Source organism: Campylobacter portucalensis (genome assembly GCF_009690845.1).
GTDB classification, from domain to species: domain Bacteria; phylum Campylobacterota; class Campylobacteria; order Campylobacterales; family Campylobacteraceae; genus Campylobacter_B; species Campylobacter_B portucalensis.
The window spans coordinates 1-41,261 of record NZ_VWSJ01000005.1 but is presented as its reverse complement, the minus strand read 5'-3'; the positions used below and the strand labels follow the sequence as shown (position 1 = coordinate 41,261).

Annotated in this window: 39 protein-coding genes and 3 tRNA genes; 24 read left to right on the top strand and 18 right to left on the bottom strand. The window is 27.0% G+C overall.

The window, feature by feature from the left end:
- Positions 1 to 97 precede the first annotated feature (97 nt).
- Together F1B92_RS02170 and F1B92_RS02165 are read right to left on the bottom strand one after the other, a co-directional pair.
- A tRNA-Lys gene (locus F1B92_RS02170) sits at positions 98 to 173 on the bottom strand.
- Positions 174 to 250: 77 nt separating this feature from the next.
- The gene (locus F1B92_RS02165) at positions 251 to 583 is read right to left on the bottom strand and encodes a hypothetical protein (protein ID WP_154570276.1); all 333 of its coding nucleotides are present in this window, start codon (positions 581 to 583) and stop codon (positions 251 to 253) included.
- A gap of 210 nt (positions 584 to 793) precedes the next feature.
- Between F1B92_RS02165 and F1B92_RS02160 the strand changes: the two genes are divergently transcribed.
- Genes F1B92_RS02160 through cysK form a run of 3 tightly spaced genes read left to right on the top strand, consistent with a single transcriptional unit; the run spans position 794 to position 3,394 of the window.
- Positions 794 to 2,053, top strand: coding sequence for an O-acetylhomoserine aminocarboxypropyltransferase/cysteine synthase family protein (locus F1B92_RS02160; RefSeq protein WP_154570275.1), 1,260 nt, complete (start codon positions 794 to 796; stop codon positions 2,051 to 2,053).
- On the top strand, positions 2,053 to 2,466 hold the full coding sequence (locus F1B92_RS02155; RefSeq protein ID WP_154570274.1) for an RrF2 family transcriptional regulator: 414 nt from the start codon (positions 2,053 to 2,055) through the stop codon (positions 2,464 to 2,466). Before F1B92_RS02160 ends, F1B92_RS02155 begins: the two co-directional genes overlap by 1 nt.
- 13 nt (positions 2,467 to 2,479) lie before the next feature.
- A complete protein-coding gene (cysK, locus tag F1B92_RS02150) occupies positions 2,480 to 3,394 on the top strand; it encodes a cysteine synthase A (RefSeq protein WP_154570273.1) in 915 nt (304 codons plus the stop codon).
- A 254-nt stretch (positions 3,395 to 3,648) separates the two neighbouring features.
- On the opposite strand, the gene F1B92_RS02145 is transcribed toward cysK, so the two are convergent.
- Positions 3,649 to 4,926 (bottom strand): ArsS family sensor histidine kinase, encoded by a 1,278-nt coding sequence (locus tag F1B92_RS02145; protein ID WP_154570272.1) that lies wholly within the window; start codon positions 4,924 to 4,926, stop codon positions 3,649 to 3,651.
- Positions 4,926 to 5,600, bottom strand: a complete 675-nt coding sequence (locus tag F1B92_RS02140) for a response regulator transcription factor (protein WP_154570271.1) — start codon at positions 5,598 to 5,600, stop codon at positions 4,926 to 4,928. The genes F1B92_RS02145 and F1B92_RS02140 overlap by 1 nt, the downstream gene beginning before the upstream one ends.
- Positions 5,601 to 5,826: 226 nt before the next feature.
- Between F1B92_RS02140 and F1B92_RS02135 the strand changes: the two genes are divergently transcribed.
- The 7 genes from F1B92_RS02135 to F1B92_RS02105 all read left to right on the top strand — a co-directional run bounded on the left by F1B92_RS02135 (position 5,827) and on the right by F1B92_RS02105 (position 11,458).
- A complete protein-coding gene (locus F1B92_RS02135) occupies positions 5,827 to 6,684 on the top strand; it encodes a DnaJ C-terminal domain-containing protein (protein ID WP_154570270.1) in 858 nt (285 codons plus the stop codon).
- Positions 6,685 to 6,693: 9 nt separating this feature from the next.
- The gene (locus F1B92_RS02130; protein ID WP_154570269.1) at positions 6,694 to 7,068 is read left to right on the top strand and encodes a heat shock protein transcriptional repressor HspR; all 375 of its coding nucleotides are present in this window, start codon (positions 6,694 to 6,696) and stop codon (positions 7,066 to 7,068) included.
- Between the two features lie 112 nt (positions 7,069 to 7,180).
- The gene (locus tag F1B92_RS02125) at positions 7,181 to 8,518 is read left to right on the top strand and encodes a sodium-dependent transporter (RefSeq protein ID WP_154570268.1); all 1,338 of its coding nucleotides are present in this window, start codon (positions 7,181 to 7,183) and stop codon (positions 8,516 to 8,518) included.
- A gap of 4 nt (positions 8,519 to 8,522) precedes the next feature.
- Positions 8,523 to 9,860, top strand: coding sequence for a sodium-dependent transporter (locus F1B92_RS02120; RefSeq protein ID WP_154570267.1), 1,338 nt, complete (start codon positions 8,523 to 8,525; stop codon positions 9,858 to 9,860).
- A gap of 15 nt (positions 9,861 to 9,875) precedes the next feature.
- The gene (locus F1B92_RS02115) at positions 9,876 to 11,216 is read left to right on the top strand and encodes a sodium-dependent transporter (protein ID WP_154570266.1); all 1,341 of its coding nucleotides are present in this window, start codon (positions 9,876 to 9,878) and stop codon (positions 11,214 to 11,216) included.
- Positions 11,217 to 11,301: 85 nt separating this feature from the next.
- Positions 11,302 to 11,376 (top strand) — tRNA-Gln (locus F1B92_RS02110).
- Between the two features lie 7 nt (positions 11,377 to 11,383).
- A tRNA-Met gene (locus F1B92_RS02105) sits at positions 11,384 to 11,458 on the top strand.
- A 77-nt stretch (positions 11,459 to 11,535) separates the two neighbouring features.
- Here F1B92_RS02105 and F1B92_RS02100 read toward each other — a convergent pair.
- The 9 genes from F1B92_RS02100 to F1B92_RS02060 all read right to left on the bottom strand — a co-directional run bounded on the left by F1B92_RS02100 (position 11,536) and on the right by F1B92_RS02060 (position 20,061).
- Entirely contained in the window at positions 11,536 to 12,408 is an 873-nt protein-coding gene (locus F1B92_RS02100) for a tyrosine-type recombinase/integrase (RefSeq protein WP_154570265.1), read from the bottom strand.
- A gap of 9 nt (positions 12,409 to 12,417) precedes the next feature.
- Positions 12,418 to 13,653, bottom strand: coding sequence for a replication endonuclease (locus tag F1B92_RS02095; RefSeq protein ID WP_154570264.1), 1,236 nt, complete (start codon positions 13,651 to 13,653; stop codon positions 12,418 to 12,420).
- 39 nt (positions 13,654 to 13,692) lie between these two features.
- On the bottom strand, positions 13,693 to 14,985 hold the full coding sequence (locus F1B92_RS02090) for a type II secretion system protein GspD (protein WP_154570263.1): 1,293 nt from the start codon (positions 14,983 to 14,985) through the stop codon (positions 13,693 to 13,695).
- Positions 14,939 to 16,048, bottom strand: coding sequence for a zonular occludens toxin domain-containing protein (locus tag F1B92_RS02085; RefSeq protein WP_154570262.1), 1,110 nt, complete (start codon positions 16,046 to 16,048; stop codon positions 14,939 to 14,941). The genes F1B92_RS02090 and F1B92_RS02085 overlap by 47 nt, the downstream gene beginning before the upstream one ends.
- Before the next feature lie 15 nt (positions 16,049 to 16,063).
- Positions 16,064 to 16,501, bottom strand: coding sequence for a hypothetical protein (locus tag F1B92_RS02080; RefSeq protein ID WP_154570261.1), 438 nt, complete (start codon positions 16,499 to 16,501; stop codon positions 16,064 to 16,066).
- Positions 16,501 to 18,750, bottom strand: coding sequence for a hypothetical protein (locus tag F1B92_RS02075; protein ID WP_154570260.1), 2,250 nt, complete (start codon positions 18,748 to 18,750; stop codon positions 16,501 to 16,503). Before F1B92_RS02075 ends, F1B92_RS02080 begins: the two co-directional genes overlap by 1 nt.
- A 291-nt stretch (positions 18,751 to 19,041) precedes the next feature.
- Positions 19,042 to 19,353 carry a hypothetical protein gene (locus F1B92_RS02070; protein ID WP_154570259.1) on the bottom strand — a complete coding sequence of 104 codons (312 nt, stop codon included), beginning with the start codon at positions 19,351 to 19,353 and terminating at the stop codon, positions 19,042 to 19,044.
- A gap of 36 nt (positions 19,354 to 19,389) precedes the next feature.
- Complete coding sequence (locus tag F1B92_RS02065) at positions 19,390 to 19,602, bottom strand: phosphonate transporter (protein ID WP_154570258.1); 213 nt, start codon at positions 19,600 to 19,602, stop codon at positions 19,390 to 19,392.
- A gap of 129 nt (positions 19,603 to 19,731) precedes the next feature.
- The gene (locus F1B92_RS02060; protein ID WP_154570257.1) at positions 19,732 to 20,061 is read right to left on the bottom strand and encodes a hypothetical protein; all 330 of its coding nucleotides are present in this window, start codon (positions 20,059 to 20,061) and stop codon (positions 19,732 to 19,734) included.
- 330 nt (positions 20,062 to 20,391) lie between these two features.
- Here F1B92_RS02060 and F1B92_RS02055 point away from each other — a divergent pair, with 330 nt between their 5' ends.
- On the top strand, positions 20,392 to 20,628 hold the full coding sequence (locus F1B92_RS02055) for a TetR/AcrR family transcriptional regulator (protein WP_154570256.1): 237 nt from the start codon (positions 20,392 to 20,394) through the stop codon (positions 20,626 to 20,628).
- A gap of 18 nt (positions 20,629 to 20,646) precedes the next feature.
- Entirely contained in the window at positions 20,647 to 21,312 is a 666-nt protein-coding gene (locus tag F1B92_RS02050; protein ID WP_154570255.1) for a restriction endonuclease, read from the top strand.
- A 4-nt stretch (positions 21,313 to 21,316) separates the two neighbouring features.
- On the opposite strand, the gene F1B92_RS02045 is transcribed toward F1B92_RS02050, so the two are convergent.
- Both F1B92_RS02045 and F1B92_RS02040 read right to left on the bottom strand, forming a co-directional pair.
- The gene (locus F1B92_RS02045) at positions 21,317 to 21,583 is read right to left on the bottom strand and encodes a type II toxin-antitoxin system RelE/ParE family toxin (protein ID WP_154570254.1); all 267 of its coding nucleotides are present in this window, start codon (positions 21,581 to 21,583) and stop codon (positions 21,317 to 21,319) included.
- A 4-nt stretch (positions 21,584 to 21,587) separates the two neighbouring features.
- Positions 21,588 to 21,812, bottom strand: a complete 225-nt coding sequence (locus F1B92_RS02040; protein WP_154570252.1) for a hypothetical protein — start codon at positions 21,810 to 21,812, stop codon at positions 21,588 to 21,590.
- Between the two features lie 371 nt (positions 21,813 to 22,183).
- Here F1B92_RS02040 and F1B92_RS02035 point away from each other — a divergent pair, with 371 nt between their 5' ends.
- The 7 genes from F1B92_RS02035 to F1B92_RS02005 are packed head-to-tail and all read left to right on the top strand — an operon-like array spanning position 22,184 to position 29,494.
- On the top strand, positions 22,184 to 22,429 hold the full coding sequence (locus tag F1B92_RS02035; RefSeq protein ID WP_154570251.1) for a DUF2018 family protein: 246 nt from the start codon (positions 22,184 to 22,186) through the stop codon (positions 22,427 to 22,429).
- Positions 22,430 to 22,432: 3 nt separating this feature from the next.
- Positions 22,433 to 23,335, top strand: coding sequence for a polyprenyl synthetase family protein (locus F1B92_RS02030; protein ID WP_154570250.1), 903 nt, complete (start codon positions 22,433 to 22,435; stop codon positions 23,333 to 23,335).
- Entirely contained in the window at positions 23,335 to 24,630 is a 1,296-nt protein-coding gene (hemA, locus tag F1B92_RS02025; RefSeq protein ID WP_326833070.1) for a glutamyl-tRNA reductase, read from the top strand. Before F1B92_RS02030 ends, hemA begins: the two co-directional genes overlap by 1 nt.
- Positions 24,620 to 26,332, top strand: a complete 1,713-nt coding sequence (locus F1B92_RS02020; protein ID WP_154570249.1) for a proline--tRNA ligase — start codon at positions 24,620 to 24,622, stop codon at positions 26,330 to 26,332. Before hemA ends, F1B92_RS02020 begins: the two co-directional genes overlap by 11 nt.
- Positions 26,329 to 26,745, top strand: a complete 417-nt coding sequence (locus F1B92_RS02015) for an FxsA family protein (RefSeq protein ID WP_154570248.1) — start codon at positions 26,329 to 26,331, stop codon at positions 26,743 to 26,745. Before F1B92_RS02020 ends, F1B92_RS02015 begins: the two co-directional genes overlap by 4 nt.
- Entirely contained in the window at positions 26,733 to 27,659 is a 927-nt protein-coding gene (gene hemC / locus F1B92_RS02010; protein WP_154570247.1) for a hydroxymethylbilane synthase, read from the top strand. The genes F1B92_RS02015 and hemC overlap by 13 nt, the downstream gene beginning before the upstream one ends.
- Positions 27,660 to 27,685: 26 nt before the next feature.
- Positions 27,686 to 29,494 carry a menaquinone biosynthesis decarboxylase gene (locus F1B92_RS02005; protein ID WP_154570246.1) on the top strand — a complete coding sequence of 603 codons (1,809 nt, stop codon included), beginning with the start codon at positions 27,686 to 27,688 and terminating at the stop codon, positions 29,492 to 29,494.
- 1,015 nt (positions 29,495 to 30,509) lie between these two features.
- Here F1B92_RS02005 and F1B92_RS02000 read toward each other — a convergent pair.
- From F1B92_RS02000 to glmS, 3 genes are all read right to left on the bottom strand, one after another.
- Positions 30,510 to 32,747: a TonB-dependent siderophore receptor gene (locus tag F1B92_RS02000; RefSeq protein WP_154570244.1), complete on the bottom strand. Its 2,238-nt coding sequence runs from the start codon at positions 32,745 to 32,747 to the stop codon at positions 30,510 to 30,512.
- A gap of 135 nt (positions 32,748 to 32,882) precedes the next feature.
- A complete protein-coding gene (locus tag F1B92_RS01995; RefSeq protein WP_154570242.1) occupies positions 32,883 to 34,253 on the bottom strand; it encodes a sodium-dependent transporter in 1,371 nt (456 codons plus the stop codon).
- A 205-nt stretch (positions 34,254 to 34,458) separates the two neighbouring features.
- Positions 34,459 to 36,276, bottom strand: a complete 1,818-nt coding sequence (gene glmS / locus F1B92_RS01990) for a glutamine--fructose-6-phosphate transaminase (isomerizing) (protein ID WP_154570241.1) — start codon at positions 36,274 to 36,276, stop codon at positions 34,459 to 34,461.
- Positions 36,277 to 36,440: 164 nt separating this feature from the next.
- Here glmS and mqnE point away from each other — a divergent pair, with 164 nt between their 5' ends.
- Genes mqnE through F1B92_RS01965 form a run of 5 tightly spaced genes read left to right on the top strand, consistent with a single transcriptional unit; the run spans position 36,441 to position 41,211 of the window.
- Positions 36,441 to 37,517 (top strand): aminofutalosine synthase MqnE, encoded by a 1,077-nt coding sequence (mqnE, locus tag F1B92_RS01985; protein ID WP_154570239.1) that lies wholly within the window; start codon positions 36,441 to 36,443, stop codon positions 37,515 to 37,517.
- Positions 37,517 to 38,803, top strand: coding sequence for an NCS2 family permease (locus F1B92_RS01980; RefSeq protein WP_154570238.1), 1,287 nt, complete (start codon positions 37,517 to 37,519; stop codon positions 38,801 to 38,803). The genes mqnE and F1B92_RS01980 overlap by 1 nt, the downstream gene beginning before the upstream one ends.
- A gap of 2 nt (positions 38,804 to 38,805) precedes the next feature.
- Entirely contained in the window at positions 38,806 to 39,246 is a 441-nt protein-coding gene (locus tag F1B92_RS01975; protein ID WP_154570237.1) for a phosphoribosyltransferase, read from the top strand.
- A 19-nt stretch (positions 39,247 to 39,265) separates the two neighbouring features.
- The gene (locus tag F1B92_RS01970) at positions 39,266 to 40,462 is read left to right on the top strand and encodes a hypothetical protein (RefSeq protein WP_154570236.1); all 1,197 of its coding nucleotides are present in this window, start codon (positions 39,266 to 39,268) and stop codon (positions 40,460 to 40,462) included.
- 44 nt (positions 40,463 to 40,506) lie between these two features.
- Positions 40,507 to 41,211, top strand: a complete 705-nt coding sequence (locus F1B92_RS01965; protein ID WP_154570234.1) for a pilus assembly FimT family protein — start codon at positions 40,507 to 40,509, stop codon at positions 41,209 to 41,211.
- The last annotated feature ends 50 nt before the right edge of the window (positions 41,212 to 41,261 follow it).

Sequence of the window (41,261 nt, the reverse complement as noted above, 5' to 3'; positions counted from 1 at the left end):
AAATTCATTATTATTATTGAAAATATTGAATTTATAAAATTAGCGTGTTTAAAATGATAATAAATTTAAATAAGATATTTTGTGTAGTGATAAAAGATGGTGTCCCATGCAGGGATCGAACCTGCGACCACCTGATTAAGAGTCAGATGCTCTACCAGCTGAGCTAATGAGACATATAAATTTAAAAAATTAATTCTATAATTAAATCATTTAAATTTAGCTTAATTTTTTAAAATTTACTAATTAAACTCTAAAACTCATCTTTAAATTTTAGAGTTTTATGCTTATCTTTTCTATAATTTTTAGAATTTTTGAGCTTTCCTAATAAATTCGCTTGTTTTATCAAAATTTCTCTATCATCTTCTAAAATCAATGTTTTAGCAAAATTTTCTAAGGCCTTTGTATATGGTTGATCTAAAAAAATAGCTTCTACTTTATTTAGTGCCTCTAAATTTTTATTAATACGTTTTCTAAAAAGCTCACTATCAAAATCATCGCGTTTTAAAATCAAAATAGCGGATTTTACAAACCTTTCTAACGCTCTTATGTATTTAACTCGTTTTTCTTTATCTAAATTATTCAAATTTTACTCCTCTAAAAATTATATCTTAAAAAATAAAATTTTTATAATTATATCTTAGTAAATAAATATGTATTCAAAATATTTATTTTATTAATGCAAATAAATTACTAAAAAATCGTTATTTTTAAAAATAATTAATATATATAAAAAACCTTGACTTTTATTTTTATTTTTGTTATAATTGCCGAAATTTTATAAAAAGGATAAAATATGCAAAAAGAAACTCTAGCAACCCATGCAGGTTATGACTCAAAATTTGGACACGGTTCGATGGCTGTTCCTATATATTTTAGCACCGCTTATGATTTTGGTTCGGCAGAAGTGGCTGCTGATAGATTTGCTTTAAGGAGTTTAGGGCAAATTTACTCACGCCTTACAAATCCAACGGTTGATGTTTTTGAAGCTAGAATGGCAGCACTAGAAGATGGAGCAGCAGGCATCGCTACATCTAGTGGTCAAGCTGCAATTTTTAGTGCGGTTGTAAATTTAGCTGGTGTTGGAGATAATATAATAGTAGCAGAGCAAATTTATGGAGGTGCTACAACTCTTTTAACTCACACTATAAAAAGATTTGGAATTAAAGCTAAAATTTTTGATAGTCAAAATCCATCAAATTTAGACGGTTTGATAGATGAAAACACAAAGGCAATTTTTTTTGAAACTCTTTCAAATCCTCAAATTTCAGTGGCCAATGTAGATGAAATAGTTAAAATAGCACAAAAATATAATGTAATAACAATAGCTGATAATACCGTAGCAACACCAATTCTTTACAATCCTTTAAAAGATGGAGTTGATGTTGTTATACATAGTGCTAGCAAGTATATAAGCGGTCAAGGACTTAGCCTTGGCGGAGTAATTATATCTAACAAAAATTTAAACTCAAAACTTAAATCAAACCCAAGATATCCGCATTTCAATGAACCAGATGAGAGCTATCATGGACTTGTTTATACTGATTTAATAGATAATTTTGATATATATACTCTAAGACTTAGGCTTACTGTTTTAAGAGATATTGGAGTTAGTATTTCTCCATTTAATGCTTTTCAGCTAATACAAGGATTAGAAACTTTATCAATAAGAGTAGAAAAACACTCTCAAAATGCTCTAAAAGTGGCTAATTTTTTAAAAAATCATCCAAAAGTAAAAAAAGTAAATTATCCTGGTTTTGATAATAGATTTGTAAAAGATAAATTTAAAGATGGCTTAGCTAGTGGGCTTTTAAGTTTTGAAGTTAGTGATTTTGAAAGTGCAAAAAAAATTGTAAATAGCACAAAAATTTTCTCAGTTGTAGTAAATATAGGAGATAGTAAATCGATTATAACTCATCCAGCTTCAACAACTCACTCACAACTTAACCAAGATGAGCTAGATAGGGTTGGAATAAATCAAGGGCTTATAAGATTAAGTGTTGGTCTGGAAAGTGCGGATGATTTAATAGCAGATTTAGAGGCGGCTTTAAAATAATGGCATTATTAACAACTAAAGGAATTTATGGATTGATGGCCATTTTTGAAATAGCAAAAGCAAGCGAGATTTCACCAATTTCTATAAAAGAAATTTCTGATAAAACAGGAATTTCTAAAGGTTATTTAGAGCAAATTTTAAATGATCTTAGAAATAGTGCTTTAATCTCTAGTCTAAAGGGCAAAGGAGGTGGTTATTTTTTAAAAAAAAGCTTAGATGAGATAACATTTTTTGAAATTTTTAATGCATTAGAAAAAGATATAAAAATCACAAATTTAAATATCAAAGATAGTGCTATTATGAGTTTTTTCAATGAATGCGATGAAGAGATTAAGAAAATTTTAGATGAACCCTTAAGTCAAATTTTAAAACAAAAACAAAAAGATGAAAAATATTTAAATTTCGTTATTTAAAAAAGGAAAGAATATGAAAATAGCACAAAATGTAACTGAACTTATCGGTAATACGCCTTTAGTGAAAATAAATAAATTTTCTAAAAATGCAACCATTTTAGCAAAAGCTGAATTTTTAAATCCAAGTCATTCTGTAAAAGACAGGATAGCTTATGCGATGATAAAAGATGCTTTTGATAAAAATTTAATTAATGAAAATACCATAATAATAGAACCAACTAGCGGAAATACTGGAGTTGGACTAGCGATGGTTTGTGCTTATTATGGACTAAAACTTATTTTAACTATGCCAAGTTCGATGAGTATTGAAAGACAAAAGCTTTTAGCTGCTTTTGGTGCAAAGCTTGTTTTAACAGATCCAATTTTAGGAATGAAAGGTGCATTAGATGAGAGCTTGAAACTTGCAAGTAAAAATAAAAACTCATTTATTCCAAGTCAGTTTGAAAATCCTGCAAATCCAAAAATTCACGAAGTTACAACTGCAAGAGAAATCTTAGAATCAACGGATGGTAATTTGGATGTTTTTGTGGCTGGTTTTGGTACTGGTGGAACGATAAGCGGGGTTGGTAAAATTTTAAAAGAAAAAAATCCAAATGTAAAAATAATTGCAGTTGAGCCAAAAAGTTCGCCACTTCTTAGTCAAGGTGTAGCAGGAAGCCATAAAATTCAAGGCATTGGAGCAAATTTTATACCAGAAAATTTAGATAAAAGTTTGATAGATGAGATTATTACTGTAAGCAATGAAGATGCTTTTGAAACCGCTAAAAATTTAGCTAGAAAAGAGGGGCTTTTGGTTGGAATTTCAAGCGGGGCAAATATTTTTGCTTCAAATTTAGTTGCAAATAGAAGTGAAAATAGTGGTAAAACGATATTAACTGTGCTTTGCGATACTGGGGAAAGATATCTATCAACAGATTTATTTAAATAAATTATAAATATAGTAAAGAAAATTTGATTTTGTGTTTTTGAATTCTATAAATTTTCTTTACTAATTTTTAAATAAAAATGAAGTTTAGTGGGCTTATATATTTAAGTTCTAAAAACACTTTATTTTTAAATTTAAGCTAAGTTATTTTGATAAAAAGCTAAATTTGAAATGTTTTAAAGATGTTGCAATAAGCTTTATTGATCAAATAAACTCTCATCTTAAGTAAGATTTTTACATAATTTTAGCCTTCAAAATTATAAAACTTTATCAATAATGTTTAAATTTAAATCGTTATTGGTTTTGACTAAGATTTTATCGATACCATCAAAGCTAAAAATATTGACACCATCTTCATATCTATAGCAAAATTTCATCGAGTGAGATTTTATGATATTATCAACTATATAAAGCCCCAAACCAAAGCTTTCAAAAGCATTTTTTCCTTTTGTAAATGGCTCTATATAGTAGCTAAAGTCTTTTTGCAACTTTTTTCCTGTTGTGTGAAATTCAAGATTATTATTTTCTAAATAAATTTTTATTTTTTGATCGGTAGAATATTTCACTCCATTGTCTATTAAATTTTTAATTGCAATCACAAAAAGCTTTTTTTGAACATAAATTTGGATATTTTTTGAGTTATTTTCAACTAAATCGCTTCCACACATAGCTAAATTTGTTGCTTCACCGATTAAATCTTGTAAAAAACATTGACTTACTTCATCTATCATAATGCCAGATGTAGCTCTCTCAAGAGTAGAAAATTCGTTGATTAGCTCTTCTAATTTTGTAAAGACACCAATAAGTCTTGTTTTGTTTTTACTATCTTCTATCATTTCAACTACAATTCTTCCTTTTGTGATTGGAGTTTTTAGCTCATGCATTATATTTCTTAAAAATAGTTGTCTTGATTCATTTAATTTTTTTATTTGCATAACAGCATCATAGAATGCTTGTGCCACTACGCTAATTTCATCTTTTCCAGTACTGGTGTTTAGGATGTTTAAATTTCCGCTAGCAAATTTATCTATTTGGCGTTTAAGTTTTCTAAGTGGTTTTATTTTTCTGATTATAAAAATATACGATATGATATTAATTAAAAAAACTATTGCAAAAATTACCTTTATGATATCATATCGATATTGTTGATAATCTCCATCTTGAATAACTAAAACATCTTTGTTCTGATTTATTTTTAAGAAATGATTTTTTTTATAAAGGATAATTGCTGAAGATCCTATATCAATTTCAATCTCTTCTAAAATTTCACCATTTTTTATCACATCATCTTTTTTGTCTTCATCATCTAATATTTTAATATTAAAATCTTTTATTCTGTTTTCATACTCTTTTTGAGTGATAAGACCTGCCATTTTAAAAAGTGTTGCACTTGAAATGATAGAGTATTTTGTGTTTAGTTCATTTGAATAGTTTTGTTTATCGTAGTTCATTAGCCATAAAAAAGCTAGTGCAGTACTAGTTGTAGATAAGATAAAAATAAAAGTTATTGTATAAAATATAGATAAATTTTTCATTATTGAATAAATTTATATCCTATGCCGCGTATTGCATGAATGTATTTAGGATCTTTTGAGTCCTCACCAAGTTTTGACCTTATGCGACCTATTATTACATCTATGCTCTTATTTGTAGAGTTTTCACTAATAGAATCACAATTATAAATAAGCTCTTCTCTTGTTATTGCTCCACCTTCTTTTTTTATTAAATATCTCAATATATCATATTCAGCAACCGTTAAATTTAGCGGTTTTGATTTAAAAGTGATTATATGTTCAAATTCATTTATAATTAAATCCTTGTTTTTTAAATTTTCGTTTTGTTTGATGTCATTTTTTCGTCTAATTAAGTTATTTATCCTAGCAAGCAATTCTTGCGGATCGTATGGTTTTGGCATATAATCATCAGCTCCAAAATCAAAAGCGTTTATTTTATCTGTTAGATCGTGTCTTGCACTCGAGATTATGATAGGAATTGTACTATTTTTGCGAATCTCTTTACAAACTTCAAGACCATCAAGCCCAGGCAAGGTAAGATCTAAAATAACTAAATCAAAATTTTCTAAATTTAACTTAGAAAGCCCAATATATGGATCATCTACAGTTGTAACTTTTATATCAAAACTCTCTAAATACTCAGTTAAAATTTCAGCTAATTCAACATTATCTTCTATCATTAAAATATTTTTCATTTCAAATCCTTAAATTTTAGAGATTATATCAAATGTATTGTTAAATTTCATTAAAATTTTTAATTACAATAAATAAAGCTTTTATGTTTTTTTAAATTCTTTAAATCAAAATTAATATAAAATTTAATGTTGTATTATATAAAGTTGATTGACATAGGCTAAAGTTTTTGATATAATCACACTTAAAAAAATTATAAAATATAGTATCAAAAAAAGGAAAATTTATATGAGTAATAGCTTATACGAAACACTTGGTGTTAGCAAAAACGCAAGCAATGAAGACATAAAAAAAGCATATAGACGTCTTGCAAGAAAATATCACCCAGATATAAATAAAGAAAAAGAAGCGGAAGAAAAGTTTAAAGAGATAAACGCAGCTTATGAAATTTTAAGCGATGAAAGTAAAAGAAAGCAATACGACATATACGGCGATAATATGTTTGGTGGTCAAAATTTTAGTGATTTTGCTAGAAATTCAGCAAATATGGGAGATTTGGATGAAATTTTAAAAAATATTTTTGAAAGAGGTTTTAAAAATAGTTCTTTTGATTTTGATTTTGGTTCATTTGGTGGAAATTTTAGTGAAAATTTAGATATTCACGCAAAATTAAATATAGATTTTGATTTTTCGATAACAGGGGGCGAAAAAGAGATAAATTTAGATGGAAAAATTATCAAAATAAGAATTCCTGCAGGTATTAAAAATGGGGAAAAATTAAGAGTAAGAAGCAGAGGTAAAAAGTCATCTAGAACATCTGAGATTGGTGATTTAATTATTGAAATTGTAGTTTTTAATGATAGTGAATTTGAATTAAAGGGAGATGATTTGTATAAAAATATGGATATACCTTTAAAAACAGCTTTATTTGGCGGCAAAGTTGAAGTAAAAACATTTAGAAAAAATGTAAATATCAAAATTTCGCCCAACACTAAAAATGGGCAAAAAATTCGTTTAAAAGGCTATGGTATTCAAAACAGAAATACAAAAATTTATGGCGATATGTATTTAAAGATAAATGTTTTATTGCCAGATATAAATAAACTTGATAGTGAAGTTATAAAAATACTTGAAGAAAAATTATAAGGAAATTTTATGAGAGATTATGATGAACCGGTTTTTTTAATTAGTGTTGTAGCAAAAGCACTAGACATACATCCACAAACTCTTAGACAATATGAAAGAGAAGGTCTTGTAAAACCAGGTAGAACTGATGGTAAAATGAGGCTTTATTCTCAAAGAGATATGGATACTATCAAAATGATCTTAAGATTAACTAGAAATCTTGGGGTAAATTTAGCTGGAGTTGATGTTATTTTTAGATTAAAAAATCAAATAGAAGAATATGAAAAAATAATAGATGAATTAAGGCAAGAAAATGAAAATTTAAATTTAAACAATTCTAAAAATCGATCTTTAATTAAAAGAAAAAATAGCTTTGAGTTAATATTTTTAGATGATAAAAATTAGATTTTGTTAATTTTATACACAAAATTTAATCTATTTTCATAAATTTATATAAATTTTATCTTTTAAAAGCCAAAATATGCTAATATATCAAAATTTATAAAAAGGGTAAATTTTGAATGAAAAATTTAGTAAAATAGGCTTTATTTTAGCAGTTGCTGGCAGTGCTGTGGGGCTAGGAAATGCTTGGAAATTTCCAACACTTGTTGGGACAAATGGCGGTTCAGCTTTTATAATATTATATCTTTTTTTAATAATTTGTGTTGGTTTTACTATATTTTTGGCTGAACTTTGTATCGGCAAAATTAGCCAAAAAGATCCAGTTAATGCTTATAAAATGTTAGCCCCTAAGCATAAAAAAGCTTGGTCAATTGTAGGTTTTAGTATAATTGGTGCTATTTTGATAGTATCTTTTTATAGTATTATTATTGGTTGGATAGTTAAATATTTTTATATGAGTTTTTTTGAGCTTCCAAAAGATATTACGGCTGGTGAGATGGTATTTAAAAATTTACTTCATCAAGATTATGTGAGCCAAATTTTATGCTTTAGTATAGTGTTTTTTATAACATTTTATGTTGTTTCAAAAGGTGTTATAAATGGTATTGAGAGATTAAATGTTTGGATGATGCCTACTTTGTTTGTGCTTTTATTGATTATGTTATTTTATTCTATGAGTATGGATGGGTTTTTTAGTGCTGTTAAATTTTTATTTGTGCCAAATTTTTCATCTTTAAATGCAACTTCCTTATTAAGTGCATTAGGGCTTGCTTTTTTCAGTATGTCAATAGGTGCTGGAAGTATAATTACCTACTCAGCAAGCTTAAATGATGGTGCAAATTTTATAAAAAGCACTTTTTCTATAATTGCTATTAATGTCTTAATAGGCATTATGATGGGGTTAATAGTTTTTACTTTTATATTTGAATTTAATGCAGATCCTACATCGCAAGGTCCTGGATTAATATTTATATCCTTAGCCACTCTTTTTGCAAATATGGGAATTTTGGGAAATATTTTAGCAATTTTATTTTTTACCGCTTTATTTTTTGCAGGATTAACAAGTGCTGTTTCGATGGTAGAGCCTTTTATTTTTTATCTTATAAATGAGTATAAATTTAGTCGTAAAAAAGCCATTTTTATAATAGGCTTCATAGTTTATATGTTAGGAATTTTATGCATATTTTCTTATATAGAATTTTCAAGTAAAAATTTAACATTTTTTGGTAAGAGTTTTTTTGATCTTCTTGATTATTTGGCTTCAAATATAATAATGCCACTTGGTGGATTTTTTGCTGCTATTTTTGTGGGGTTTGTATTGAAAAAAGAGAGTTTAAAGGAGTTTTTTTCTCATTGTATGAGTGAAAAATTCTTTGAAATTTGGTATTTTGTTTTAAGATTTATTGCACCTGTTGCAGTTTTGATAATAATGATAACTTCGCTTTTAAGGTAGAAAAATGAATGAAAAATTTAGTAAAATAGGCTTTATTTTAGCAGTTGCAGGTAGTGCTGTGGGGTTAGGAAATGCTTGGAAATTTCCAACACTTGTTGGGACAAATGGCGGTTCAGCTTTTATAGTATTATATTTAATTTTAACTTTTTTAGTTAGTTTTATCATTTTTTTAGGTGAAATTGCTATTGGGAAAATTAGTGAAAAAGATCCAGTGAATGCTTATAAAACTTTAGCTCCAAAATATAAAAATGGATGGAAATTTGCTGGAGTTTGCATTTTGGGGGCGATTTTAATATTTTCTTTTTATAGTGTTATAATGGGTTGGATTTTAAAGTATGTTATTAGTAGCATAAACTATTTGCCAAGTGATATTGAAAGTAGTAAAAAAATATTTCAAAATTTATTAAGTAGCGATTTAGGCGTGATAATGTTTTACTATACAATATGCGTAGTAATATCATTTTATGTTGTTTCAAAAGGCGTAAAAAGCGGTATAGAGAGGTTAAATGTTTGGATGATGCCTGCTTTATTTGTATTTTTAGTTTTAATGCTTTTTTATTCAATGAGTATGGAAGGATTTGCAAAATCAGCCGAATTTATGCTAAAGCCTAATTTTTCTGCATTAAATAAAGATTCTGTGCTTCAAGCACTAGGTCTTGCGTTTTTTACTCTATCTTTGGGTGTTGGGACGATAATTACATATGCAGCTAGTTTGCCAGATAAAACAAATTTAGTAACAAGTTCTATCTCAATCGTGTTTATAAATATTTTAATTGGCGTAATGATGGGTTTGATAGTTTTTACTTTTATCTTTGAATTTAATGCAGATCCTACACAGCAAGGTCCAGGGCTTGTTTTTATCTCCCTTACTACTCTTTTTGCAAAATTAGGTATTGCGGGTCATATTTTTGCTGTAGCATTTTTTGTATCTTTGCTTTTTGCAGCATTAACAAGTGCAGTTTCTATGATAGAACCAAGTGTTGTGTTTTTAATGAATAGTTATAAATTTAGTCGCAAAAAAGCACTACTTTTAATATTTATTTTTGTTTATATTATGGGGATTGGGTGTATTTTATCATATCAAGCAAATACGGCTTCTAGTTTTACTTTTTTCAATAAACCCTTATTTGATTTATTGGATTATTTTACTTCAAATTTATTGATGCCAATAAGCGGGATAATAGTTTCTATTTTTGTTGGTTTTATTATGAAAAGAGATAGTATTTATGTTTTGTTTGGTAAATATATGAGTAAAGATGTATTTGCAATTTGGTATTTTTTATTGAGATTTATAGCCCCTGCTGCGGTTTTGTATATTATGATAAATCAACTTTTTGCTTAAAATTTAAGGATTTTTATGAAGGAACAATTTTCAAAAATAGGTTTTATTTTATCTATTGCTGGCGGAGCTGTAGGTCTTGGTAATGCTTGGAAATTTCCAACACTTGTTGGACAAAATGGTGGCTTTGCTTTTGTTTTATTGTATTTAATAATTACAATAACTATTGGATTTGCTATTTTTTTGGCTGAAATTTTAATGGGTAAAATGAGCAAAAAAGATCCAGTTAATGCTTATAAAACTTTAGCGATAAATCATAAAAATTTATGGGCTAAAGGCGGATTTTTTATGATTGGTGGAGTTTTAGTTTTATCTTTTTATTTGGTTATTTTAGGATGGGTGATACGATATATTTTTGTAGCGTTAAAATCATTGCCAAACGACATTGAAACTGCTAGAGATATGTTTAGTAGCTTTGTTTCAAATGATATTTTTGGAAGTATAATTTTCTTTTTTATAGCGTTTTTTTTAACGCTTTTTGTTGTATCAAAAGGAGTTAAGAGTGGAATTGAGAGATTAAATATATATATGATGCCAACTCTTTTTGTGATGCTTTTAGGAATGCTTTTGTTTTCAATGAGTATTGATGGTTTTTCTCAAGCTTCTAAATTTTTATTTTATGTTGATTTTTCAAAAATTACTGTAAATTCTGTTTTGACTGCACTTGGGCTTTCGTTTTTTACACTATGTCTTGGTGTGGGTTGTATACTTACATATGCAGCTTCTATGGATGATGATACAAATCCAGTAACGAGTTCGTTTTATATAGTGTTGATAAATATTGCCATAGGGTTAATGATGGGGCTTATTGTTTTTACGTTTGTATTTGAATTTGGTGGAAATCCACAAGAGCAGGGTGTAGGACTGGTATTTTTTACTCTTGTTACACTATTTGCTAAATTTGGTATAGTTGGAAATTTTTTAGCTTTTTTATTTTTCCTTTCTCTGTTTTTTGCAGGAATTACAAGTGCTATTTCAATGATAGAGCCTTTTATATTTTATTTAATTAACGAATACAAGATTTCTAGAGTTAGAGCTTTATGCTATACTGGTATAGTTATTTTTTTATTGAGTGTTTGCTGTATTTTATCGCTAAGTACAGATTATATGGAAATATTAAAATTAGGACAAAAAAGCTTTTTTGATTGGCTTGATTTTATTGCTTCAAATTTAGCCTTGCCTTTAGGGGCTATTGTGAGTGCTATTTTTGTTGGTTTTGTTTTAAGGAAAGATTTAGTTAAAGGTTTTTTTATGCCTTATATGAAGAGCCACACGCTTTTTGAAATTTGGTATTTTATGCTTAGATTTGTAGCACCTATGGCTATTATTGTTATTATGCTAAATCAATTTTTGAGTTAAATTTTTAATTTTTTTAGTATTTTTTTTAAAAAATACTTGACTTTTAAAAGAAATTGCACTATAATACAATTTCTTTTTTAATCACTGGGGTATCGCCAAGCGGTAAGGCAATTGGTTTTGGTCCAATCATTCAGAGGTTCGAATCCTCTTACCCCATCCACTTGCAACGCAGGGTGGAGCAGTGGTAGCTCGTCGGGCTCATAACCCGAAGGTCGGCGGTTCAAGTCCGTCCCCTGCAACCAAATATCAATTTTACAAATGTTTTAAATAATGCTTAATCTATTCTTAAGATTTATACGGCTATATTTTTAATATTTATTTAAGCTTTTACAGATTTAATCATTGTTTCAATTGTATCTTTTGATTTTTTAATGTCATTTGTAATATATCTTTGAGTTGTAGTTATATTTGTATGTCCTAGCATAAAACTAACTTGTTCTACTGGTAAATTTAAGTAATTTATACTATATGTTGCAACTAAATGTCTTATATCGTGAAGTCTTATTTTAGGTAGATTATTTTTTTTAAGTAGTGATTTCCAACTTCTTCTTAAATCTATAAATTTAGTATTTGTATTAGGATTTATAAATATATAGTTATTAAGCTGATTATCTCTTTTAGCCTGTATATATCTTTTAAATAATCTTTGATATAGTTCATCGCTCATAGTATAGATCATATCTCTTTTAGCTTTATTGATTTGGAATGGTATTTTATAGGTTTTTGTCTTTAAATTGACATCAGACCACTTTAAATTTAATACTTCTGACTTTCTTCTTCCGTGAAGCAAAAAGAAATATATATCTGCGTTATAGCCTCTATTTTCTAAAATAGCTTTGATAATTTCCTTTTGTATAGATATAGGATAATCAAAGTATATTTTATTATCAAATCTAGGAAGTTCAACTAAATCACAAGGATTTTTAGAAATTAGATCCATTTTTATAGAGAATTTAAATATTACTCTAAGTTTAGCTAATATGTTTTTAACTGTTTTTATTTTATAACCTTGTTTTATAAGATTATTACAAAACTTTTGAATTTCTAGAAATTTTATATTTTTTACTTCTTTAAGACCTAAATCATTTTTGAAGTGTTTATTATATGTAGCTTTATCGCTTCTTAGAGTGCTAGGACGAAGTAAAAGCTCATAAAATTCTAGATAATTATTGAATACTTGATTTAATGTCAAATTTATCCTTTAAAATGGTAATTCTGTAAAGCCTTTATTACCAAAGTAATTTTCAAGCTCTTCTATATTGTTTATGTCTATAAGTTCATAATTTCTTGTAAAATTTGTAAATCCACGCCTTATCATCTCATTTTCTAAAATACCTAATCTTTGAATATTTTCTTTTGTGTGATTTGTATTTATGTAATAATCAATTAATCTAAAATCACTCATATCTAAAATTGATTGTTTTTCATAAGGAATTAAAGAATTTTTAGATAAAAATTTATTTAATTCTTTTGTAAATTTTTGTATAAATTTATCTCTTTTTACATTGTGAATATTTTCTTTTACTTCTTGCCAGTTGATAGGAGTTTCTTTAGCAGGTTGTTTTATTATTCTTTTTTGCCAAATTTCACCAAATTCATCAAAAATCTGCTCTACTTTTTTAGTTTGTGGATTTATTAAAACAGTTATAAAACCTTTATTATAATTTTTGGTAAGGCTTATTAAGTCATATTGTCCGTTAAGTTTGCGGTATATCTCAAGGCTTACAAAGGTTCTAGACATCGTTACACGCCTTATTTTATGCTTCATATACCAGTATGTTATGTCAGTTAAATTATCAAGGCTAGGATTACCACGCAAATCATCAAGAGTTTTAAAAATATACTTCATAATATAAGAAGTTGGATTTTTAATGTTTGTTTCTATTGTATTTTGTTGAGATAAAAAACGCCTTTTAATAGCTTTAACGCATCTATCAACAAAATTTTCAGGCACAAAACACATAAAATTTAGATGACAAGTTCCGTCCTTGTGCGGCTCTTTAGTTGTGATATATACTCTATCTTTTTTAGGAATTTCTCTAAAAACAGTTGAATTAAGTATACTTCTAACTACACTTTGAAGCTTATCAGAACCAGCCTTGACAGTATGATTTTTATCATCTATAAAATTTGAATTATTTACAAGCCTTAAACCGCCTTTTGTTTTTATACTCTTTTTACGGTGATACTCACTTGGCAAGGTTAAAACAGCAAATATACACTTTAATCCCCTATCATTTGCATATTTATTTAAACTAGCAACACGGTTATTTAATTCAGCGATATATCTACTAGGGTTATGCCAACTACTAAAGTAAAAAGTGGAGTAAGGCAAAGATACACCATCAACGCTAAGATAATTATTATCTAAATAATCCCTTTGAAATTTTAGTTTAGTTTTTAGATACATACGATCTTGTTTAGTTATGCCATACATAAAACAACCTACACATATATATTATAATTAGTCAAGGGCTCACTGGCTTTCCCCACTTCGTGGGTCCCCAGCCAGTTCGCTTGGTGCGTTGTGCTTCGCACAAACAAAACTTAAGTCAATATCTCTTTGGCTTTTTGTTCTAAGCGTTCCATCATCATTAAGATACCTAACAAAATAAACCTTGCAAGGATCAGGTATAAGAGTTATAAAAACACTAAATGAATAATTGTTAATTTTTTCATTTTTATAGCTAAAAAGATCACCTATAACTGGGATATGCTCTATTACTGGTATAGTCTCTTTACTTTTTATAACCTCTTTTGAGTTTATACCACCGATTAAATAGCTATTTTGATAAGTAAGATGAACATTAGTTTTTATATGCCTTGATGAAATTCTTGGAGTATTACTATCATCAAGTAAATTTTCAATATATAAATCAAGAGCAAAAGAGACACTGTCATTAGTAATTAAAACACCACTTATATTTAGTTTTAAACCAACATTTTCATAAATAACCTCTTCAGTTGTAACGGTTTGAGAATTTTCCACATTGATATTTGATTTTTTAATAGGAGTTTTAACAACACTTTCTATAACACTATCTTTGTTGTCTATAAGTGTTATTCTAGGATTATAAAGTAATTCAGATATACCATTACTTTGAAGTAGGTTTATAAGGCTAGAAACGCTATCTTTTCGTATGCTAGAGCTGTCAACAGTTAAAACATTTGTCATTACTTTTAGATAAAAGTGATCAAGCGAATTTAATAAAACATCTATCTTTGGTCCAACTTCTTTTAATCTAGAGTTATCAGTTGCTATTATACTAAAACTAAGCTGTCTAAGTTGATAAGATGTATCTAGACCACTAATCATACTTTTTATAACTTGATACTGACTTTCGGTAGTTAATAAAAGCACTCTATCAGAATAAACACTATATTTTATATTTTCTTGAAAAAGCTCTAAAGCTTTAGTAACATCTTCTTTAGATATGTTTTTAAATTTAATAATATAATCATTTAAAATAGGTTTTTCTTTTTCATTAGTGCTATATATTAAAATAATGCTATCTTGCATTGTATAATCAAGATTATTAACTTTTAATATATCATGCAGCAAATCTCCTATAACTTCAACTTTTGTTAAGTCTAAAGTTGGTAAAAATACATCGAAATTTGTATCAATATTACCACTTATAACTATGTTTTTACCAGTAATACCGCTAATTTCACCTAAAAAATCACTAAATTTAATGTTTTTATATTCTAAAGCATATAGATTACCTAAAAGTAGAACCAATAAAGTTATTTTCTGTAAAAGTTTCATTGTGAACCCCTTGTTTTGTATTTTCTAAGATTTTTAAAAATTTTTGAAATTCCATAGGACAAGAAGCATAATAATCAATATAATTGACAGACTTTTTATCCATTAGGAAAATATAACAATTTGAAGTAGCTAAAACTTCTAAAAAGCTATTTAAAGCTAAATCTAAATTATAGCCTCTAAATTTGCAAGAACTAGAAAAACAAGTAACTTTAAAATAAGACTTATTTAAACTAAAAATATCATATTTTATATCACTATCAATAATATTTTTAGAAGAAGAAATTCTAGAAGAATTTGTATCATTTAAATCAACTTTAGCTGGTTGATTTAAATTTTCATTAGTACTATTAGGTTTTAAAAATTGATATAAAAAATATGAAAAAATAATAAAAAAAATTAAAAATATTATCTTTGAAGTAGCATAGCTTTTATAAATTTGTTTAGATCCGCTACTATATAAATCTGATATTTTTTTATCAAATTTAAGATTTTCAGTTTTTATTAGATTATCTCTTTTTAAATCGCAAGTAGAATAAATTTTATATCTAAATATTTTTGATAAAATTCTTTTACCACTAGGCTGAGCAAAATACATCAACTCGGTATGAACTAGATACTCTCTATTTGTTTGTCGTTTTGATTGAAGAATAAAATATATATCTATACCAAAATGTCCGTGATATGACAAAAATCTGCCAAGAGAATCGTTAAATTTCTTATCAAAGACATTATAGGCTTCGTCAAGAATTATTAAAGAGTGATGATAATCTTCGTATATACCATTTTTTAAAGCATATGAGTCATAATCATCGCCTACATCAATAAAACTAGTTTCATGACGCTTATTAAGTAAATTTTCTTGATTAACAGCTTCAAGAAAATCAAGTTTATCAAATTTCTTTACAAAGCCTTCAAATTCATCAAATTTCAATCCATTTATATTTGTGTAGATAAATCTATACTTAGATTTATTTTCCTTATAAAGTTGATACTCATCATAAATAATTTTAACAGCTTTATAAGTTTTTCCAGAGCGTGGCGGACCTAAGATTATATTAAGCATTTTTTTACCCAAGCATCACATAATATAAGATAAATCTTTCAAATAGCCAGTAATTGTATTTGTAATAAAAGCTATAGCCCTATAGAGTTGCAGAGCAAAAAATAGACTAAGTATAGATATAAATAAAGATATTGCATTTGTAAAAGCAACAGCTAAACCACATTCATGTAAAAAAGCCATAGCAGAACTTATAATCGTTGAATTTGATAAACCACCATAAGAGCCGCCAACAAAACTATAATCAAAAGCTTTAGGCATATTATCTCTAATTAAATTCCAAATTTTCATCATAAATAAAATTGCATATCCAGCAAAAGATATCATAAAAATAACTAATGCAGTATACAGAGGAATAAAAAAAATTAATTTTGCAGTTTTTATACCTATTTTTTTTACTAAATAAACTACATAATATCCAATATATCCACCAATGGTATCAATTAGCCATTTCATTATTCATTACCTCCTACTTTAAAAAGATATTTAAGTGAAAATAAAATAATTTCAAATGAGAACCAAAAAGTAAAAAATAGAGTTAGTATCGATTTATATGGACTTACAAATTCGCAAGGATCTATAGAAAAAACATTTACTTTACCACTTCCAGGAGATGGGCCCGAAATATTAAAAGGACAAATTCCATTAGGAATTTTTGGAGCTTCAATACCTTCTTCAAAAATTTCCAACGCACTATTAAAATCATTCATTAATTTATTAATATCGTTTTTAGTATTATTTAAAAAGTTAAAAGCATCATTTACAGAAACTTCAAAATTAGCCATTTCAGACCGTAAAGAAGAAAAAGCAGAATCTATATCTTTATTTGGCTTATATTCCCAATCAGTTTTTTTCTGAGCTTTTATATCAGAAATTGTTTTATCCAACTTATCTATTTTTGAGTTTGTTTTATTTAAAAAATCTTGTATTTTAGATAAATCAAGAGATTGCGCAGGTGGATTTGAAAGATCTTTATTTGTAGTAGTTTTTTTAGTTTTTATATCAGTGATTTTACCTTGCTTTGGAACTGAGTTTGAAATTTTACCAGAAGAATCAATGGTATTTACATAGCCAGTTGTAAATCTTTTTTTACCAGAAGGTGAAAAATAATCATAGATTAGCTCTATATCTTGAATTTTTCTATTTGGAGTTATAAAATTTTCATTAATTTTTATATCTATAACACTTTTATCAGGAGTTGTTATTTTGCCTTCATATTGTGATTTTTTTGGAGATTCAAAAGTTTTTTTAATTCTAATAGGTAAATTAGAACTAGGTTTATTATTTTCTTTAAACATAGAAGATAGATCATATTCTATTTTTATATCAATAAATTTATCTTTAACATTTTGCGTAGGTATAGGTTTAGAATTATCTTTTAGTTTAGCAGCAATAAAAGAGTTATTTTCCATTTTAGAAATAGAAAGATCATTTGGAAGATCAAATTTACTAAATTTTGGGGGAACAGTAACAAGTTCTTGAGGAGATTTATCTATATTTTTTAAATTTGTAGCTTTAATATCTTTTGGAATTTTGCCAGTTTTTAAATAAAGAGAATTTAAAATAATATCTTCATTAGTTGCAGGTTTTAAAGACCATACAGGAACAGGACCTTTATTTGTAGCTTTTATATCAATTATTTGTGGTTTATATTCAAGCAAATTTGGATTAGGAAATTTAGGATTTGGGTTTTTAAATAAATTTTTTATAAATTTAGAAAAAGAAGATAAACCATTTTTAATTCCTTGAATAGGAATATTAAACATAAAACCGCTTGAAATAAATAAATCATTATCTAATTTGATTTCAGCCTTATATTTATTAACCGTTTTTTGATGATAACATCCTTCTGGAACTCTCATACAAGTAAAAAACTCACGCTCGTCAAAAATATCAAAACACGAATGATATTGCATACCCATAGATTCACACTGTTTTTTATCAATATTTGGATTTGGTAAACACTCTTCTATATTTTTATCAAATGATTTTTTATTTTTATATATCATAGGATTTGGGCACCATTGTGGACGTTTATCATCTTTTTTATCAGAACCTTCACATTTGCCATTTGATTGATTAAATGTTCCATTTTCACAAATACAAGAACCTTTAGTATCAGAAACTAAATTTTCAGGACAAGGTTTGCAAGAACCCGAAATAGGATTATAATATCTATTTGAATCACAATCAGTAGCAAATAAATATCTTGATGTAAGAGGACCTATATATTTTTCAGATAATGGATATTCAACATAATGACCTAATCTAACATAAGGAGTATAGTAAGAACTAATATAATAATAACCTTTTAATTCAAGTATTCTTTTTTCATTAGGTATAAAAATAATTTGACCTACTTCAAAAGGCTCAGGATCATCAACAGTATCATAATTATATCTGTATAATCTTTCCTTAGCATCTTTTTTATTAAAAGTATAAAAGTCATTAAAAATCTTATGTATATATTTTTTTAATTCAGAATTATATTCTTTAGATTCTTTTTGAAAATATATATAAAATACATCAGGATCAGAAGAACTATGAAAGTCATTTTCGGAAATTATTTTAAAACCAGCAAATCTGGGATCTAAATCGCTGTAATATTCTAAATCTATTTCTTTAGAGTCTGGATAAGAATAAACTAAATTTAAAAATAAAAGATTAAAAAATAAAATTTTAAAAATAAATTTTATTAAATTCATTAGGAACACTCGAAAAAAATCAAGCAAGGTGTTACTATATTTTTTTCTTCGTGGGATGAATTTTTTACATATTTTTTTTGATTGATTAATTATTTTTTGGAATTGAATGTTTTTAAGCCAATCAAAAAAAATAAAAAATTCATCGTAAAAAAAATTAAAAATTAAGCTTTTATTAAACATATTTTTACTTTACAAAACTTAAAGCAATAATATAAATAAAAATTGGAACAAAAAATATTGCAAAAATATTCATAAAATAGTTAAATGTTTCATTGTTTATAACTTCATATATCATCTTGTAGCTCCTACGATTATTAAACCTATTAAAAAAGAAAAAGCTATTAATATTGCTGTTAAACCCATTAAAAAATTAAATTGATACTCATATATACCAAGACTAGGAATGATTTCATTTTTAGACATATAGCAAATTTTAGTATCTGTATCATATATAAAATTTGTATAAATTTCATTTGGATATTGAGCTAAATTAAATTTATAAGAATTAGAATCAAAATCTTGATAGTAAAATTTACCATCTTTGATATAAAAATCTTTAATGCAAATTTTAAAATTTTGTATATAAATAGCGTTTTCTTTCATAATAGAACCTTTTAGGGAGCATAAAACCCCCATAAATTAACGGATAAAGCCCTTTACTCTTCTTGCAATCATAAATATGAATGCAACAGCTATAACACCAGCAAAAACATAATCAAACAATGCGTAATCAGCTTTTAATGCTTCACCTGGAACTACAGGTGCATCAGCAGCAAAAAGAGCAGGAGCAGTCATTAAAACTACACCAACTGTAGCAACTTTAGCCTTAGTAGATTTGAAAAACTTTTTCATATCTATATCCTTTTTGTAGATTTGAGTTTTTAAACTCTATAAAATTTATAAAATAAACTTTGTAGAGTTTAAAAGTGGGAGAGCGGGTTCACATCGCTCACATTAAGGCAAAAGCCCCCAAATTTATATCTATTTAGATAACTTTATCTGATCTTTTGTAAAAGGATTTTCTTTAAAAATTTGAAAATCTAAAGTATCATCAGGGAACATATAATTACCCATTTTTGTAACAATAAAACGATATGGAATACCAATGTATTGTCCTTTTACAGAATCAAATTTTGACTTTAAAGTGTGGTCAAAATTTATGGTTTCAGTAGCCTTTATTAAATAACCCTGCTGATCTCTACTTTCAAATGTAACAGTAACATCAATAGACATTAAAACTTCACCAGTTTTTTTATCAACTCTAGAAAGTGGGCGAACTTCGTCGCAAAATCCGATTAAATATGTGTACATAATGTAGCTCCTTGAAAATATTAATTATGTAGCTTAAATTTAAGGGGCGGAGCTACGCCACCCCAAGCCTTTTAAGGACGGCGTTTGTGCTTTATTGCTTAGGTCCATAGCTTTACCGTTAAGGTAAATTTATACCTTTTCCTGTTATCTCCCTACAGATCTCTACTCTCTGGCGGAGTGGTCAAAGGTGTTTCAAATTTGATATTTAAGCTTTAAAAAGCTAAAATTTAAATAATTTAATTTAAATGATAAATAATTATACACTATATAAACTTAATTAATTATAAAATTATTTAACATTTTTAAAAATTATTTTATAAGGAGTAAAATTTGGATAAAACAAAACTTGCAGAATTAATAAATATAAGCAGAGTAACATTATATAACTGGGAAAAAACTAAACCAGAATTAATGAAAATGATAAATTTCTATATAGAAACAACAAGCGGAGAGAGTAAAGGAAGTAAATTATTAAAATACTTCAATCAATTAGATGAAGATAGACAAGAGCTTTATTTAACAAAAATAAAACTTGAAGCACTAGAAAAACAACAAGAAAAAAAATAAAAATCAAGGAAAAATAATATGTTTGTAATCATAATTGCAATATCAATATCCATAATTTTAATGTATTTAAAATCAAAAGAAAAACAAACTATAAAAAAAGAAAACTATTATGAATCAAAAAAATACAAAGAGTTATTAAAAAAACTAAATGAAAAAAATATAGTAAGTAATAAAATAAAAAAACTAAAAGAAAATAATTATAAAGAATTTGAAAATAGATATAAAAGAAAAATAGAAGAAACTTTAATAGAAAAAGATATAAATGAAAAGCCTAAAATAAAAAAGAAATTATATTATGGCGATGACTGGAAAAAGAAAAAGGGCGATGAATATGAATATTATATAAAAACTTTTTATGAAAAAGAAGGTTATAAAGTATATCCAAACGGACATTTAAAAGGCGTTGAAGATGAAGGAATAGATTTATTTGCACACAACGATATAGGAAAAGTAACAATGCTTATACAGTGTAAAAACTGGAAAAAAGGAGCGGAGCTTAAAGACATTATAAAATTTTATAATGATTGTAAAGATTATGAAAAAAAATATAAAAAATATTTAAATGGTAGACATATAAGAAAAGTATTTGTTATTTCAAATGAAATAGAAAACAAAGAAATAAAAAACTTTTTAGAAAAAATAAATAAAGAAATTGAATTTTTAAATATACCGATTTTTGAGTGAGTTATTAAAATAAATCACTATGAGAGCCTATACGATGTAAAATTAGTGTGTTTTCTTCAATGCTATATATCAATACACAATCAGGCTTTATATGGCAATCATAGCAACCCTTATAGTTTCCTTTTAGTGGATGATTTTTATATCTAGGTGGAAGTGGTTTTTCATAAAGTAAAAAATCTAATGTTTCCATAAGTAAACTCTTATCAAATCCTTGTTTTTCAAGTCTTTTCAAATCTTTTTTAAAAGAGTTAAAAATATACAAATCAAGCATAAATTTAACTCATAATGAATTTTTTAATATCATCGTAGTTTGACAGTAAAGTTCCATCTGATTTATTTTTTAGATTATTAGAGATTATATCTTTAGTTTCATCATTTAAATCATCAAAAGTATAGTCGCTATCTATTTTTAAATCAACATTTGGATAAATTTTAACAAGTGATTTTATGATATCTAAAAAATTACTGTCTATATTTGATAACTTTATATCGTAAGTCATTTTAATCCTTTCTCTATTTAGGGCAAATTATAGCATAATCTATTTTAATAAACTATAAAATAGACTTAAAATAGATTTTTTATAAGGTATTTTTAAATAGCTCAAATTTCTCATAACCCGAAGGTCGGCGGTTCAAGTCCGTCCCCTGCAACCAAATAACTTTTTAAATTTATTGTTATTATTAAATATTTTTAACACATAAGATCATATTTTTATATAAATTTAATTTAAATATAAAATTAATAAAAACTACTTTAAAAATATAAAATTTATTAATACCGTACATTCTATTTAGAAATCATAAAATTTTTATAATAATTAAAAGTTATTTTGATATAATTAATAAATTTTTAAAATAAAAAGGGTGAGAATTGGATATTTTTGATAGCACGCCAGAGGATAAATTTTTTGATATCATATTTAATGCAAATCGAAATTTAGTTAGAAATGAGATAAAAAATTTACTCATTAAATTTGTTGCTATGAGTGAATTTTGCGATAACAAAGGCATAAATCAAGATGAAATTTTTAATCATTTAAAAGATGGTGATTTTATAGAAGAGTTAAATGATATTTTTATACAAATTAGCGGAAATATACTTTCAAGCAATGAGTAAAATATGAAAAATTTAGAAAAAATTGACACGATTATGAGAAAATTTATATCAGAGCTTGGCTATGAAGAAGTAAATTTTATGTTTAATGATATAAGTTTAGGCAAAAAACTTCGCTCAAAACTTATATTAAATATAGCAGGGTGTTTTGAAGAGAGTTTGAGATTGTGTGCTGTTGTGGAGTTGATACATGTTGCAAGTCTTCTTCATGATGATGTGATTGATGATAGTAATTTAAGGCGAGGAAAACCATCTATAAACGCTATTTTTGGTGTTAAAAACGCTATTATGCTTGGAGATATTTTGTATTCAAAAGGTTTTTTTGAGTTAAGCAAATTTGACTCTAAAATTGCAAAAATTATCTCAAATTCTGTTGCTTTTTTGAGTATCGGGGAGCTTATGGATGTAAATTTATCAAAAAATTTTAATCTAAATTTAGATAATTATTTTAATATGATTTATAATAAAACCGCTATTTTGATTGAAGCTTGTGCTAAATCAGCTGCAATTTTAGCTGGATATGATTATGAAAAATTTGGAATTTATGGTAAAAATTTAGGTCTAGCTTTTCAAATAATAGATGATGTTTTAGATATTATCTCTGATGAAAAAACTCTTGGAAAGCCATCTATGAGTGATTTTAGGGATGGTAAAACTACTATTGCTTATATTTATTTATATCAATATTTAGATGAAAAAGATAAAAAAAAGCTAATATCTCTTTTTAGAAAAAATCTAAATTTAGATGAAATTTTTTGGTTAAAAAGTAAATTTGATGAATTTAAAATCATTCAAAAATGCATTAATGAAGCAAAAAAACTTGCAAAAGATGGGATTGAATCTATAAGTCAATATAAAAATGATAAATTAATAGAAATTATGCAAAGTATGGTAGATAGGGATTTTTAGTGAATTATTTAAATATAAGCTTTACTCATAAAAATACAGATATTACTATTAGGGAGAGATTATCATTTAGTGATGATGATAAAAAAAATAAAGCTTTAAAAATGATTTGTTCTAGTCAAAGTATTTTAGAGTGTATGATTCTTAGTACATGTAATAGAGTAGAAATTATAGCTTTTGTTAATAATCTTGAAATTTCACAAAGCTATATTTTAAAAGCCATCTCTATATTAAGCGGCGTAGCACTTAGTGAGTTGGAACATAGGGTTGATGTTTATTATGCTAGTGGAGCTATTCATCATCTTTTTGCAGTCGCTAGTTCTCTTGATAGTTTAGTTGTTGGAGAGACTCAAATAGTTAGTCAGTTGAAAACTTGTTTTAAATTTGCTCTTAATAGTGGTTATGCTAAGATAAATTTAAAAAGAGCTGTTGAGTACTCTTTAAAATGTGCGGCAGAGGTTAGAAACAAAACAGAAATTTCTAAAAATCCAGTTTCCATATCAAGCGTAGCAGTCTCTAAAGCAAAAGAAATTTTTAAAAGTTTAAATAAAACGACTGCTGTCGTTGTTGGTGCTGGCGATATGAGTGAGTTAGCATGCAAGCATTTGCTATCGAATGGATCTAATGTAATATTGGTAAATAGAAGTCAAGATAGAGCTATGAAATTAATCTCATCTCTTTGCAGTGATAGGGTGAAATTTGAACCTTTTTTAAATTTAAAAGAGCTAATAAACTCTCATCAGATTATATTTTGTGCGACGTCTGCAAATGTTATTATCAATGATGAAATGCTACAAGATTGCGAGTTTGATAGATATTTTTTTGATATAGCAGTTCCTAGAAATATCGATATAACAGAAAATGTTAAGATTAAAATTTATAGTGTTGATGATTTGCAAGAGATTGTAAAGTTAAATTTAGCAATGCGAGAAGAGCAAGCACAAATTGCTTACGCTATAATAGGAAGAAATGTTGGTGAGTTTTTTAAATGGTTAAAAATTTTATCAACTACACCTATTATTAAAGCTTTAAGGGGTTTAGCAAAAGATATTTCTGATATAGAAATTCAAAAAGCTATAAAAAAAGGTTATCTTAAAAATAGTGATAAAGACGAAGCAAGAAGATTGATTCATCAAGTATTTAAGGCTTTTTTGCATAAACCAACTATAAATTTAAAAAATTTAGAAGAAGATATAAATTTAGCTTTCAATACAATTTTGCAAATTTTTGACATAGAAGATAAATTTGAAAAATACAGTAAAGAACTTGAAAATATGGGGATTTTAGATGAGATTTAGTAAAATATTTATTCCTACAACAAAAGAAACATTAAAAGATGCCACACTTCCTAGTCATCAGTTTTTATTAAGAGCTGGATTTATTGCTCAAAATGGAAGCGGACTTTATGATTTTTTACCACTTGGAAAGATGGTTTATAATAGAATAGAAAAAATTATAAGAGAAGAGATGAATAGAAGCGGAGCTTTGGAAGTTAGTTTTAGTTTTGTAACTCCTGCAAATTTTTGGCGTGAAAGTGGTAGGTTTGAAAAATATGGAAAAGAACTTTTAAGATTTAAGGATAGAAAAGAAAATGATTTTGTGTTAAGTCCAACAAATGAAGAAAGTGCCGTAAATATGGTAAAAAATAGAATTACTAGCTATAAAAATTTACCACTTCATATATATCAGATTAATACAAAATTTAGAGATGAGGCAAGACCTAGGTTTGGACTACTTCGCGGGCGTGAGTTTGTGATGAAAGATGGATATAGTTTTCATAAAGATGAAGAGTGTCTAAATTTAGAATTTGAAAAAATGCATCAAACTTATACTAAAATTTTTACTCGCCTAGGGCTAAATTTTAGAGCTGTTGAAGCTGATAGTGGGGCTATTGGAGGAAGTGGAAGCAAGGAATTTATGGTTTTAGCAAATAATGGCGAAGATGATATTGTCGTGTGTGATAGTTGCGAATACGCAGCAAATATAGAAGCAGCAAGAAGGAAACCGAGTAAATTTAATGGTGATGAACCAGAATCGAATATGATGAGTAAATTTTACACACCAGATATAAAAACTATAGATGAGCTTGCAGATTTTTTTAAGGTTGATAAATTTTTCACCATAAAAGCTGTAATAAAAAAAGCTATTTTTGAAAATAAAGAGAGCAAAATAGTAATATTTTTTATAAGAGGTTGTGATGAATTGCAAGAAACAAAAGCCATAAATGCGTGTGGGTGCTTAGAATTTGAAAATTTAAGCGATGAAGAGATATTAAAATCCAATCTCGTTGCAGGTTTTTGTGGTCCTTTAAAATTACCTGATGGAATTGAGTTTTTTATAGACAATGAACTAAAAAATCAAAAAGAGATGATAATTGGTGCAAACGAAAAAGATTATCATATTATAGGATTTAGTGTTTCTAATTTTAAAAATGAAAGATTTAAAGATTTAATTAGCGTAAAAGATGGAGATGTTTGTCCTTGTTGTAACGGAAAATTAAGCATTACAAAAGGGATTGAAGTCGGACATATATTTAAACTAGGAACTAGATATTCTAAGTCTTTAAATGCAACATTTCTAGATGAAAATGGAAAGTCTAAACCATTTATTATGGGGTGTTATGGTATAGGCGTTAGTAGGCTTATGGCAGTTGCTATTGAAAGCAAGTATGACGATAAAGGTTGTATATGGAATAAAGAAATTGCTCCATTTTCTATATGCATAATAATCTCAAACATAAAAGATGAAAATCAATTTAATTTTTCTTTAAATTTATATAAAAAATTAGGTGATTTGGGCATTGACGTTTTACTTGATGATAGAAATGAAAGATTTGGTGTCAAAATGAATGATTACGAATTAATAGGCATTCCTTATGCTGTAATAGTCGGTAAAAATCTTGTAAATAATGAGATTGAATTTATAGCAAGAGATGGTTTAATAAAAGAAAAAATATCAATCGATGATATTGTTGATAAGATAAAAACGGTTTTAAGATGAAAAAACTTCTATTACCTTATTTTGTATTTGAAATAATATTTGTTGTATTTTTTTTAAGTGAATATAGCTTTTTTATACTGTTTTTCGAAATTTTATTTAGTGCTATTATTGGTTATATTTTGATTACTAAATTTGGAGTTTTAAATATAACAAAAAATCTTACAAAGATATCTCCAAGTATTGTTTTTGGAAATCTTGGATTAGCAATTAGTGGAATGCTTTTAATGGTGCCAGGAATTTTATCAGATAGCGTTGGTGTTTTAATTATTTTTGTATCTTTAATTATGAAAATTATAAAAAAAGATAGGGATAAATTTAATAATACACAAAATAATACATATAATTATACAAAAAATGATGAAGTTATAGATGTAGAAATCATAGAAGAGGGTGAAAATTTATGGAAAAAATGATTATAGCTACCAGAAAAAGCGCTTTAGCTGTATGGCAAAGTGAATTTATAAAAAATGAAATTGAGAAAAAACATTTAATTCCAGTGGAATTGCAAGGTTTTAAAACAAAAGGCGATATTATACTCGATACGCCTCTTGCAAAAATTGGCGGAAAAGGACTTTTTACAAAAGAGCTTGAAATTAGTATGCTAAATGGCGAGAGTCATTTAGCGGTTCATAGTTTAAAAGATGTTCCAATGGAGTTTCCACAAGGCTTAATTTTAGCTGCTGTAAGTAAGCGTGAAATTCCAAACGATGCTCTATTGAGTGATAAATTTAGCTCTTTAAATGATCTTCCAAATGGCGCAAAAATAGGGACAACAAGTTTGAGACGAAAAATGCAACTTAGTATTTTAAGACCAGATTTGGAGATAATATCACTTCGAGGCAATGTAAATACAAGGATTAAAAAGCTAAAAGATGGTGAATTTGACGCTATTATTTTAGCTATGGCAGGGATTAAAAGAATAGGTATTGATAAAGAGGTTAGATATATTTATGAATTTTCCAAAGATGAGATGATACCTGCAATGGGGCAGGGGGTTTTGGGAATTGAGTGTTTAAACAAAGAGGAAATTTTAGAAAAAATTAGTTTTTTAAATGATAAAAATTCTTTTATAGAAACAACAATTGAGCGAGATTTTGTTAAAATTTTAGAAGGTGGATGTCAAGTTCCAATAGGAATTAATGCAGAAATAATTGGTGAAAATATAAAAATTCGTGCCATTATAGGGCTTATTGATGGAAGTAAATTTATAAAAGAAGAAAGAATTATAAAATTAAGTGATTATAAGAATGCTGGGGTTGATTTGGCTAATGAATTTATCAAAAAAGGGGCAAAAGAGCTTTTGAAAGAAGCTTCATTGATGGGGTAGAATTTTAGTAAAATTAAGGAGAGATAATGAGAAAAACTATAGAACTTTTAAAGCAAAATGATTTATTAAGAGTTATTGATGAACCTGTCGATATAGATAGAGAAATTGCTCATTTAAGCTATATAGAGGTTAAAAAAGATAATTCTAAAGCACTTCTTTTTACTAAACCATTTAGTAAAGATAGAGATTTTTATCCACCAATCCTAACTAATACTTTTGGTAGCTTTAAAGCTTTAAATTTAATCTTAGGAAGAGATGTTGAGGATGTAGCTGATGAAATTTCAAATCTCTTAAAGCCTAAAAATCCATTAAATTTAAAGGAAAAATTTGATTTCATTTCTTACCTCTTTAGTCTTAGGAAAATTTTTACAAAAAAATTAAAAACAAAGGGAATTTGCCAACAAAACGTAAAATTAAATGATGCGATAGATCTTTATGAGATGCCTCATCTTACAACCTGGGAAAAAGATGGTGGGGCATTTATTACAATGGGGCAAGTTTATACTAAAGATTTGGACGGAGATACTCAAAATTTAGGAATGTATAGACTTCAAATTTACTCTAAAAATGAAGTTGGAATGCACTGGCAAATTCATAAAGATGGTGCAAATTTTTTTAATAAATACAAAAAAGCTGGTAAAAAAATGCCTGTCTCAGTAGCAATTGGTGGCGATCCGCTTTATATTTGGTGTGGACAAGCACCTTTGCCACACGGTATTTTTGAACTTTTATTATATGGATTTATTAAAAAAACTCCAGCAAAATTGGTAAAAAGTATAACTAATGATATTTATATTCCGCACGATAGCGATTTTGTGATTGAGGGTTTTATCGATCCAAATGAGTTTAGAGATGAAGGACCATTTGGCGATCATACGGGATTTTATACGCCGATTTTGCCGTTTCCTGTGATGAGAGTTACAGCCATAACTCATAAAAATGATCCTATATACCACGCTACTGTTGTTGGAAAACCGCCTTTAGAAGATAAATATATGGGTTATGCAACCGAGAGGATATTTTTACCTCTTTTTAAAACAACTGCTCCTGATTTGATTGATTATAGAATGCCTGAAAATGGAGTTTTTCATAATCTTATTTTAGCGAAATTAGACGCTAAATTTCCATATCATGCAAGACAGATGATGCATGCATTTTGGGGGGTTGGACAGATGAGTTTTGTAAAACACGCTATTTTTGTAGATAAAAATGCTCCCAATTTAAATGACTATGAAAACTTAACCAGATATATTTTAAATAAAATCACGCCAAAAAGTTTGATTTTTAGCGAAGGTGTTTGCGATCAATTAGATCATGCTAGCCCAAATTCATGTTTTGGTGGAAAATTAGCAATTGATGCGAGTATAAATTTAGAACCTAAAGAGATTGAAATTTTAAGCGATGATGAGCTTTTGTCTAAATTTAGGAGTTTGGATAAAGATATAATTGACTTAAAACAGTATTTTTGCGATACAAAAAATCCAATAATTTTTATAAATTATGATAAAAATAGTTTTGTTAAAAATAGTTTTGAAAAGTTATTGAAATTTAGTCAAAATTTTAAAATTCTCATATTTTTTGATGTGAAAAATAATATAAATAACCTATATATGAGTATTTGGAGGCTTACTAATAACATTGATGCAAATAGAGATATTTTTATATCAGATGATCAAATTTGTATAGATGCTACTACTAAATTTGAGTGGGAAGGTTATGAAAGAGAGTGGCCAGAAGAGATAAATTGTTCAAAAAGTGTTATTAAAAATCTTATAGATAAACAACTTTTAGAAAATGATATAGAATTTTTTAATAAATTTGAAATTTTAGGCTAAATTGCAGTTTGGTTAGATTATGTTTTGGATATTTTAATATAAAAATTAAATAAATAAAATAAGTTGCAGTCTAATTGCAGTCTAATTTCTAATAAATTTAAAATATGATTGCAAAGATGAAAAATAAATATTAATTTTAGAAGATCTTTATCCAAATAGCTGAAATTTGTGATGTATTAAAAACGTTACATAATTTAACAGATAGCTAAATTTATTAAATTAATTTATAAAACTGCGAATTTTAATTAAATTTGATAAATTAAATTATGATGTTAAAATATTTGAAAGTAAGCTATTGCAAGAATGGTTTTTAAAATTTAAAGGCTTTTTTAGTCCTATAAATGACTTTTTTGTAGCTTAAAAAGTAAAAAATGTGATATAAAATATATTAGTGAGTAAAAATTTAGAATAAAATAAATTGACTTTTTTGAAATTTAGGGCTTATAAAAAGATGATTAATAGTTTGAGCGCTTGAAAATCAAAAAAGTGTTATTAAAATAAAATCTATAGAAATTGATAAATACAATAAATTTAAAAATATAAAAGCTTTTAAGGCTTTATAGGCAAGATTATTTAACTTTAAAAATAAAAAGCTAGTTGTTATTATTTTCAAGTAAATTTATCAAATATTTTTAGACTCAACGGAATTTAAACATATTTTTTTATTTTAATATAAGTGATATAAATATTTAGTATGATATTAAAACTAGAATTTTAAAATTTAAAAAATCTCTTAATTTCTCTAAATTTAGCCTAAATTAATATCATTTGCAAATTTATTTTGATTTTTAAGGCCGCTGTTTACAAAAAGAAATATATTCTTTTATGAGGTTTTAAGATTAAAATGTTTTATTATAAGCCCAAATTTTACTTAACTAGAAAAGAGATGTTTTTATAAAATAATTTTGACGCTTGCACTTTTTTAGCATTAAATTTGAATTTATTTAAAAATTTTTTATCAATTTTAAAGAAGTTTTCATATAATTTTAAGAGCAGATTAACTACTCTTAAATTTTTAAAATTTATAATTTAAACTGAGTGTAAAATTTCTAGGCTCGCCATAAAAATTTAATCTTGAAGCCATTCTAGTCATAGAATTTACAAAATATCTTTTATTAGTTATATTTTTTATAGCTAAATTTGCTTCAAAATTTTGATTAAATTTATAATTTATATTTGAATCAAATAACACATAAGCTCCTTGCGGTGATGATGCTAATGGTTTTTTATAGTAAGATAAAGTTTTGCTTTGATAACGTCCACCAAAACCGATTGTAAGTTTTTTAAAATCAGGAATTTGATAACTAAGATAGAATTTTAATATATGCTTTGGTAAAAACACATTTGCAAGTTCATTTTTGTTTTGTGAAACTTGACTCGGCCCTGTATAATAATTAGCTAAATATTTGCTTTTATTATACGTATATCCGATAAAGCCTTCTAAATTTTGACTCATTTGACCTGAAATTTCTAGCTCTACACCTCTAGTGCCAATTGAGCCATCATCAAGCCAAGAGCCAGTAGGCACACTCATAATAGCTCCATTTATAGGTTTATTATTAACTTCTGGTATTGCTTGATGTTTTCTTTTTGTTTGGAAAATGGATAGAGAAGTATTTAATTGTCTATCAAAAAACTCACCCTTTATTCCTGCTTCAAGGTTATATCCAATCATAGGTTTTACAAAAGAGTCATTACTTTTTTTATTGAGTTGAGGTTTAAAAATTTCAGCATAACTTGCATATAGCGAAAAATGCTCTAAAAAATCATAATTAATTCCTATATATGGAGTGATTTTATATTCTGAAAGATTGGATGAATTATTTTTAGTAAAGGGTTGTGGAATTTTCATACCTGAAAATAAATTTCTATTCATTAAATTTTTGGATCTATTTTTATACTCTATATCGCTAAATCTAGCACCAAATAAAAGATGCAAGTTATCGCTAAAATTTATTCTTGATCCAGCGGTGATGGATTTTTGTTTAATTTCTAAATTATACTTTCCATAGTTATTATCATTATGCCAATTTGGCTCATTTAAATAATTTTTATTAAATTTAAAAATATCAATCCCTTTAATATAAGGCGTTATGATATCACTTCCAGAAATTTTATCTTTTGAAAACTGAGTATTTATAAAAAAATCGTGATTTTGATTAAAAAGAGTATATTTCCCATCTAAAGAAATTTTAACGTTAATTTCATCACTTTTTGATTGAAACTTTTGCCTCATTCCCCAGCCGTTTGCGTTATTCCAAAACTGCCCAAATTTCATATCCATTTTACTTTTTGTATAATTAAAAGCTACCAGTAAAGACCAATCATCATTTAAAAAATACTCCAAGTCTCCAAAAATATTAACTTTTTTAAAAGATTCTCGATCCCACAAAGAGCCAAAATATTTACTTTTATCAAATTTTATCTCTTTGTTATTATGGTGAGTGCTAAGGCCATAAATATTTGGTGAATTTTTTGTTTTTTGATAGATTATGCCTAAATTTAAAATTTTATTTCTAGTAAAATCAGTCTCATACATAAGCCCTAAACTGTGCCTATCTCCATTTTCTTTATCTATAAAAGAGCCAAGTTTTGAAAGTGAACCTATAGCTCTAAGCCTTGAGTTATTGCTAAGTTTTCCATTTATATCAAAACTTCCCAAATATTTATCATAACTTCCAGCTTCCAAGCTTAAATTTGCTCCAAATTTTGCATCAGGTCTTTTTCTTCTTAAATTTATCGTTCCGCTAGGATTTGAATTTGATTGAGTAAGAGTAGCCAAGCCTCTTAAAATTTCAACTCTGTCATAAAATATAAGATCTGTTAATTCTTTTGCACTGTATAAAGGCAAAAAACCAGTAGATAAATCAATTGCAGGTGATGCAAAAGCTAAACTAAAAAGCCCATCTTCTTGGATGTTATCTATCTCAAAACCTCTTGAATAAAATCTGCTTCTAGAAACTCCTCCTATGTTTGCATTTTTAGAAATTCCATTTGCGTAACTCATTGCTTGCGATATATTGTGTAAATTTTGATCTTTAATGAGCTTATTGCTTATAATACTAATTGATTGTGGGGTTTGTTTTATAGAAAGCTCTAGTCCTGTTGCCGTACTTGTAAATGGAGCAGTGTATGATTTGCTCATTTCTTGCATTATGTAAGTTTTTACTTGAATTTTTTCGAGCTCTTTAGAATTAATTTGACTCATAAAAGGAATGGATACTGCAATAGTTAATGGTAAAATTTTATTCATTTTTTTCTCCTTTGAAAGTAATTCTAATATTGTATTTCAAAAAAAAAAAAAAACGCAATATAAATAAATAGTAAATTATATTAATGATATTTTATATTTTTAGGTGTATAAATTTATTTAAGCCCCTTTTTGGGCTTAAAATGTTGATAATCCAGCGATTAAAATAACCGATATAATAATAGGCAAGAAGTATTTTACATAATAAAACCATAATTTAATAAGCCAAGGTTTTGCATTGCTTCCTTGTTTAATCTCATATATAGCATCATCTTTTAAAACCCACCCTACATAAATAGCACAAAATAGGGCAGTTGCTACAAAAAATACATTTGCACTTATCCAATCAAATGCATCAAAAATATTTCTATTTAAGATTAAAATTTCACTCCACGGACCATAAGCTAAAATGGATGGTAAATTTCCAAAAATAAAAACGGTAAGAAGGGTTATAGTTGTTGATTTTGTGGTATTTAGTTTAAATTTATCTTGCACAACGCTAATAATTACTTGATAAAGAGTGATTGAGGTTGTAAGGGCAGCTACCATTAAAATCGTAAAAAATATGATAGCAAATATATTTGCAAAAGGTATGTTTGCAAAAGCTATCGGTAGTGTTTCAAATACCAGTTTTGGTCCGCTTGTCGGCTCCAATCCTGCAGTAAAAATGGCTGGAAATATCATAAATCCAGCCACAACTGCTATTATTGTGTTTATAATGCCTGTAATTGTTGCTGTTTGTATTAAATTTTCATTTTTATTTAAGTGGCTTGATAAAGTTATCATCACCCCGAATCCAAGAGACAGAGCAAAGAAAACTTGCCCTAAAACATCTATAAAAAGTTTTGGTGTTAATTTAGTAAAATCAACACCAAGATAAAATTTAATACCTTCGCTTGCTCCTTCTAAATTTAAATTTGCAATAACAACAATTAATAAGCATATAAAAAGCAAAGGCATTAAAAATTTAACAAATTTTTCAATACCTTCAATAATACCCTTTTTTAAAATATACCAATTTATCACAACAAAAATTAAAGTATAAAAACCAACTACGAGTGGGTTATTTTGTATTTGTTGTTGATAAAAATTTTGAGTGTAACTTTTTGTAACTAAATCAACATTGCTTAAATCGAAATTCAAGGTCGCGATATTTGCTATATATGTCATAACCCAACCGCCTAAAACCATATAATAAGCTAAAATTCCAAACGATCCAATAAGTCCTAAAAAACCTACTATTTTCCAAAATTTATTGATTTTTGTTCCATCCTTTTTATCTACCAAAAATGCATCTAAGCTATTTGTTGATGATCGCCTTCCTATTATATTTTCAACTAAAATCATAGGAATTCCTAAGATTATCATAGCTACGCAAAATAATAATACATAAGCTCCTCCACCATTTTCACCAACAAGATATGGAAATCTCCATGTACAACCAAAACCAATCGTAGCACCAGCTACCGTTAAAAGATAAGTTAATTTATTTGACCAAGTTTGTCTCATTTAAATCCTTTTTGTAAGATTTGTTAATTATATAAAAATAAAATATTATTTTTCAAAAAACTTCAAATTTACTCACTATTTTTATTATAAAATTTCAAATTTACTCAAAATTATAAAATTTAAGTATAGTTTTTATTACTAAAACAGCTTTTTATAATAGTTTCTAAATTTATTAATGAAATTTAATTTATTTATTTTTATACATTTACTCCACAGTTACACTTTTTGCTAAATTTCTAGGCATATCAACATCATTTCCAAGTCTAATTGAAATTTCTAAAGCAAAAATTTGCAAAATCACCATCATTTCAAAAAATTCACACATCGGATGATCATGAGTTGAAATTTTTATAAAATCATCAGCCAAGTCAAATTCGTCTGGACTAATTGCTAATACAAATCCATCTCTTGCTACAATCTCCTCAACATTACTTTTTGTCTTATCATAAAGTGTGGTTTTTGGAAGTAGTGCAATTGTAAAAAGTCTCTCATCCACCAGAGCTATTGGACCATGTTTCATTTCTCCGCTTGCGTATCCCTCAGCGTGTAAATAGCTTATTTCTTTTAACTTTAAAGCCCCTTCTAACGCCAAAGGATAAAAAATATCTCTTCCTATAAAGAAAAATCCATGTCCATAAAGATAGTGTTTTGAAATTCTATAAATTTTATCTTGCAATCCATCTTTTATACTTACTGCTTTTGGTATGTTAAGCAGTGCTTTTATTTCGTTTTCTAATTCATTATTAGATATTACTTTTTTATATTTAGCTAATTTTAAAACCACCATCCAAAGTGTTAAAACTTGAGTTGCAAAAGCTTTTGTGGATGCAACACCTTTTTCAATACCAGCTCTAGTTAAAATAACATTTTTTGCCAGTCGAACAATTGAACTATTATCTACATTGCAAATAGCTAGTGTTTTTAAACCAGCATTTTTAGCAATCTTTAAAGCCTCTAAAGTATCGGCTGTTTCGCCACTTTGAGATATAACGATAAACAGTGAGTTTTTATTTAAGAAAGAATTTTTATATCTAAATTCACTTGCTATTTCAACCTTAGCCCTGATTTTTGAAATTCTCTCAAAAAGATAACTAGCAGCTAAGGCCGCATGATAGCTTGTTCCGCATGCACACATAATAATCTCATCTATATTTTTAAATACATCATCATCTAACTCTTCAAAATAAATTTCATTTTCTTTCACTCTCCCCATAAGAGTTTCTGTGATTATGGTTGATTGCTCATAAATTTCTTTTTCCATAAAAAATCTAAAACCCTCTTTTTGTGCATAATTCTTATCTTTTGGTAAATTTTTAATTGCAGGATTTATTGTTTTTGCATTTTGAAAAAAATTAATCTCATTAAAAGATGCCACTCCATAAGTCATATCATCCAAATACACGCCATCATCTGCAAGTCCTATAATTGGAGCATCTGAAGAGCTGAAGATAATTTCGCCACTTGAACTCTTAGCTACTATTAAAGGAACTGAATTTTTAGCGAAGAAAATTTTATCAGGAGCTTTTTTTGTGATTAAAAGTATGGCAAATGAACCAACTAAATTTGATATAGTGGCTTCAAAAGCCTTAAAAACATCCTTTGTATCTTCGTAAAAATTTTCAAAAAGATGAACTATTACTTCAGTATCTGTTTGGCTTATAAATTTAACCCCTTTTTTCTCTAAAATTTGCTTGATTTCTTTATAATTTTCTATAATTCCATTGTGAGTTACAAAACTATATTTTCCTATATGAGGATGAGCGTTTATTTCGGTTGGTTTTCCATGAGTTGCCCATCTTGTATGACCTATGGCAACACCAAAACCATATGAATTAAAATTTTTTGTTTTCTCTTCTAAATTTGATAATTTTCCAACAGCTTTAAAATGGTTTATATCTTTTGAATTTTTATCCATAACAGCCAAACCCGAACTATCATAACCTCTATATTCTAGCTCTTTTAAACCGCTTATGATTAAATTTTTTTTCTCTTTATTTCCTATATATCCAACTATTCCGCACATATTTTACCTTGATTTTTAAATTTAATTTAGCAATTATATAATAATTTTATACAAATCAGTTAAAATTTCACAAAAATTTAAAATTTATCAAAATCAAAACTTTTTTTAAGTGCATAAAGTATATAATACTAAAACTTTAAAACTTTTTAACAACAAGAGGTAAGATGAATATTTTAGAAAAATTAAAAAATGATGTTAGATTGGATTATGAAGATGGATTAAAACTTTATGATTTAGATCTCTTTACTCTTGGTAAATTTGCAAACCAAAAAAGACAAAATTTAAATGATAAAAAAGTTTATTTTAATGTCAATCGCCACATCAATCCTACAAATTTATGTTCTGATGTGTGCTTATTTTGTGCTTTTTCTGCACATCGAAAAAATGATAAAGCCTACACTATGAGCCATGAAGATATTATAAAAATTGTTGATGATACGGTAAAAAGAGGCACAAAAGAGATTCATATCGTATCAGCACACAATAAAAATGTTTCATGGCAATGGTATTTAGAAATTTTTAAGATGATTAAAAATAAATATCCATTTTTGCATATTAAGGCTATGACTGCTGCTGAGGTTGATTTTTTAGCCAGAACAAATGGTTTTACATATAAAGAAGTATTAGAAAAGATGGCTGAATATGGTGTAAATTCAATGCCTGGAGGCGGAGCTGAAATCTTTAATGAAGAGGTGAGAAAGAGAATTTGCAATGGTAAAGTAAAAAGCCATGAATGGCTTGAAATTCATGAAACTTGGCACTCTATGGGATATGAAAGCAATGCTACTATGCTTTTTGGACATCTTGAAAGAAGAGATGATAGAATTGATCATATCTTAAGAATTAGAAATTCTCAAGATAAGGCACTAAAAAATAATAAAGGAGGTTTTAACGCTTTTATTCCACTTGTTTATCAAAGGAATAATAACTTTTTAAAAATAAAAAAATTTTTAGGTTCTGTTGAAATACTAAAAACTTTTGCAATCTCAAGATTATTGCTTGATAATGTTAAACATATCAAAGCATATTGGGCTACTTCAACTATAAATTTAGCTATGGTTGCACAAGAATTTGGTTGCGATGATTTGGATGGAACGATAGAAAAGGAGAGCATACAAAGTAGTGCTGGGGCGGTTAGTTCAAACGGACTTAATATGAAAGATTTTATAGACTTGATTAAAACCTCTGGATTGATTCCTGTCCAAAGAGATAGTTTATATAACGAAATAAAGGTTTATTGATGGATTTTTTTAAATTAAAAGAGTATAAGAGTAATATAAAAACTGAATTTAGTGCAGGTTTTACAACATTTTTAACTATGATGTATATAGTTCCAGTTAATGCAATTATTATGAGTAGAACAGGAATGCCAATGGAGGCTTTAATAACAGCAACTGCTTTTATTACTATATTTTCTACAATTTTAAATGGGCTTTTTTCAAATACGCCAATTGCTTTAAGCGTTGGAATGGGGCTTAATGCTTATTTTACATTTGGGCTTGTAGAAGGTATGGGAATTCCTTGGCAGACAGCTTTGGGGATTGTGTTTTTAAGTGGTCTTATATTTTTAATTTTATCTTTTACGAATTTCAGAATGTGGGTTTTAAGAAGCATACCGCTAGATTTAAGGCGTGCAATTAGTGCTGGAGTTGGTAGTTTTATAAGTTTTGTGGGATTAAAAGAGATGGGTATTATTGTAGATAGTAAAGCCACTTTAGTAACTCTTGGAAATTTCCACGACACAAACACAATAATAGGCGTTTTAGGATTAGCTATCGTTTTGATGTTTTGGTCTTTAAGAATAAAAGGTGCTTTTATAATTGCTGTTTTGCTTACTTCAATTATAGCTTGGATTTTAAAAATAACTCCATATCCTACTGAATTTTTTTCTTTACCTTCATCAATGTCGCCAATTTTCTTTAAACTTGATATAGCATCTGCTTTTAGTTTATCATTTGTTCCTGTTATTATAACTTTTTTTATAACTCAACTTTTTGATTCTATAGGTACTTCATCAGGCGTAGGGAATAGGGCAAAATTATTTGATAATGAAGAAGGTATGAGAAAATTTGAAAAAACCCTTGGTGTTGATGCCTTAGCTTCTACGAGTGGTGCGTTTTTTGGAGTTTCTACTACTACTGTTTTTGCAGAAAGTGCAAGTGGGGTTGAAGATGGCGGTAGAACAGGACTTACAGCAGTAGTTACTGGAGTTTGCTTTATTTTAACCTTATTTATGCTACCGCTTTTTAAAGCTATACCGCCAAATGCTATATATCCAGTTTTGGTTATGGTTGGAATTTTAATGTTTAGTGAGCTTGTTAATATAAATTTTAAAGATAGTGCCGTAAGTGTGGCCACATTTTTAATAGTTATGCTAATGCCATTAACGTATTCTATAACAACAGGGCTTGCATTTGGATTTATTGCATATTTTTTTATAAGAGTTGTAAAAAGAGAATTTAACTACATTAATACAGGCATTGTTATTTTAACTTTTATTAGCATTTTATCGTTTATTGTGAGGTAGATATGAGATATTATAATTATGAAGAATTTGATAAAGATATAAAAGAGCTAGCTATTCAAATTAGGGATGAATTTAATCCAGATGCTTTTGTGGCAATAGCTCGTGGTGGGCTTACGATAGGTCATTTTTTAGCGATTGCTTTTAAGAGCAGGAATTTATTTGCACTAAATTCAATCCATTATGATGATACCAAAAAGCTAGACACTATTGAAATTTTTAATATTCCTGATTTGAGTAAATTTAAAAAAGTTTTGATAGTTGATGATATAGTTGATAGTGGAGAGAGCATTGTTGAAATTTTAAAGACTTTAAGAAATTTATATCCAAATATTGAATTTAAAGTTGCAACTCTATTTTACAAACAAAAAGCTTTAATTAAACCAGAATTTAGTATAAAAGAAGCAAATGATTGGATAGTGTTTTTTTGGGATATTGAAATTTAATTTTTAAAGATTTGTAAAAATGTTTAAAAGCTTAGATGGTAAATTTTATATATTTTTACTTTTATTTTTTATGAATTTAGCCTTTTTAGCTTATGCTATTTTAAATTTAAGCATAAGCTATTATGAGGCTAAACTTTTTTATTATGATCATAATTTAATTTCACTTTTGATGAAAATTTCTTGTAAATTTTTAACTCAAAGCGATTTCGGTGTGAAATTTCCATTTTTGTTTTTGCATTTTATAAATTCTATCTTGATGTATAAAATTTCAAAATTTATTTTAAAAAGAAGAGAAGATAGATTAGTTTGTGTTTTTATTTATATGTTTTTACCAGGAGTAATGTCAAGTGCCATTGTGGCAAATATGGCAGGAATCACTATATTTTTTACTCTTTTATTTATATATCTTTTTGAGACAAAAAAATACTATTTATCTATTTTTATTCTCTTTATTACAGTTTTTATTGATAAAACTTTTACTATTTTATTTATTGGAGTGTTTTTTTACTCTATTTACAATAGCAAAAGAGAGTTGGCTTTTATATCTTTTATACTTTTAGTTATGAGTTTTCTTTTTTATGGTTTTGAAACAAGTGGCAAACCAAAAAGCTATTTTTTGGATACTTTAGGAGTTTATGCTGCTGTATTTTCGCCATTTATATTTTTATTTTTTGTATATGTTATGTATAGAATTTGGGTCAAAGATAGTAAAAATTTGATATGGTTTATAAGTATTAGTTCATTTTGTATTAGTTTATTGCTATCTTTAAGGCAAAAAATTTTGCTTGATGAGTTTTTACCATTTTGTGTGATTTCTATACCGCTTTTAGTAAAAACTTTTTATAGCTCATATAGGATTAGGCTTCCTAAATTTAGGATTAAGTATAAAATTTTAGCAATCTTTTTAATATCTAGCCTTCTAATAAATTCTATCTTAATTTCTTTTAATTCTAAATTGTATAAATTTTTTAAAAACAATCCCCAAAACCATTTCGCATATAAATTTGATATTGCAAAAGATTTAGCTGATAAATTAAAAAGCTTGAATATAAATAGTTTGATAGTTTTAGACGATGAATTGGCTCTTAGGCTTAAATTTTATGGTATAGAAGGCGGTGGAAATTATATTTTAAGCGAAGATAAAATTTATAAACCTAAATTTAAAATAACTATAAATAAAGGTGAAATTCAAATTGCAAATTTTTATATTTTATAAATTTTATGCTATAATTTGGAAAATTTTTAGCAAAGGTTAAATTTATGTTTTTTAAAAAAGCTTTTACCATGATAGAACTTATTTTTGTTATAATTGTTGTTGGAATTTTAGCCATAATTGCTATACCAAAACTAAAAAGAAATTCCGTATTAGAAGCAGCAGATCAAATCATATCTCACATTAGATATACACAACATCTTGCGATGATTGATCATAAATTTGATTCAAATGATCCTGAGTGGTATAAGGGCAGATGGACTATAGAATTTACTGCAAATCAAGATGTTATTGGAGATTGCGGTAAAAGCAATAATTGTCTTGCGTATCATATTTATAGCGATAAGCGAAGTAAGAAAAAAAAGAATATATTTAGCGGAAGCTTGGACTCTCCAGATGAGCCAGCAAAAGATCCTCAAAATCCAAGTAAATACCTAACTGCAGGTTGGAGTGGTGGAAAAACATCATATGAAGGTAGTTTTAACAAAAATTTAAATATTGAAAAAATATATGGTATTAATGATATTGAATTTAGCAAAAGTTGCGGTGGTGGCAAAAAAAATAATAAAAAAAATAAATCAATCTCTTTTGATGAAAAGGGTCGCCCTATGCAAAAAGCTAGCAATGGAAAAAAACCATCAGATCAATATTTAAAAGAAGAATGTAATATAACAATTTTTAGCGATAAAAAGTCTGCTGTAATAACCATATATCCAGAAACAGGGTATGTAAAATTAACAAAAAAACCATAAAATTTAGATTTTGTTTGTTTGTGAAAATTTTTTTTAATTTTTTCTCAAAC

Coding starts and splice junctions, on each gene's coding strand:
- F1B92_RS02160 (WP_154570275.1), top strand. CDS start 794: ATGCAAAAAGAAACTCTAGCAACCCATGCAGGTTATGACTCAAAATTT.
- F1B92_RS02155 (WP_154570274.1), top strand. CDS start 2,053: ATGGCATTATTAACAACTAAAGGAATTTATGGATTGATGGCCATTTTT.
- cysK (WP_154570273.1), top strand. CDS start 2,480: ATGAAAATAGCACAAAATGTAACTGAACTTATCGGTAATACGCCTTTA.
- F1B92_RS02145 (WP_154570272.1), bottom strand. CDS start 4,926: ATGAAAAATTTATCTATATTTTATACAATAACTTTTATTTTTATCTTA.
- F1B92_RS02140 (WP_154570271.1), bottom strand. CDS start 5,600: ATGAAAAATATTTTAATGATAGAAGATAATGTTGAATTAGCTGAAATT.
- F1B92_RS02135 (WP_154570270.1), top strand. CDS start 5,827: ATGAGTAATAGCTTATACGAAACACTTGGTGTTAGCAAAAACGCAAGC.
- F1B92_RS02130 (WP_154570269.1), top strand. CDS start 6,694: ATGAGAGATTATGATGAACCGGTTTTTTTAATTAGTGTTGTAGCAAAA.
- F1B92_RS02120 (WP_154570267.1), top strand. CDS start 8,523: ATGAATGAAAAATTTAGTAAAATAGGCTTTATTTTAGCAGTTGCAGGT.
- F1B92_RS02115 (WP_154570266.1), top strand. CDS start 9,876: ATGAAGGAACAATTTTCAAAAATAGGTTTTATTTTATCTATTGCTGGC.
- F1B92_RS02095 (WP_154570264.1), bottom strand. CDS start 13,653: ATGTATGGCATAACTAAACAAGATCGTATGTATCTAAAAACTAAACTA.
- F1B92_RS02090 (WP_154570263.1), bottom strand. CDS start 14,985: ATGAAACTTTTACAGAAAATAACTTTATTGGTTCTACTTTTAGGTAAT.
- F1B92_RS02085 (WP_154570262.1), bottom strand. CDS start 16,048: ATGCTTAATATAATCTTAGGTCCGCCACGCTCTGGAAAAACTTATAAA.
- F1B92_RS02080 (WP_154570261.1), bottom strand. CDS start 16,501: ATGAAATGGCTAATTGATACCATTGGTGGATATATTGGATATTATGTA.
- F1B92_RS02075 (WP_154570260.1), bottom strand. CDS start 18,750: ATGAATTTAATAAAATTTATTTTTAAAATTTTATTTTTTAATCTTTTA.
- F1B92_RS02070 (WP_154570259.1), bottom strand. CDS start 19,353: ATGAAAGAAAACGCTATTTATATACAAAATTTTAAAATTTGCATTAAA.
- F1B92_RS02065 (WP_154570258.1), bottom strand. CDS start 19,602: ATGAAAAAGTTTTTCAAATCTACTAAGGCTAAAGTTGCTACAGTTGGT.
- F1B92_RS02060 (WP_154570257.1), bottom strand. CDS start 20,061: ATGTACACATATTTAATCGGATTTTGCGACGAAGTTCGCCCACTTTCT.
- F1B92_RS02050 (WP_154570255.1), top strand. CDS start 20,647: ATGTTTGTAATCATAATTGCAATATCAATATCCATAATTTTAATGTAT.
- F1B92_RS02045 (WP_154570254.1), bottom strand. CDS start 21,583: ATGCTTGATTTGTATATTTTTAACTCTTTTAAAAAAGATTTGAAAAGA.
- F1B92_RS02040 (WP_154570252.1), bottom strand. CDS start 21,812: ATGACTTACGATATAAAGTTATCAAATATAGACAGTAATTTTTTAGAT.
- F1B92_RS02030 (WP_154570250.1), top strand. CDS start 22,433: ATGAAAAATTTAGAAAAAATTGACACGATTATGAGAAAATTTATATCA.
- F1B92_RS02020 (WP_154570249.1), top strand. CDS start 24,620: ATGAGATTTAGTAAAATATTTATTCCTACAACAAAAGAAACATTAAAA.
- F1B92_RS02015 (WP_154570248.1), top strand. CDS start 26,329: ATGAAAAAACTTCTATTACCTTATTTTGTATTTGAAATAATATTTGTT.
- hemC (WP_154570247.1), top strand. CDS start 26,733: ATGGAAAAAATGATTATAGCTACCAGAAAAAGCGCTTTAGCTGTATGG.
- F1B92_RS02005 (WP_154570246.1), top strand. CDS start 27,686: ATGAGAAAAACTATAGAACTTTTAAAGCAAAATGATTTATTAAGAGTT.
- F1B92_RS02000 (WP_154570244.1), bottom strand. CDS start 32,747: ATGAATAAAATTTTACCATTAACTATTGCAGTATCCATTCCTTTTATG.
- F1B92_RS01995 (WP_154570242.1), bottom strand. CDS start 34,253: ATGAGACAAACTTGGTCAAATAAATTAACTTATCTTTTAACGGTAGCT.
- glmS (WP_154570241.1), bottom strand. CDS start 36,276: ATGTGCGGAATAGTTGGATATATAGGAAATAAAGAGAAAAAAAATTTA.
- mqnE (WP_154570239.1), top strand. CDS start 36,441: ATGAATATTTTAGAAAAATTAAAAAATGATGTTAGATTGGATTATGAA.
- F1B92_RS01980 (WP_154570238.1), top strand. CDS start 37,517: ATGGATTTTTTTAAATTAAAAGAGTATAAGAGTAATATAAAAACTGAA.
- F1B92_RS01975 (WP_154570237.1), top strand. CDS start 38,806: ATGAGATATTATAATTATGAAGAATTTGATAAAGATATAAAAGAGCTA.
- F1B92_RS01970 (WP_154570236.1), top strand. CDS start 39,266: ATGTTTAAAAGCTTAGATGGTAAATTTTATATATTTTTACTTTTATTT.
- F1B92_RS01965 (WP_154570234.1), top strand. CDS start 40,507: ATGTTTTTTAAAAAAGCTTTTACCATGATAGAACTTATTTTTGTTATA.